Raw genomic sequence first — 57,671 nt, forward strand, 5'->3', positions numbered from 1 at the left:
ATATAATATTACCAGAGATCCTTAGAGGGCCATGCAAGCATCCTAATAATAAAAGCACTGAATATTCTAAATATTTATTCATTCTTATTTAATAAGTATTTATTATTAAAGAAAGATTTGCTTCAACAAAATGAATTCTCGACTTTTATTAACCTGTAAAAATAATCCAACAAAAGAAACAATTAGGCCAAATCTTTTGCAACGTTTAATGATTTTCAAATCAAAGAATTCTAGCTCATTCAGTTGTTCCCGTTGTCAACCCCCCAGCAAAAACAGCCCAAATCTAGTAATAACTAAATACCACCATCATTCCTACTCCCCCGACTCCACTTCATCCTGCGCCGCCATCAAAACCAACTCTGACTTTGACACCAATAAATCTTTCGGCTTCCCACCTCTCAACCTGCGGTTTGCCGAACCAAACCAGATAGCCAGTCCCCACGGCGTTTTGCGTTCCTTAAACAGCGAGAGTATCAACCTCACAACCTTAAGAGGCCGCATTTTCTCATCCAGAACATAATCCGGATACAAATCCTCCCCGTAGACCTTCAGCGAGAATATCTTCCCGGCGGCTTTCCAGCCTTTCGGGCCAGCATCAGGATCGGCGGAACGAAAGCCCGCTTTTGCGGATAATTCAGACGCCGTCAGCCAATCCGAGTCAGCGAGTATTCTGGCTTTCAGCTCCTCTAGCTGCCGGTCATTGCGCTCCTGGAAGCTCATATGGTCGAGTGCGCCTCCCTGCGATTTTTTGAAGCCATACGGCACCACATGCCTGAACCGGTTTGCATCCAGATAATCGGCCCACCACTGCATCATCTCCCGACGTTCTTCGAGATGCTGCGCCTTGTGGATATACGCTGCACGAACGCGCTTGCGCTCCTGATGGCTCATTTGGCGCTCTACAGCGTCGCTTGACCACAGGCCCGACTCCACCAGCGCGCTACAGGCCATAGTGCGAAAACCGTGGCCACAGACATCTTTCTGGGTGTCGTAGCCCATCACCCGCAGCGCTTTGTTGATGGTGTTTTCACTCATCGGTTTGCGGTAATTGTGGTCACCAGGGAAAACCAGTTCAGTTCCCGGTCGGCAATGCTGCCGCACCTCGTGCAACAGTTCGATGGCCTGATGTGATAGAGGGACCAGGTGAGGAGAACGCATCTTCGCACCGCGCGCAGAGAACTTAACGCCGGGGATCGGCTCACGCTCAGCGGGGATGGTCCACATGGCGTTATGCAGGTCAATTTCATCCCAGCGGGCAAAGCGCAGTTCGCTGGAGCGAATAAACAGCAACAGCGCCAGCTTTACCGCCAGTTGAGTCAGCTTACGTCCTTTGAAATCGTCGACTCTTTCCAGGAAATCAGGGATAAGATTCAAATCCAGCGCTGGATGGTGACGTACTTTGGGCGTGGAGACCGCGCCAGTTAAATCTGATGCAGGGTTATGATCGATAATGCCGTTCTGGACGGCGTAACGCATCACGCAGGCGGTACGTTGCTGGAGACGAGAAGCGACATCCAGTTTGCCCGCTTTCTCCACCTCTTTGATGGGTACCAGCAGGTCTTTGACCTTCATTTTTGCAATGTCGCAGCTACCGTTCGTGGGAAAGACGTAAAGCTCGAAATAGCGCAACACCCGCTTCTTATGTTCTGCCGACCAGTTCACGTTGCTGGAGACCCATTCGCGCGCCACGGACTCGAACGTATAAAGGGGCTCTCCACCCCGCTTTTCCTCTCTGCGTTTTTCCGCCGGATTAATGCCTTCTAAAATAAGCCTTCTTATATCCGCTTGCTTCTCCCTTGCCAGTGCGAGAGAAATAAACGGATAAGGGCCTAATGCCATACGGTTCTCTTTGTTTCCAAAGCGAAATTTCAGATACCACAGCTTAGATCCGCTGGGGTTAACCTGAATGTAAAGACCGTGACAGTCAGAGAGCCTGTATGCCTTGCCAAGCGGCCTGGCATGCCGGATTGCGAGATCTGTAAGCGCCATTTGGGGGTCACTCCTCTATCGAACCGGGTTTGCCCCCTTTTTTGCCCCCAAATCACGTGGATGTCAATGGATGAAAAATGACCAACACGGAAAGGCCGCAAAATAAATATGGTTATTGGCGAAAAATAAATTATCTTTGAATTACAGACGGGTATGGCCGAATTTGGACGTAAATGGACACAAAAAAAGCTACCCTTAGGTAGCTAATTATTGCATCACTTGGTGCCGAAGGCCGGACTCGAACCGGCACGTATTTCTACGGTTGATTTTGAATCAACTGCGTCTACCGATTTCGCCACTTCGGCACTGAAGGGGATGCGGAAACGTTGTGGATTATACCTGTCGCGCGCCGCCATGCAAGCGACGACGCGCGAAACCCGCGCTAAGTGCCCAAAAAACCAGCGCCCTTTGTCACTCCAGCTCAGACACCGCCAGCCGAATCACCCCCGCCGCCTTCTGCTCCGGCAGCGCCAGCACCTTCGCCCACATCGCCTGCACCATATCGCAGGAGAGCTTTTCCTTGCCTTCCGCCTTCTCCGGCATCTGCAACAGCTGGATGTCCTCGCCGTACTTATCGGAAAGCGCCTTCATAATCGGTCGGACATCCTCGACAGCCGCCTCGCGTTCGGCCTGGGTCACGGTGTGGCGGTTTTTGCCGTAGGCCGCGCGCATCATGTCGGCATCGGCCTGCATGCGCCGGGTCATCAGGTCTTTATCCAGCATGCGCATCGGGTTGATGCCGCCCTTCACCATCGGGTAGAGGAAGCGGAAGCAGGCGTCGTCGCTCACCTTCTGGATGGCGGCGGTCTGCTCCATGTTGATGGTCATGTAGTTCACCACGTTGGCGTCCGGGGCGTTTTGCAGACGCGTCATCTGCAAATGCAGGATCTGCGGCTGGATGGTGTCGATAATGTGCTGCTCCGGCTCGCCGGCCTTTTGCAGGGCGGCCATCTGGTCGAGGATGCGCTGATGCAGCACAGGCTCCTGCTCCTTGATCACCTGCCAGGCGGGCATCGCGTTAAGGGCGGTATCAATTTGCGCTTCCGGAGCGCGCTGCCTGTCGAAGAAGACCCAGAACGCCACGGCGGCAGCCGCGACAATAACAATGACCGTACTGATCCACGTTTTTTTCATCTCGCATCCTTATCCTTGCGTTATGCCGGTTTACACCGGCACGCCGCTGTGGAAGCGAAACTCGTGGTCCGGTGTCGAGATAAGTGTGGCTTCAATTTCGCCAAAATGCTGTATGCGCGGTGAGATATCGTCGTCGCTTACCTGCCGGGCCAGCGTCAGGTAGTCCTGGTAGTGGCGCGCTTCTGAGCGCAGCAGCGAGAGATAGAACTTCTGCAAATCGTCGTCGAGGAACGGGGCCAGCGCGGCGAAGCGCTCGCAGGAGCGGGCTTCGATGTAGGCGCCGCAGATGAGCTTGTCGATCAGCGTCAGCGGTTCGTGAGTGCGCACTTCCTTCAGCATCCCTTTGGCGTAGCGGCTGGCGGTGATTTTGACGTACGGAATGTCTCGCGCCAGCATCGCCTCGCGCACCTGCCAGAAGTGGTGCAGCTCCTCTTTGATCAGCAGCACCATGCTGTCGATGAGCGCCTGGCCCCACGGGTCGTCGGTTTTGGGCATTACGCTTTTGCCAATCTGCTTATGCAGGGCGATGAAGTCCGGCTCCGGACCGTCGCGAAAGGTGAACTGTTCGTAGGGCTTGAGCCACTCGAGCAGCGCGTCGGCACCGCTTTCGTCGGCGACGTATTTACGCACCAGCAGCAGCGCGGTCTGGGCGGCCTTGAGCTCGCACACCATGTGGTCGGTGAGCAGCAGCGGCAGGTTCGCCGGGTCGCGGGCTTTATCAATCCATGCTTGCGGGGTCGGGCACTGGAGGAAGTTGAGTACGGGGGCGAGTATCTGCGGGTAATCCATGGTTCTGCCTTGAAAAAGCGGTGGCGCGCGCCACCGCCTGAATCACTTAGTGACGCACGCCGTCGTCGTCTTCGTCGACATAATCTTCGTCGTCGCCTTCTTCGCCGTCTTCACCGTTCGGATCTTCGAAGTAGGTTCCCCAGCCGTCGTATTCCACTTCAAACTTCTCGGCCAGGTTCATCAGTTGTTCGACCTGCGCGTCGATTAGCTCCGCCTTCAGCGCGCCTTCGCTCAGGATGTCGCAGCAGATGACGGTGTCGCCCTCTTCCACTTCCAGCTCTTCCGGCTCGGTCACTTCGTAACCCAGCTTGAAAGCTTCCACGGCCATTTTTTCCAGCGCTTCAAAGTCGTCCGCAGAGAAATGGTGTTCGATGGTGTACAGCGCGTCCGGATCGCTACCGTCTTCCAGCAGTTCTTCAATAATCAGACGCGTCTCTTCGCGTTGCTCTTCCAGTAATTCCGGGTTTGCCATGGCTCAATCCTCTTTAAAGTGCGGCAGATACTTCTATTTTCACACACGGACGGGTTTGCCTCCACCTTTGTTGGAAAGATTTGTGAAACGGGGTTGCAAATGAATAATTACACATATAAAGTGAATTTTAATTCAATAAGCGGCGTTCGCCATGCGAGGATAAAATGGCCGATTTGTACAAGAAACACTTTCTGAAATTGCTCGACTTTACCCCTGCACAGTTCACTTCTCTGCTGACCCTTGCCGCACAGCTCAAGGCCGATAAAAAAAAGGGCAAGGAAGTACAGAAGCTTACCGGTAAAAACATCGCGCTCATCTTCGAAAAAGACTCGACCCGTACACGATGCTCTTTCGAAGTTGCCGCATTTGACCAGGGCGCACGCGTCACTTATTTAGGGCCGAGCGGCAGCCAGATTGGGCATAAAGAGTCAATTAAGGACACAGCGCGGGTGCTCGGGCGGATGTACGACGGCATTCAGTATCGCGGTCACGGCCAGGACGTGGTCGAAACGCTGGCGCAGTATGCGGGCGTGCCGGTGTGGAACGGGCTGACCAACGAGTACCACCCGACGCAGCTGCTGGCGGACCTGCTGACCATGCAGGAGCACCTGCCGGGCAAGGCGTTTAACGAGATGACGCTGGTCTACGCGGGCGACGCGCGCAACAACATGGGCAACTCGATGCTGGAAGCGGCGGCGCTGACCGGGCTGGATCTGCGCCTGGTGGCCCCGAAAGCCTGCTGGCCGGAAGAGAGCCTGGTGGCGGAGTGCAGCGCGCTGGCGGAGAAGCACGGCGGCAAAATCACCCTGACGGAAGACGTGGCGGCGGGCGTGAAGGGCGCGGACTTTATCTATACCGACGTCTGGGTGTCGATGGGCGAAGCCAAAGAGAAGTGGGCGGAGCGGATTGCGCTGCTGCGGGGGTATCAGGTGAACGCGCAGATGATGGCGCTGACCGGCAATCCGGACGTGAAGTTCCTGCACTGTCTGCCAGCGTTCCATGACGACCAGACCACGCTCGGCAAGCAGATGGCGAAGGAGTTCGACCTGCACGGCGGGATGGAGGTGACGGACGAGGTGTTTGAGTCGGCGGCAAGCATCGTGTTCGACCAGGCGGAAAACCGGATGCATACGATTAAGGCGGTGATGGTGGCGACGCTTGGGGAGTGATCCCCTCTCCCACGTTATTGATTCGGTGCGATCTTCTTGCCGGGTGGCGCTGCGCTTACCCGGCCTACAAGTCCCGTAGGCCCGTGCAAGCGAAGCGCCGCCGGGCAAACCGGCTCCCCTTCATTGATTTTTCACCCCGAAAAAGGTACGTTTTCGCCTTCATTCCAGCGTGGACATGCCAGCATTATGCCGATTATTCAGTCTGTTGAACGTGCGTTGCAGATCCTCGACCTGTTCAACGAGCAGGCCACCGAGCTTAAGATCACCGACATCAGCAAACTGATGGGGCTGAGCAAGAGCACCCTCCACTCGCTGCTGAAAACCCTCCAGCTTCACGGCTATATCGATCAGAATCCGGAGAACGGCAAATATCGCCTCGGCATGAAGCTGGTCGAGCGCGGTCATTTTGTCGTGGGCTCCATCGATATCCGGCAAAAGGCGAAAGGCTGGCTGACGGAGCTGTCACAGCGGACCGGGCAGACCACCCATCTGGGGATCCTGGACGGGCATGAAGGGGTATATATCGAGAAGATTGAAGGCAAGCTGGCCGCCATCGCCTATTCGCGCATCGGCCGCCGCCTGCCGGTTCACGCCACCGCCATCGGCAAGGTGTTGATTGCCTGGCTGGGCGAGGCCGAGCTGAACGCCCTGCTGGAGGGCTATCAGTACACCACCTTTACTCCCGCGACCCTCGTCTCTCGTGAAGCCTTAATGGCCGCCCTGGCGCAGACCCGCGAGCAGGGCTATGCCCTGGACAGCGAAGAGAACGAGCAGGGCGTGCGCTGCGTGGCGGTGCCGGTGTGGAACCACGAATCCCGCGTGATTGCCGCCCTGAGCCTGTCGACGCTCACCTCCCGCGTGGACGACGCCGAGCTGGCCCGCTTCCTCGAGCAGCTTCAGCAGGCCGGGCTCGAGCTCTCACGCGCGCTGGGCTATACCGGCTCGTAGGTGAAATAGTCGAAGTCCGCGTGACAGCCGTCGCCGCTGATGTCCTCGCAGTGCAGCCCCACAAACGCGCCGGTAAAGAAGCCACGCCCGCCGATGTAATCGTCCGACAGCTTCCACGCCTCATACGTCACCGGCACGGCGTGCCACGTCTCGCCGTCAAACGAGTAGCTGTAGCGGTAGACCAGCGTATCCACGTCCACCCGCAGCCAGACGCTCTCGGCATGTTCCGGCACCGGAATGGGCTGCTCGTGCAGCGGCCACGACGGCACGTTGTGGTCGAGCTGGATCACCTTGATGGTCCTCCCCAGCCCCTCCTCGTAGTCCATAAAGCAGTAGCTCCAGTTTTTGCTGTTGTAGTAGCAGGTCAGCCCCGCGCTCTGCTGGAAGTGAACCGCCGAGAACTGCATCCGCGTCTCGGCCCGGAAGGTGAAGTGCTGCCAGCGGCGCGCCACGGTCGACTGGGTGAAAGTCGAGTTGAGCGAGTCGTTGCCGTAGAGCCGTAAGTAGCCCGGGCGCGCGGTGAGCGAGCCGAGGGTGTCGTCGAACGGAATGCGCAGGGTCTGCAATTCAGGGTCAAGCGTACTGCCGTCGAAATCATCACGCCAGTTACCCTGATCGGCTGCGGGCTGCTCCGCCACCTGCGGGCCGGGCACGGTCAGCTGCGCGTGTTTGCCGCCTTCCACGTACGGCCAGCCGTCGCGCCACGCAATGCGGGCGATGCCGGTCTCGCGCCCCAGCGGGCAGTAGCCGCGCCCGCCGGAGGCCAGCAGCGGCACGCCGGGCAGACGCAGCGGGCGGCTGGTGAGGTAGGCCATGTACCATTCTCCCGTATGGGTTTGCAGCAGCGAGCCGTGGCCGCTCTTTTGCAGCGGGTTCTCCGGCAGGTGCCAGCTGGTCATCATCGTTACGTCCGGATGCAGCTCGTACGGCCCGTCGATATTTTTGGAACGCAGTACCACGACCGCGTGCTCGTAGCTGGTGCCGCCTTCGGCAACCATCAGGTAGTACCAGCCCGCGTGGCGATAAAGATGTGCCCCTTCGGTGTAGCAGAGCGGCGTGCCGGTAAACAGGGTTTTGCGCTCGGGCGAGAGCGTTCCGGTCTGCGGATCAAACTCCTGCATCACAATGGTGTTGTGCGGGTTGCTGTGGTGACGCGGCCCCCACGGGCGGTAGAGGTAGTATTTACGCCCATCGTCGTCGTGGAACAGGGACGGATCGAACCCGCCGTTGCCCATTGGGATCGGCTCGCTCCACGGCCCCTCAATGGACGGCGCGGTGACGAGGAAGTTGCGGCCATTTTTCCACGGCGAGTCGACAATCTTCACGTCGGTATAGAGCAGCCAGAATTTGCCGTCGGCGTAGCTCAGGCACGGCGCCCAGATACCGCCGGAGTCCGGGTTGCCCTTCATGTCCAGCATCGACACGCGATCCAGCGGGGTGCTGACCAGCGACCAGTTTTTCAGGTCGCGGGAGTGGTAGATGCGCACGCCCGGGAACCACTCGAAGGTTGAGGTGGCGATGTAGTAGTCCTCGCCCTGACGGCACAGGGACGGGTCCGGGTTGAAGCCGGTCAGGATCGGGTTAGTAATTTCCATGTTGCCTCCGGTTAATGGGATGCGGCTGTCGCGGCGTCGGGTACGGCCTCGCCCTGCGCCGCGCGGTGTTTGATCAGCTGCTGGCTGATGGCCTCCACGCGGTCGTCGGTGAGCTTGTAGAACAACAGCATGAAGAACATGCCCGCGTAGAGCACCACCGGCACCACGCAGAACAGAATTTTGATGGTGGTGAGCACCTCAACCGGTTGCACGCTGCTGCTGGCGGAATAGTTCACCCAGGCCAGGATCCAGCCCACCACCGCCCCGCCAATCGCCAGGCCAATCTTCAGGCTGAACAGGTAGGTCGAGAACACCAGCCCGTCGAGGCGACGCCCGCTGCGGCTCTCCTCGTAATCCACCACGTCAGAGGCCATCAGCCACTGTAGCGGCGTGGTGGTGTTGAAGACGAACAGGAACAGGATGTTAAGGGCGAAAATCAGCGCGATGTGCTCGGCCGGGGTGAAGAAAATCAGCAGGCTGATGAGCGAGTAGGCGACGATGATCCACTTAAAAGCGGTGACGCGGTCGAATCGGCCCAGCAGGCGGGACGAGCAGAGCGAGCCGAACATGGTGGCGAGGCTGCCGTAGAGTAAAAACTGCGTCGCCATCTCCGGGTGATCCATCACGTATTTCACGAAGTAGAGCGTCGCCCCGCCGCGCACCACGTTAGAGCAGGTCGCCATCATCTTGAACGCGCACATGATGCGCCACTGGCCGTTGCCCAGCAGCAGCCTGAGATCTTTGGCCACCGACGAGCCCGGCTGCACCTCAAAGGTGTAGCGCTCTTTGGTGGTGAAGAAGCAGACGTAGAGCAGCACCACGCCGGTCAGCCCCAGCACGCACATGGCGCCGAAATACCCCACCTGCTCATCCCCCTTGCCGATGATGCTGACCAGCGGCAGCGCGATGCCGCTGATGGCGAGCGAGCCCGCCGCGGCGAGGAAGAAACGCCAGGACTGTAGGGCGTGGCGCTCTTTCGGGTCAGCGGTGATCACTCCCGGCATGGCGCAGTACGGGACGTTAACGAAGGTGTAAACCAGGGTCAGGAGGATGTAGGTCGCGCAGGCGTAGATGATTTTGCCCTGCGCGGAGAAGTCCGGCGTGTAGAAGGTCAGCATGCAGACGATGCCAAACGGGATGGCGCCCCACAGCAGGAACGGGCGGAACTGGCCGTGCCGCGTGCGGGTGCGGTCTACCAGCAGCCCCATCAGCGGGTCGGTCACGGCGTCGAGCACGCGGGAGACTAAAAACAGCGTCCCCATAATACCCGCCGACAGGCCAAACACGTCGGTGTAGAAATAGGCCAGCAGGAACATCGTGGCCTGCCAGACGAAGCCGCAGGCGGTGTCACCCAGCCCGTAGCCAATTTTGTCTTTCATGGTTAATTGCGTCATCAGAATTACACCCTTTGGTAGTGTGCTGAATTACAACATCGTGTTAATGGAGTGTAATGAGCTGTTCAATTAACCAGCAATGGTCATATCTTATTTCTGAATTACGTTATTTTGCTTTTGTGACGCCAACGATATATCTCAAGCCGTTGTTTTAAATAATCAATTACAGACACGAAAAAGCCGTCCGTGGATTATTTTCCGCAGACGGTTTTATCTCACAAAATAATTAAAGTCCGAGCGCTTTTTTACCGGCGTTAATTACCTCGATGATTTTATCGGTGTCATAAATACAGCCTTTCCAGGTGCCGCCGCTCACCGACTGCAATGCCGCCCACAGCCGTGTATCGTCCGGCAAAAAGTCGTGGGCGTGCAGGTCCGGGTGCGTCTGCCGCCCTGCCAGCTCGCGTGCGCCCTCCTCCGGCGTCAGCGGGTTGTCCGCCGTGCCGATAAAGTTCACGCTGCCTGTTAATGTCAGGCGGTCGACGGCAATCTCGATGATGTCGTTGTCGCGCAGCTTGCCAATCGGCCCGCCTGCCAGCGCTTCCGGCGACACATGACCGAAGCAGGCGCCCGTCGACACGCCCGAGAAGCGCGCATCGGTGATTAACGACACCGTTTTGCCCCACGAGATATGCTTCAGCGCGGAGGTGAGCTGGTAGGTCTCCTCCATGCCGGTGCCGGACGGCCCGCCGCCGATCACCACCATGATATCCCCCTGCGCAATCTCTTCCCGCTTGATGGCCTTGATCGCCTGCGCTTCCGAGACAAATACCCGCACCCGGCCGGTGTGGCGGTAAACGCCATCTTCCCCCACTACCGACGGGTCGATCGCCGTGGCCTTGATCACCGAACCTTCCGGCGCGATGTTGCCCGTCGGGAAGCAGACCGTCGAGGTCAGCCCTTTCGCTTTGGCTTTCTCCGGCGGCAGGATCACGTCATCCGGCTCCACGCCGTCCTGCTCGCGCAGGCACTGGCGGAAGCGTTTACGGCGCTCGGACGCCTGCCACCAGTCGAGGTTCTCGCCCACCGTCTGGCCGGTGACGGTCATGGCATCCAGGTGCAGCAGGCCAAGATCGCGCAGGTGGAGCATCACTTCCGGCACGCCGCCTGCGAGAAACGCCCGCACGGTCGGGTGGTAGTCCGGGCCGTTGGGCAGCACGCTCACCAGACGCGGTACCCTGCGGTTGACGCGCGTCCAGTGCTCTACGTCCGGGATCGTACAGCCCGCCGCGTGGGCGATGGCCGGGATGTGCAGCAGTAAGTTCGTGGAGCCGCCGAACGCCGCGTGGATCACCATGGCGTTTTCGATGGCTTTATCGGTGAGGATATCGCGCGTGGTGATGCCGCGGTTATCCAGCTCGCTCACCGCCCGCGCCGACTGGCGGGCGATCTCCAGCCACACCGCCTGCCCGGACGGCGCCAGCGCGGAGTGCGGCAGCGCCAGCCCCAGCGCCTCCGCCACCACCTGCGAGGTGCCCGCCGTGCCGAGGAACTGACACCCGCCGCCCGGCGACGCGCAGGCGCGACAGCCCAGCTCGGCGGCCTCCTGCAAGGAGAGCTCGTGGTTGGCAAAGCGCGCGCCGATGGTCTGCACCTTACCCGCATCTTCCCCCACGGTCGGCGGCAACGTCGCCCCGCCCGGCACCAGAATGGTCGGCAGGTCGTGCATCGAAGCCAGGGCGATCATGGTAGCGGGCAACCCTTTATCGCAGGTGGCTACGCCGATCACCGCCCGGCGCGTGGGCAGGGAGCGGATCAGACGACGAAACACGATCGCCGCGTCGTTGCGGTACGGCAGAGAGTCGAACATGCCGTGGGTGCCCTGCGAGCGCCCGTCGCACGGATCGCTGACGAAGGCCGCAAACGGGATCCCGCCGTTGCGGGTGATCTCCTTCGCCGCCGCCTGCATCTGCATGACGATCTCCCAGTGCCCGGTGTGGTAGCCCAGCGCAACCGGGCGCCCGTCCCCGGCGCGAATACCGCCCTGAGTACCGATAATCAGCACCTCTTTGCCGGTCAGCTTATTGGCGTCCCAGCCCATCCCGGCGTTCTGCGTCATGCCGAACAGGTTGCCGCTGGGGGATTCCATCAGCATCTGCGGGGTCAGCGGCAGCGCGCCCTGCGGCCCCGCTGCATGGGTAATCACCGCATAAAACGCATCGTCCTGTGGGGTGAAAATTTTTTCAATGGTCATCGTTATCGTCCGGCTCAGCAGAGCTTGAGCTGTTGTAACAGGGTTTTCAGCTGCGCCTTACGCGGCTCGTCCAGCGCTGACGCGGGCGGTAGCACGTGCGTGGAAATCGGGCGGCCGCAGAGCACAATCGCCTCTTTAATGACGTTCACGAACGGCGTATCCAGCTGATACATCTGCGGTATTTGCAGCAGGGTTTGATGATACTCAGCCGCTTTCGCCACGTCTTTATCCCGCCAGGCTTTCAGAAGATTCACCGACACCTGCGGGGCAAAGTTGCCGCTGGCCGAAATCGCCCCGTCGCCGCCGAGCAGCAGGGTATTAAACAGATGATCGTCGTAGCCGCACAGCACGGTGAAGTGCGGATGAGCGGCTTTAACGGTGAGGATCATGCTGCGCAGGTGGGCGACGGAGTCGATGGTGTCTTTAATGCCGATAATATTGCTGCGCGAGTCGGCCAGGGTTTTGACCAGCGCCGGAGTCAGATCCTGCCCGGTCAGCGCCGGGAAGTTATAGAGCATCACCGGCAGCGTGACGCTGTCCGCCACCTGCTCGAAGTAGCGGATCAGGTTAGCTTCCGATACCTTCCAGTAGTAGGGGTTGATCACCACGATGCCGTCCGCGCCCGCCTGCTGCGCGTGCTGGCTCAGTTCAATGGTTTCCCGGGCGTTGGTGCCGCCGGTTCCGATCAGGACCGGCACCCGGCGATCGACATGATCGATAGTAAAGCGGGCAATGGTTTTACGCTCTTCGGCGCCGAGCTGGGAGAACTCGCCGCCGCTGCCCAGGAAGAACAGGCCGTCAACGCCCGCAGCGATGAGGTCGTCGATCAGCGCGGCGGTGCCCTGCTCATCAAGCTGGCCGTCGGCGGTAAATATCGTGGAGACAGGGGGAATGATTCCCGTGAACAACGCGGACTGCGGCATGAGATCTCCTTGTTGAATCATTTTGTTCTACATTATAGAACAGCGTTCATTAATTTAACGATCATACTATGACGCAGGAAAAGGAGAGGTAAATGGGAGATAAGGAGGGAGTGTGGGAAGTTTAAGCTGGATCACATATTGCCCGCTCGCCCCTCACCCGGCCCTCTCCCCAAAGGGGCGAGGGTTAGGGTGAGGGGTAAAGAATTACTTCACCAGCATTTTAACAACCACTTTTCTGACCTTAGCAGGCTCCCCCACCGCGCACAGCGGCTTATGCACTTCGCCCGGGTAAAACACCACGAAATCCCCTTCGCTCAGCACCACGGTTTTCTCCTGCTCGCCTTCCGGCAGGAACGCGATGTCTTTGTCCGCCAGCCAGTCGGTGTCCGGCGTACCGTGCGGCAGGGTGCTGAACGTCATCCCTTCCTGACCTTTCAGCACAATCTGGATATCCAGATAGCGCGCGTGGTACTCGGCGCGGCGCTCGGCGAAAGGCTGGGTCATGTCTTCTGACACCAGATAAAACAGGCGGTCGCCGTTGATGTCGTGCTTGCCGGTCCGCGTCGCGTCGGTAACGTGCGCCTTAACGTGCTCAATGGCCTGGCGCAGTTCTTCTGGTAGCCAGGACTGGAGATGATGAATGTTGCCCACGATCATGGTATCGCCCTCAAATTAAAACACCGTTTCATTTCCATCTTTTATACGAAAATTGTTCTCTCCCCGCCACCCCTTTTTAGGCAACTTTTGCGCAAGCGCATGTTTATCGGGAAATGTGTTAATTTGCTGTTAATTGCAGTCAGGCATTTATGCAGTGGTTATGCATAACCTCACCCGGCTCGCGCCACTGAATCAATATAACCAATTGAAATTACAGCCTAAATCACAAAACCTGCGGCCACGTCACACTTTACCACTCTGGTTATTTCCTTTATAACGCCATAATTATTTATTGATTTTTCTTAAGTCAAAAATAGTTAATTGCATTAATTGCATAGCCATTCTCACCTTGATATTTTATCGTTTAAAATCAATAATATAACTAAATATGTCCAAATATGTAATTCTACAAAATAATAACAACATCAAATAATGCCACCCGTTTCCGCTTAGCTATTCATCCTCCAGTAATAACAATTTAATCATTATCTGATGCGAATCATGCAAATGAAAACAAACGCCTTAATATCGTTTTTCGCGTGAGCAATGTCACAATAACCGTTATTTAAGCGCCTACTATGAATCACGAAATCAATTGAGCTTAGCCGCCATGTAATTAAACACCTCACATGGCGCATGCCCTTTTTATTCTGAAAAACAGTTAAAGGAATAATTATGGAAAAGCATTACGTCGGTTCTGAAATTGGTCAATTGCGTAGCGTTATGCTGCACCGCCCTAATTTAAGCCTGAAGCGGTTAACCCCCTCAAACTGTCAGGAGCTGTTATTTGATGATGTACTGTCGGTTGAACGGGCGGGTGAAGAGCATGACATCTTCGCAAACACGCTGCGCGAGCAGGGTGTGGAAGTCCTGCTGTTGACCGACCTGCTCACGCAAACGCTTGATATTGCAGAAGCGAAGGCCTGGCTTCTTGAAACGCAAATTTCCGACTATCGCCTCGGGCCAACCTTTGCCGGCGACGTGCGCGGCTGGCTGGCGGATATGCCGCACCGCGAACTGGCGCGGCGATTAAGCGGGGGATTAACCTACGGCGAAATTCCGGCAGCCATTAAAAATATGGTGGTGGATACCCACACGGCGAATGATTTTATTATGAAGCCGCTGCCGAACCACTTATTTACCCGCGATACCTCCTGCTGGATTTATAACGGCGTGTCCATTAACCCGATGGCGAAACCCGCCCGCCAGCGTGAAACCAATAATCTGCGCGCGATATATCGCTGGCACCCGGCATTTGCCGACGGCGATTTTATTAAGTATTTCGGCGACGAGAATATTAATTATGACCACGCCACCTTAGAAGGCGGAGACGTACTGGTGATTGGCCGCGGGGCGGTATTGATCGGCATGTCCGAGCGCACGACGCCGCAGGGCGTGGAGTTCCTCGCCAACAGCCTGTTTAAACACCGTCAGGCCGAACGCGTGATTGCCGTTGAGCTGCCAAAACACCGCTCCTGCATGCACCTCGATACGGTGATGACCCACATCGACGTGGACACCTTCTCCGTCTATCCGGAAGTGGTGCGCAAAGACGCCCAGTGCTGGACGCTCACCCCGGACGGACGCGGCGGCCTGCTGCGCACGCAGGAAACCGACCTGCTGCACGCCATTGAGAAAGCCCTCGGCATTAACCAGGTCCGCCTGATCACCACCGGCGGCGACGCCTTTGAAGCCGAACGCGAGCAGTGGAACGACGCCAACAACGTTCTGACCATCCGCCCGGGCGTGGTGATCGGCTACGAGCGTAACGTCTGGACCAACGAGAAGTACGACAAAGCGGGCATCACCGTGCTGCCGATCACCGGCGACGAGCTGGGACGCGGTCGCGGCGGCGCGCGCTGCATGAGCTGCCCACTGGAACGCGACGGAATTTAAGGAGCCATCATGGAACGAAAACCCACTCTGGTTGTGGCCCTGGGCGGCAACGCGCTGCTCAAGCGCGGCGAGCCGCTGGAAGCGGATATTCAGCGTCAGAACATCGAGCAGGCCGCCCGCACCATCGCCGGATTAACAGAACAGTGGCGCGTGGTGCTGGTGCACGGCAACGGGCCGCAGGTCGGGCTGCTGGCATTGCAGAACAGCGCCTACGACAAAGTGACGCCCTACCCGCTGGACGTTCTCGGCGCGGAAAGCCAGGGGATGATCGGCTACATGCTCCAGCAGGCGCTGAAAAACAATCTGCCGCAGCGTGAGGTGAGCGTCCTGCTCACCCAGGTGGAGGTGGACGCCGCCGACCCGGCCTTCAGCAACCCGACCAAATACATCGGCCCGGTGTACAGCGAAGCGCAGGCGAAAGCGCTGGCCGCAGAAAAAGGCTGGACGTTCAGGGCCGACGGCGCCTATTTCCGCCGCGTGGTGCCCTCTCCACAGCCGAAGCGCATCGTCGAGAGCGACGCCATTACGGCGCTGATCCAGCGTGACCACCTGGTGATCTGCAACGGCGGCGGAGGCGTGCCGGTAGTGGAAAACGCCAACGGCTATCGCGGCGTTGAGGCGGTGATCGACAAAGACCTCTCCGCCGCCCTGCTGGCGCGCCAGATCGAGGCCGATGCCCTGCTGATCCTCACCGATGCCGACGCGGTGTACCTCGACTGGGGCAAGCCGACCCAGCGCCCGCTGGCGCAGGTGACGCCGGAACTGCTTAAAGACATGACGTTCGACGCCGGATCGATGGGGCCGAAGGTCGCCGCCTGCCGCGAATTTGTTGAGGCCTGCGGCGGGATTGCCGGGATCGGCGCGCTGGCCGACGGCGCGGAGATCCTGGCGGGCGAGAAAGGCACGCTGATTCGTAACTGAGCACTCATTTAAAAAGGATTTACCCATGACCATCAACCTGAAAAACCGCAACTTTCTTAAACTGCTGGACTACACCCCGGCGGAAATTCAGTACCTGATCGACCTCGCCATCGAGCTGAAGGCGGCCAAAAAAGCCGGGCGCGAAAAGCAGACGCTGGTCGGAAAAAACATCGCCCTGATCTTTGAAAAAACCTCCACCCGCACCCGCTGCGCCTTCGAAGTGGGCGCGTTTGACCAGGGCGCGCAGGTCACCTACCTCGGCCCAAGCGGGTCGCAGATCGGTCACAAAGAGTCGATGAAAGACACCGCCCGCGTGCTGGGCCGCATGTATGACGGCATCGAGTACCGCGGCTACGGCCAGGCCATCGTCGAGGAGCTGGGCGAGTACGCGGGCGTGCCGGTGTGGAACGGCCTGACGGACGAGTTCCACCCAACGCAAATCCTCGCAGATCTGATGACCATGCTGGAGCACTCCCCGGGTAAAACCCTGCCGGAGCTGAGCTTTGCCTACCTGGGCGACGCGCGGAACAACATGGGCAACTCCCTGATGGTCGGCGCGGCCAAGATGGGGATGGATATCCGTCTTGTGGCGCCCAAATCCTTCTGGCCGGAGATGGGCCTGGTTGAGCAGTGCCGCGCCATCGCCAAAGAGACGGGCGCGCGCATCACCCTCACCGACGACGTGGAAGAAGGCGTGCACGGCACCGATTTCCTCTACACCGACGTGTGGGTCTCCATGGGCGAACCGAAGGAGGCGTGGGCCGAGCGCGTCAGCCTGATGAAGCCGTATCAAATCAACGCGGACGTCATGAAGGCCACCGGCAACCCGAACGTCAAGTTCATGCACTGCCTACCCGCGTTCCACAACGAGCACACCAAAGTGGGCCGCGAAATCGAGGTGGCGTACGGCCTGAAGGGGCTGGAAGTGACGGAAGAGGTCTTTGAATCACCGAACTCCATCGTCTTTGACGAAGCAGAGAACCGCATGCACACCATTAAAGCGGTCATGGTGGCAACACTCGGCGACTAATCACCGCCCGGCGCGCCGCGGGGTGCGCCGGGTTTCAGGAGAACATCATGGGCAAGTTCAAGTTTCCCTCCGCTTACACCATTCTCTTTTTTCTGATTGCCGTGGTTGCCGTGCTGACGTGGATTGTTCCGGCCGGGCAGTACCACATGGCGATGAACGAGGCGCTCGGCAAAGAGGTGCCGGTTGCCGGCACCTATGCGCACGTGGCATCGCACCCGCAGGGACTGGTGTCGGTGCTGATGGCCCCGATAGCCGGGCTGTACGATCCGGAATCCGGCCAGGCCGGGGCGATCGACGTCGCGCTGTTTATTCTGATCATCGGGGGATTTCTCGGGATCGTCACCAAAACCGGAGCGATTGACGCCGGGATCGAGCGCGTCACCACTAAGCTGCGCGGGCGCGAAGAGTGGATGATCCCGATCCTGATGGCGCTGTTTGCCGCAGGCGGCACCATTTACGGCATGGCCGAAGAGTCGCTGCCCTTCTATACCTTACTGGTGCCGGTGATGCTGGCGGCGCGGTTCGATCCGGTGGTTGCGGCTTCTACCGTGCTGCTCGGCGCGGGGATCGGCACGCTCGGCTCCACCATTAACCCGTTCGCGACGGTGATCGCCGCCAACGCCGCCGGGATCCCGTTCACCAACGGGATCATGCTGCGCATCGCGCTGCTGGTCATCGGCTGGATCATCTGCGTGGCGTGGGTGATGCGTTATGCCCGCAAGGTGCGCAAAGATCCGTCGCTGTCGATCGTGGCGGATAAACAGGAAGAAAACCGCGCCCACTTCCTCGGCAACAAGGGCGAGCAGTCGCTGGAATTTACCCCGGTGCGCAAACTCATCCTGGCGATCTTCGCCCTCGCCTTCGCGGTGATGATCTACGGCGTGGCGGTGCGGGGCTGGTGGATGGCGGAGATCTCGGCGGTGTTCCTCGCCAGCGCCATCATCGTTGGGCTTATCGCCCGCATGAGCGAAGAGGAGCTGACCTCAACCTTTATCAACGGTGCGCGAGATTTGCTGGGCGTCGCGCTGATTATCGGCATCGCGCGCGGTATCGTAGTGATCATGGATAAGGGCATGATTACCCACACCATTTTGCACAGCGCCGAGGGGATGGTTACCGGATTATCGACGGTGGCGTTCATTAACGTGATGTACTGGCTGGAGGTGGTGCTGTCGTTTCTTGTGCCTTCTTCGTCCGGCCTGGCCGTTCTGACGATGCCGATCATGGCGCCCCTTGCCGATTTCGCTAACGTCAACCGCGACCTGGTGGTTACGGCTTACCAGTCGGCGTCCGGCCTCGTTAACCTTGTCACCCCCACCTCTGCCGTCGTGATGGGCGGGCTGGCTATCGCCCGCGTGCCCTACGTGCGCTATCTGAAATGGGTCGCGCCGCTGCTGGGGATTTTGACGGTGGTGATTATGGTGGCGTTAAGCCTGGGCGCGTTGTTGTGATTTGCCGGATGGCGCTGCGCTCATCCGGCCTACGGATCGGTGCGGTGCCACCGGTTATTTCGGGAACTGATATGGGAACTATGATGGATTACGAAGAGTACTCTCCCAAAGAGCAACTACAGCTAACGGTCTGCCAGCGTCTGATCGCGGAAAAGAGCTATCTCTCTCAGGAAGAGATCCGCCGCGACTTGCAGGAGCGGGGTTTTGAGACCATCAGCCAGTCCACCGTTTCACGTCTGCTCAAGCTGCTCGGCGTCATAAAAATTCGCAATGCCAAAGGGCTAAAGATTTATTCGCTGAATCCCCAGCTGCGCCCTGCCCCCGACGCCGCGCGCACCGTCTCCGAAATGGTGGTCAGCGTGGAGCACAATAGCGAATTTATCCTTATTCATACCGTCGCCGGATATGGCCGCGCGGTGGCGCGTATTCTGGATTATCACCAGTTACCGGAAATTTTAGGCGTGGTAGCCGGAAGCAGTATCGTCTGGGTCGCGCCCCGGGTGGTGAAGCGTACCGCGCTGGTGCATAAGCAAATTAATTATTTACTCAGAATGCATTAATACTCATAAAGAACCGTTTGCATTGAGTAAAGCGTGCATTAAATCGCTTGATCCCAAAAACGAGCTGCGTATAATGCCCGACAATTTGCCGGGAGGAAGCATGGTCAAGCGTGTACGACATAACGTCTTACCGCGTCTGAAATCAGACGCTGGCCTGCCGTTTTTCTTCCCGTTGCTAAACCTATTCCCAGAGCCCCTCATTTGAGGGGCTTTTTTTTGCCCGGCGTCAGGAGATAAACATGAATCCGCTTTATCAAAAACACATCATTTCCATAAACGACCTCAGCCGCGAAGAGCTGGAACTGGTTCTGGAAACCGCGGCAAAACTGAAGGCCAATCCGCAGCCAGAGCTGCTGAAGCACAAGGTGATCGCGAGCTGTTTCTTTGAAGCGTCGACGCGTACCCGCCTCTCCTTTGAAACCTCCATGCACCGCCTGGGCGCGAGCGTGGTGGGCTTCTCGGACAGCAGCAACACGTCACTGGGCAAAAAAGGCGAAACCCTGGCGGATACCATTTCAGTGATCAGTACCTACGTGGACGCGATTGTGATGCGCCACCCGCAGGAGGGTGCGGCGCGCCTGGCAACCGAATTTTCCGGCGGCATTCCGGTGCTGAACGCCGGTGACGGCGCCAACCAGCATCCGACGCAGACCCTGCTGGACCTATTCACCATTCAGGAGACGCAGGGCACGCTTGAGAACCTGAACATCGCCATGGTCGGCGACCTGAAGTACGGTCGCACCGTCCACTCCCTGACCCAGGCGCTGGCGAAATTTAGCGGCAACCGCTTCTTCTTCATCGCCCCGGACGCGCTGGCGATGCCGCAGTACATCCTCGACATGCTGGACGAAAAAGGCATTGCGTGGAGCCTGCACGCCAGCATCGAAGAGGTGGTGGGCAACGTGGATATTCTCTATATGACCCGCGTGCAGAAAGAGCGTCTGGATCCGTCCGAATACGCCAACGTGAAGGCGCAGTTCGTGCTGCGCGCCAGCGACCTCGACGGCGCGCGCGACAACATGAAGGTGCTGCACCCGCTGCCGCGCATCGATGAGATTGCCACCGACGTGGATAAAACGCCGCACGCCTGGTACTTCCAGCAGGCCGGGAACGGCATCTTCGCTCGCCAGGCGTTACTGGCACTGGTTCTGAATCGCGAATTAGCTCTGTAAGGGGAGACGACCATGACACACGATAACAAACTCCAGGTTGAAGCCATCAAGCGTGGCACCGTGATTGACCACATCCCTGCGCAGGTGGGCTTTAAGCTGCTGACGCTGTTCAAACTGACCGAAACCGACCAGCGCATCACCATCGGCCTGAACCTGCCGTCCGGCGAAATGGGCCGTAAAGATCTGATCAAGATCGAAAACACCTTCCTGACCGACGAACAGGTCAACCAGCTGTCGCTGTATGCGCCGGACGCCACGGTTAACCGCATCGACGATTACGACGTGGTGGGCAAATCCCGCCCGAGCCTGCCGGAGCGTATCGAAAGCGTGCTGGTCTGCCCGAACAGCAACTGCATCAGCCACGCCGAGCCGGTCTCCTCCAGCTTTGCAGTGAAAAAGCGCGCCAATGACATCGCGCTCAAATGCAAATACTGCGAAAAAGAGTTTTCCCATTATGTGGTGCTGGCCAACTAATTGAGGTTGGTAATGAAATCCCGGCTGTTATAATGGCCGGGAACATTCTTAACGCTGTAATTCTGGAGAAAAAATGAGCAAAGTACTCGCGACGGAAAATGCACCAGCGGCTATCGGCCCATACGTTCAGGGCGTTGATCTGGGCAGCATGATCATCACCTCTGGCCAGATCCCGGTAAACCCGAAAACCGGTGAAGTGCCGGCCGACGTGGCGGCGCAGGCGCGTCAGTCGCTGGAAAACGTGCAGGCTATCGTTGAATCTGCGGGCCTGAAAGTGGGCGATATCGTCAAAACGACGGTGTTCGTGAAAGATCTGAACGACTTCGCCACCGTTAACGCCACGTACGAAGCGTTCTTCACCGAGCACAACGCCACCTTCCCGGCGCGCTCCTGCGTGGAAGTAGCGCGTCTGCCAAAAGACGTGAAAATTGAAATTGAAGCGATCGCCGTACGTCGCTAATTTATTTCAATAAATAAAAGGCAGCGCTCGCTGCCTTTATTATTGCGACCATTTTTACTCTCTGTACGAAATGACATATTACTTGTCCCATTATTAGAATCCCCCCGCCTAGTAATATTCTCTTTTTATGGATGAGTAATGAAAATTTCAAAAATCGCACTTGCGCTCGCAACATTGACCGTTGCGTCTTCCGCATTTGCCCACGGATATATTGAATCTCCTGCCAGCCGCGCCTATATGTGTAAGCTGGGTCAAAATATTGATTGCGGCTCCGTACAGTATGAACCGCAGAGCGTAGAGAAAACCTCCGGCTTCCCGACCGGAGCAGAGCCAGCAGACGGACACCTCGCCAGCGCGGGTATCTCACAATATTCTCAGCTGGATAAGCAGAGCCTGAATGCGTGGACTAAAAACCCAATGACCGCGGGCCCGCATGAATTTGTCTGGCACCATACTGCACCGCACAAAACCACCAACTGGCGTTATTACATTACCAAACAAAACTGGGACCCAAATAAGCCGCTCACTCGCGATCAGTTTGAATTAACCCCGTTCTGTACAATTAACGGAAATAGCCAGGCGCCAGCCGTAACAAAATCCATGACCTGTAATGTTCCTGAGCGCACGGGCTATCAGGTCATTTACGGCGTATGGGAAATTGCAGATACTTCAAACAGCTTCTATCAGGCTATCGACGTTGATTTCGGCAATGGCGGCAACGTGACCCCGGACGAAACACCGGCGATCGTATCCGAGTGGAGCAAAACCCTGAGCGGCCAGATTGCCGGTAATAACCTGAACGTGGGCGATAAGGTTATCGCACGCTTCTTCGACGCCCACGGCGAAGTGACCGCCATGCGCACCGAGATGACCATCGGCTCTGCTGAGCAGGGCGACGCTAACCAGTGGTCCTACGATCTGGCGCAGAAGATCAACACCGCGCAGCACGACGTGCGCGTCGGCGTGAAGGATGAAGCCGGTGACATCAGCCCGGTTCACGGCGCTAACAGCGTCTTCGTGAAAGACGGCAGCACCTTACAGTCCGTTGCTATCTCTTATGAAGAGCAGAAAGCGCAGGTGAGTGAGAGCATCGCCGTTACCGATCTGCAATACAGCAAAATCGAACATGGCAACGCGACCGTGACCTTCCACGTGAATACGCAGGGCGACGTGAATTTTGAAGCACACGTGATGAACCACCACGGTGCGGAAAAAGGCTACCTGAAGCAGGACATGAACAACAGCAATCAGGACGTCACCATGACCCTGACCGACGTGACCGCCGGCCACCACATGCTGAAATACTACGCGACCAATAAAGACGGCACGATGTTCGCGCAGGACGTGCTGAACCTGATGCTGGAAGGCGATGCAGCCGCGGACAGCACCGGTCACCACGACTTTACCTTCCCGGACAATATCGCGTCTTACAAGGCAGGTACCGTGGTACTTCAGCCTAAAGACGGTAAGACCTACGAATGTAAGCCTTTCCCGTACAGCGGCTACTGTGTGCAGTACAGCCCAACCGCAAACCAGTATGAGCCAGGCGTTGGCGCACACTGGAAAGAGGCGTGGGTTCTGAAGAACTGAGTAGCCTTTACGCCCGGCGGCACTTCGTTTGCCGGGCCTACACGCCACCGGGCATGTGTGTTACTGATTCCGCGTGGCGCGTAGCAGCGTCTCCAGCGGATAGACCGCCGCAATCACCACTTCGTCCTGAATCTTCGCCGCGCTGTCCAGCTCACTCTGGATCGAGGCGATCTCTTTGTCGTCCAGCGTCCCCTGACGCGCCACCAGATCCGTCAGCCTCAGGCCAATCGAGGCCAGCTTATCCACCTCCTGAATCACCGGCTTAATGGCCTTCAGCTGATAGCTGTTTTCGCTCAAGGCCAGCACGTCGCTGGTGTTGTTCTGCCAGCGGTTAAAGACGTGGCGCAGCGCCTCGGCGCTTTCCGTGTCTTCCGCGTCGCTGACCAGACGGTCGGCCCATTTATTCATCTGACGCACGGTAGCACTTTCAGCGTTTAGCGCGTCCGCGAGCCGGTTAAGCGGCTCGAACTGATGATAGTTTCCAGCCTGGAACTTGAGATGCTGGCGGGTGTAATACTGCGCCGGCTCGAGCGCCTGAGCGAGGATTTGCAGCGGCAAGGTATCCGCATTATTTGCCAGCCGCGTGAACTGTACCTGCTGCTGGGTATGCTGCTGTAGCCCAACCGACACCGTGGACCAGCTGTCCATCGCCTGTAGCCGGGTATACATGTTGTCGACGTCGTTCACGTCCTTCGCCGACCACAGCCGCTCCGCCACCGCAAAGGCGCGCGGCCACAGGCGGATGTCCAGCACCGGCGCGACCACGTTTTCCGCCCACAGTGCGGCTTCACCGCCGAGCAGGTTGGCCTCGTTCGCCGGGTCCGGCACCACGGGCGGTATGCCTTTTGGCACCTCGTCCAGACGCGTTCCGTCAATCGGGTAGCGGGCGTTGCCCACCAGGAAATAACCGCTGAGCTTATCGTTCGCAACTGAAACGACCGGGCGCGTTTCACCCATCCAGGTGTCAACGGTAAACGTCACCTGGTTGTCGCCTCGCCACTGAATGTTATTCACCGCCCGACGCGATTTCCCGGCAAAATCAATGAATCCGCGCCACCCGGCGTCGCCTTTCACCAGCGTAAAGCTGCCTTCCACCGGCTTGCCCTTCAGGCGCGGCATGGAGAAAGCCCAGCTCTGGACGCTGTCGGTGTCCGCTATCACGTCCACGCCATTCAGCCCCTGCGGCACGATTTCGTTGCGGTAGTGATAGGCGGTGGACTGGGGCTGGTCGAGGTAGAAGCCGGTTGAGAGAATGCCCTTATAGCCGTTCTGCGCCACCTGCCCCAGCGCGTCCTGCCCCTGCCAGGACTGGATCAGAATGCTTTTCGGCAGATCGGGATGGTAGATCTCATCCCAGCCGACCATCTGCCGGTGGTGCTTCTCGAGGATCGTCTCCAGCTTGCGGTTGAAATACGCCTGCAACGCGTGGCTGTCCGCCAGTTTGTTGTCGCGCATAAATCGCTGGATCGCCGCGTTCGCTTTCCACTGGCTGTCGTCCACTTCATCGCCGCCGATATGCAGATACGGATCGGGGAAGATCGCCGCCAGTTCGCTGACCATCGCGTCGGCAAAGGTGTAAGTCGCCTCTTTGGTGGGGTCCAGCACCGGCTTCAGCACGCCCCAGTGGCGCTCCATGGCGTACGGCCCCGGCGCGCTCATCAGTTCCGGATAGGCGACGGCAATCGCTGAGGCGTGGCCCGGCATATCGATCTCCGGCACCACGCGTATGCCACGTTCGGCAGCGTAACGCACAATCTCGCGCATCTGCTCAGGGGTGTAAAACAGCCCGTCGCTGGCAAGCTGGGTTAATTTTGGATAACGCTTCGAGGTAAAGCGCCAGCCCTGATCGTCAGTCAGATGCCAGTGCAGAACGTTGAGCTTAGCCGCGGCCATACCGTCGATCTGGCGTTTGATATCAGGTAACGGGATGAAATGGCGCGCCGAATCGAGCAGCAGCCCGCGCCACGGGAAGCGCGGCGAATCTTCGATGGTAACCCACGGAATCGAGGTGTTTTCGGCACCGTTCTGCATCAGCTGGAGCAGGGTTTCCATTGCGCGCAATGCGCCAAAGCGGGTGTTGGCGGAGATGTTCACGCCGTTGGCATCGACCTTCAGGGTATAGCTTTCATCGCTGTCCGGCAGCGGCTGCGGCTTCACCTTTTTAGCGATGGCGATGCGGATGGTCGGCTTGTCAGGTTTTTCGGCCTGCGGCTGTAGCGTCCAGCCGGTTTGCAGCGCAATGCGCTGGCGCAGGCGGTTGACCGCATCCCCCAGATCGTCGCCGCTAACGCTCACGGAGAGTTGATTGTTAAGCACCAGCGCGCCCTGCGTCGTCGGGCGTTCAACCTTCGCAGGCCAGGGCATCAGGGGAAGGTCGCCCGCCGGCGCGGCAAAAGCGGAGGCGCCGAGCATAAGCCCGGCGGTTAAAAGACTGTACCGTAACATGAATGTTCCTTATCTGACGGGCCAAATACAGGCAAAACATTCTGTTAACATGCGTACAAATTGTCGTCAAGCGAATGCGCCGACGGAGATCACAGGTTGTTGAATTTGGGAGGAAAGCCAGATGCCGGGTGGCGGCTTCGCCTTACCCGGCCTACGTCTGGATTGTGGCAAAATGAGCTTACTGCCACCCATATTGACGCGCATAGAATCCTTTCACCATCTGCGTCAGCACCATATAGCCCGCGAGGATCGCCACCAGCCACGGGAAGTAGCTCAGCGGCAGCGCCTGAAGTTGCAGGTAACCTGCAAGAGGCGAGAACGGCAGCGCGATCCCGAGCGCCATCACAATGCCCGTCATCACAATCAGCGGCCACGCGGCACGGCTCTGGATAAACGGAATGCGGCGGGTGCGGATCATGTGCACAATCAGCGTCTGGGACAGCAGCCCTACCACGAACCAGCCGGACTGGAACAGCGTCTGGTGTTCCGGCGTGTTGGCGTGGAACACAAACCACATCAGGCAGAAGGTCAGAATGTCGAAGATGGAGCTGATCGGCCCAAAGAACAGCATAAAGCGCCCCAGATCGGCGGGGTTCCAGCGCTGCGGCTTCTGGATCTGCTCGTCGTCCACGTTATCAAACGGTATAGCCACCTGCGAGACATCGTACATCAGGTTCTGGATCAGCAGGTGCAGCGGCAGCATCGGCAGGAACGGCAGAAACGCGCTCGCCACCAGCACGCTGAAGACGTTACCGAAGTTGGAGCTGGCGGTCATTTTGATGTATTTGAGCATGTTGGCGAAGGTGCGACGCCCTTCGATGACGCCCTCCTCCAGCACCATCAGGCTCTTTTCCAGCAGGATGATATCCGCCGCCTCGCGGGCAATATCCACCGCGCCGTCCACGGAGATGCCGATATCCGCCGCACGCAGCGCCGGCGCATCGTTGATGCCGTCGCCCATAAAGCCCACCACGTGCCCTTCACGACGCAGCAGCGTTACGATGCGCTCTTTGTGCATCGGCGTCAGGCGGGCAAACAGCGTGGTGCGCTGGGCAAGCTGCGCCAGTTCGTCGTCAGAAAGCGTTTCGATGTCGCTCCCCACCACCACGTCGCCCGCGTCCAGCCCCACTTCGGAGCACACTTTGGCCGCCACCAGCTCGCTGTCGCCGGTCAGGATTTTGACGGTAATACCGCTCGCCTTCAGTGCCTTCAGCGCGGGGTCGGTGGTCTCTTTCGGCGGATCGAGGAAGGCGATGTAACCTTCGAGGATCAGGTCGGATTCGTCGATACGCTGATAGTCACCCTCGCGCGCGGGCAGGAATTTGCTTGCCACCGCCACCACACGCAGCCCCTGACGGTTCAGGCTATCGGTGACGCGCTTGATGCGGCGCAGCATGGTGTCGTCCAGCGGCACGATCTCCCCGTTATGGCGCACCTGCGTTGAAACGTTCAGGATCTCCTGCAACGCCCCCTTGCAGATCAGCTGATGCACGTCCGGCTGCTCGCTGACCACTACCGACATGCGGCGACGCTCAAAGTCGAACGGGATTTCGTCCACCTTCTGCCAGCGCCCAGAGAGCATGCGGGCAGACTCTTCATCCACGCCTTCCAGCACCGCCACGTCGAGCAGGTTTTTCAGCCCGGTCTGGTAATGGCTGTTCAGCCACGCGCTGTACAGCACGCGCTCGCTGGTCTTCCCGGCAATATCGGTATGATTCTCCAGCACAATTTTGTCCTGGGTCAGGGTGCCGGTTTTATCGGTGCAGAGAATGTCCATCGCGCCAAAGTTCTGGATGGCGTCGAGGTGTTTGACGATGACCTTTTGTTTAGAGAGTTTGACCGCCCCGCGCGCCAGCGTGGAGGTAACGATCATCGGCAGCATTTCCGGCGTCAGGCCGACGGCCACGGAGAGCGCAAACAGCGCCGCTTCCCACCAGTCGCCTTTGGTGTAGCCGTTGATCAGCAGGACAATCGGCGTCATGACCATCATAAAGCGGATCAGCAGCATGCTGACGCGGCCAATGCCTTTCTGAAACGCATTCGGCTCGCTCTCCTGCTCGCTGACGCGCCCGGCCAGCTGCCCAAACCAGGTGTTACCGCCGGTGGCGGTGACAATTGCCTGCGCCGTGCCGCTGACCACCGTGGTGCCCATAAAGCACAGGGTGTCGCACTCGAGCGGGTTCATCTGCTGCGGGTCGCGGGTCCGCGCGACCTTCTCCACGGGCAGGGATTCACCGGTCAGTGAGGCCTGGGCGACGAACAGATCCCGCGCCTGGATGATGCGTAAATCCGCCGGGATCATGTCTCCCGCCGCCAGCTTCACCAGATCGCCCGGCACCAGCTGGTCAATGGGCAGCTCAATCCAGGCGTTTTCGCCGAGATCGTTAATCACGCGCGAGACGGTCGCGGTGTTGCTGACCATCGCCTTCAGGGCGTCTGCCGCTTTGGTGGAGCGCGCTTCCTGAATAAAGTTAAGCAGCGTGGAGATGCCCACCATCAGGGCGATCACGCCTGCGGCAAACAGATCTTCAGTGGCGTAAGAGATAATCCCGAGCACCGTCAGCAGCAGGTTGAACGGGTTGCGATAGCAGAGCCACAGGTGGACCCACCAGGGAGAGGGTTTCTGCGCCGGGATTTGGTTGTCGCCATGTTCCGCGCGGCTTTTTAACACTTCTTGCGCGTTCAGCCCTTCCGGGTGGCCGCCAAAGGCGCGCCAGACTTCGTTTTCATCCATCGCCGCCACGTTCAGGCAGCGCTCGGTCAGGGAAGCGGGAATCGCCGCTCCCGCCATGGTGTTGGCATTTGGCAGCGGATCGCGCGCAATCAGGCGGCGTGGCAGATGGCGGCTTAGCTGCGTAAACAGCTGCCGGGTGATATTTTTCAGCATAGTCATTCCCCCGCATCCGCAAAGGCGGACGCAGTCTTTCCCGCAGGCGTGGCAAAGCCTTACCTGTCAGGCACTTAATTTAACAAGCAGGAACGTATGAACGTTGCTGCCTCACGCCGGTGAGACAGCAAAAGGCTGGCTTACCGGAAAGAAGGTTTTCTCCTGGTCAGGAGAGGTACGGGATCGGGATCCATGTGGCCTCCGGTAAGTAAAAAGTAGAGTGTCGGCACGCAGTATAGAGATTTATCCATACCGTTTGTGGCTAATCGGGCGGTATTATAACGCCCTGCAAATAAACCAAACGTAAACCAGACTTTGCCCATAGCGAATTCGCAGGATAGCATTAGGCTCAATTGACTATTTTATCGTTGTTACAGGGAATACAGCATGCAGAACCGCCTTACGATTAAAGATATCGCGCGTTTAAGCGGCGTGGGGAAATCGACCGTCTCACGCGTGCTGAACAACGAAAGCGGTGTCAGCGAGCGCACCCGCGAGCGCGTCGAGGCGGTGATGAATCAGCACGGTTTTTCCCCTTCCCGCTCCGCGCGCGCCATGCGCGGGCAGAGCGATAAAGTGGTCGCCATTATTGTCTCGCGTCTGGATTCCCTCTCCGAAAACCTCGCCGTGCAAACCATGCTTCCCGCCTTTTACGAGCAGGGCTACGATCCAATCATGATGGAGAGCCAGTTCTCCGCGCAAATGGTGGAGGAGCATCTGGGTATGCTTCAGCGCCGCAACATTGACGGCGTGGTGCTGTTCGGGTTTACCGGCCTGAAAGAGGATGTGCTGAAGCCCTGGCAGCCGTCGCTGGTGCTGCTGGCGCGCGACGCCAGCGGGTTTGCCTCCGTTTGTTACGATGACGAAGGGGCGATAGTGATCCTGATGCAGCGCCTGTATGAACAGGGCCATCGGCATATCAGCTATCTCGGCGTGCCGCATGCCGACGTCACCACCGGCAAGCGTCGCCATGAAGCGTATCTGGCGTTTTGTAAAAAAAACAATCTCCCTGCCGTGGCCGCGCTGCCGGGGCTGGGCATGAAGCAGGGATATGAGCAGGTCGCCAGCGTGCTAACCCCGCACACCACCGCCCTGGTGTGCGCCACGGATACCCTTGCATTAGGCGCGAGCAAATATTTGCAGGAGCAGCGCATCGGGGAGCTGCAATTAGCGAGCGTGGGAAACACGCCGCTGATGAAGTTCTTACACCCTGAGATTATCAGCGTTGACCCCGGCTACGGCGAGTCTGGCCGTCAGGCTGCCGCGCAGCTGATCGAGCAGATCAACGGCCGTGCAGAGCCACGTCAGATCGTTATTCCTGCCCACCTCTCATAACCTTCTTGAATGGATTATTGTGATCTCCGCCCGATTTCGGGAACGTTCCCATTTTCGCCGTCACGCTGAAAGAGTAGGCTTGCGCTCAGGTCATTACCCCTATCAACCGGTCATGAGGTTTCATGATGAGTAAAGTCAAACAAGCAGATATCGATCGGCTTATCGTTCTTGTCGGCGGACGCGAGAACATCGCCACCGTCAGCCACTGCATTACCCGCCTGCGCTTCGTGCTGAACGATCCGGCCAAGGCCGATCCGAAGGCCATTGAAGAGCTCAAGATGGTTAAAGGCTGTTTCACCAACGCCGGGCAATTCCAGGTGGTGATTGGTACCGAAGTGGGCGATTACTATCAGGCTCTGCTGGCGACTACCGGGCACGCTTCCGCCGATAAGGAGCAGGCGAAGAAGGCGGCGCGCCAGAATATGAAATGGCACGAGCAGCTGATTTCCCACTTCGCGGAGATCTTCTTCCCGCTGCTGCCGGCGTTGATCAGCGGGGGCTTAATTCTGGGCTTCCGTAACGTCATCGGCGACGTGCCGATGAGCGACGGCAAAACCCTGGCGCAGATGTACCCGGCGCTGCAAAGCATCTATGACTTCCTGTGGCTGATTGGCGAGGCGATCTTCTTCTATCTGCCGGTCGGGATTTGCTGGTCGGCGGTGCGCAAGATGGGCGGCACGCCGATTCTGGGCATCGTGCTGGGCGTTACGCTGGTCTCTCCACAGTTAATGAACGCTTACTTACTTGGTCAGCAGGTGCCGGAAGTGTGGAACTTTGGCCTGTTTACCATCGCCAAGGTGGGCTATCAGGCGCAGGTGATCCCGGCCTTGCTGGCGGGCCTGGCGCTGGGCTTCATTGAAACGCGCCTGAAGCGCATCGTGCCGGATTACCTCTATCTGGTGGTGGTCCCGGTCTGCTCGCTGATCCTGGCGGTGTTCCTGGCGCATGCCTTTATCGGTCCGTTTGGCCGGATGATTGGCGACGGCGTGGCCTTCGCGGTCCGTCACCTGATGACCGGCAGCTTCGCGCCAATCGGTGCCGCGCTGTTCGGCTTCCTGTACGCTCCGCTGGTTATCACCGGCGTGCACCAGACCACGCTGGCCATCGATATGCAGATGATTCAAAGCCTCGGCGGTACGCCGGTCTGGCCAATTATCGCCCTGTCTAATATCGCGCAGGCGTCTGCGGTCACCGGCATCATCATCGTCAGCCGTAAGCACAACGAGCGTGAGATTTCCGTTCCGGCGGCTATTTCCGCCTACCTCGGCGTCACCGAACCGGCGATGTACGGCATCAACCTGAAGTACCGCTTCCCGATGCTCTGCGCGATGATCGGCTCTGGTCTGGCGGGCCTGCTGTGCGGCCTGAATAGCGTGATGGCGAACGGGATTGGCGTCGGCGGCCTGCCGGGTATCCTCTCCATTCAGCCCGCTTTCTGGCAGGTATTTGCGCTGGCCATGGCGGTGGCGATTATCATCCCAATGGTGCTGACCACCGTGGTTTACCAGCGTAAGTTCCGTCAGGGCACGTTGCAGATTGTTTAACTTCATCTTTCGGGGCGCAATTGCGCCCCTTCGCATTTGCAGGAACGCACTATGAATACCCTTCCTCACTGGTGGCAGAACGGCGTTATCTATCAGATTTACCCAAAGAGTTTCCAGGACACGACCGGCAGCGGCACGGGCGATCTGCGCGGCGTGACGCAGCGCCTGGACTACCTGAAAACCCTCGGCATTGACGCCATCTGGCTGACGCCGTTCTACATCTCACCGCAGGTGGATAACGGTTACGACGTGGCGAACTACACCGCCATCGACCCGACCTACGGCACGCTGGACGATTTTGACGAGCTGGTTGCCGAGGCGCACGGTCGCGGCATCCGCATCGTGCTGGATATGGTCTTTAACCATACCTCCACGCAGCACCCCTGGTTCCGCGAATCGCTGAACAAAGAGAGTCCGTACCGCCAGTTTTACATCTGGCGCGACGGCACGCCGGACGTGCTTCCCAACAACTGGCGCTCGAAATTTGGCGGCAACGCCTGGCGCTGGCACGCCGAAAGCGAGCAGTATTATCTGCATCTCTTCGCGCCGGAGCAGGCGGATCTCAACTGGGAAAACCCGGCGGTGCGTGCCGAGCTGAAAAAAGTGTGCGAGTTCTGGGCCGATCGCGGCGTGGACGGTTTGCGCCTCGACGTCATCAACCTGATTTCGAAAGATCAGACCTTCCCGGACGATCCCTTCGGCGATGGTCGTCGCTTCTACACCGACGGGCCGCGCATTCACGAATATCTTCAGGAGATGAGCCGCGATGTCTTTACCCCGCGCAACCTGATGACGGTAGGCGAGATGTCCTCCACCTCGCTGGAGAACTGCCAGCAGTACGCGGCGCTCGACGGGCGCGAGCTGTCGATGACCTTTAACTTCCACCACCTGAAGGTGGACTATCCCGGCGGCGAAAAGTGGACGCTGGCGAAGCCGGACTTCGTGGCGCTGAAAACCCTCTTCCACCACTGGCAGCAGGGAATGCACAACAAAGCGTGGAACGCGCTGTTCTGGTGTAACCACGATCAGCCGCGCATCGTGTCGCGCTTTGGCGACGAAGGTGAACACCGCGTGGCGGCGGCGAAAATGCTCGGCATGGTGCTGCACGGCATGCAGGGCACGCCGTACATCTATCAGGGTGAAGAGCTGGGTATGACCAACCCGCACTTCAGCCGCATCACCGACTACCGGGACGTGGAGAGCCTGAACATGTTCGCCGAACAGCGGGCTAACGGCCGCGATACCGATGAACTCCTGGCGATTCTGGCGAGTAAATCCCGGGATAATGGCCGTACGCCGATGCAGTGGGATGCCTCGCACGGCGCGGGCTTTACCGCAGGCGAACCGTGGATTGGCGTCTGTGATAATTACGAAACGGTGAACGCCCGCGCGGCGCTGGACGACCCCGGTTCGGTGTTTTACACCTATCAGTCGCTGATTCGCCTGCGCAAATCTCTGTCGGTGCTGACGTGGGGGGATTATGAGGATCTCCTGCCTGATCACCCTTCCCTGTGGTGCTATCGCCGCCAGTGGCAGGGGCAAACGCTGATGGTGGTGGCGAACCTGAGCCGCGAGCGCCAGCAGTGGCAGCCGGCCCCGGTAGAGGGAGCATGGCGGGTGGCGCTCAGTAACTATGAAGAGGTTCCCTCCCGACCCGATACGCTGCAACTGCGCCCGTTTGAAGCCATCTGGTGGGTGCAGGAATAAATATCAGGAGGGACAGCATGCTGTCTCTCTTTTTTTATGTTTAGCGATACGCTAAATGTACGACGATAGCTTTTACATCATGGCGTGCCAAAAATAAAAATAGCCCTGCTAATTAATAACCTCGGCAGGACATGATGAAAAAGACAATTATTAAAGTAACGTGTATTAGCGCATTATTATTGAGCACACAGGGATGGTGCGGAAATACGTCCGTCGACCTTCGCTTTGGCCATAATACGCGCTCTGACGTAAATGATTCACGTATTAAGGTTATGCATCAGGCGGATAACGGTTTTTACTTTTCCGTTGAAGCTGCACAAAACCACAACGATACCTTTTTTGGTGATACCGACCGAAATAACCCCGATGACAAAGGATTAACGGAGGCGGCACAGGAGATTGAAACGCGCTGGCGCTTCAATCTGGGCAATGGCTTTGCCGTTGCGCCTGGCATGGTGACGGTTTTCACCCCCAGTAATACTCACTATCGCCCCTTCATTCAGGGCTGGAAAGCGTTCGATAACGGTCTGAACCTCTCTGCCCGCTATCGTTATAACACCATCAATGACGCGCACAGCGACAAAGAACTCGACGGCAGCGGCTATACCCGCCGTCAGTCACACCAGTTCGACATTTGGTTCGCCTATAACATTGGCAAATTCGGTATGTCCTATAACCCACGCTTCCGCTGGCAGGATAACGTCGATCAGGGAACCGGGGATGACACCTACTGGGAGCATACCGTCGCGTTCAACTACAGCCTTGACGACGGCTGGACGCCTTACGTTGAGCTGGTGTCACTGGATAAAACCTATATCAACAATGACGGCAACCATGAAAATGATTATGCCGTACGTCTGGGGATAGTGAAGCAACTCTGACGGCCTGACTACACCGTATCGTGCTGTAGCAACCTACAGCCGATACGGTCCACGGCGCTTAACAGTTCAAGCTGTCCTTCCCGCTGATACAGCGATACCGCGTTGATGTCGATCACTAGCGGCCAGCATAGCGATGAGATCGCCGCCAGCGTCGACCCCTCGCGGGTAATCGCAATAATCTTTAACCCTTTTCGTAGCGCGTTACGCGCCATTTCAATCAGCGACTGCGTCTCCCCGGATTTACTGATCAGTACCAGCGTCCCCTTCGATACCCGTGTCAGCTGGTGCATATCATTCAAAATGAGGTGCGGCAGACTCGCCAGGGATAAAAAACGCGACAGGTAGTTGAGGCTGGTGAGTGAAGCACCGCGCGCGTACAGATAAATATGGCTGGAATGGGTGAGCAGCCTGGACACCTCCGCCACAATATCGTCCGTGTGCGACCCAGCGTCGGGGGCGGCAGGCGCTGGGGTAAAATGATCGCGTAAAAAACGATACCGAAGCTCGGTATAGCTTTTATAGCCCATTTTTTTACACACTCGATTAACGGATGTTGTCGTTGTAAAGGTATCCCGGGCAATCTCTTTTGCCGATATATTAGAAATATTAGACGCATGATACTGTATGTATTCAAATATCAAACGTTCACTTCCCTGAAATGAATTCATATATTACACCCTGTTTAATCCCGGCATGATATTAACATAACAGAAAAATAGCCTCTGGAAGACGCTTCACATAATGCAGCGCCGCGTATCACGATACGTAATTAGTATTAGCAAACATTAAAAACTGTTTTAGGTTCTCTTTATACTTTCCCGGTTTTCACATCCAGGGAATTATGACAATGACGAAACAAAAAGTTGTCGCGGTGACGGCCTGCCCGACAGGTATCGCACACACCTTCATGGCGGCGAATAAAATTATTGCATGGGCTAAAGAGCACAATATTGAGGTTAAGGTCGAAACGCAGGGCAGCGACGGCGTAAAAAATCGCTTAACAAAACAGGATATCGCCTCCGCTACGGCCATTATTCTGGCCACCGACGTTCCCATTCAGGATGCCGAACGTTTTGAAAACATTCCCCATCTTCAGACCCGCACACAAGCGCTGATCAAGCATACCGATCGCTATCTGCGTCAGGCGCTGGCCATGGAAAAAAACGTCACCGCCTCCTCCGTAGCAGACGACGACGAGCGCCAGCATTCGGCTTACCAGATTTTTATCGGCCATATTATGGCGGCCATCAGCTATATGCTGCCGGTTGTGGTCATGGGCGGGCTGATGATGGCGACGGCCAAAATCACCGGCCAGTTTATCAACATCGACCATTCGCCGTTCAGCGTGCTGGATAAAGTGGGTTTTATGACCATTAAGTTCATGTATCCGGTTTTCGCCATGTACCTGGCATTTTCCATTGCCGGAAAACCGGCGCTGATCCCCGGACTTATCGGCGGCATCATGTCAGACGAGGTCTACAAACGCTTCTTTGATATTGAAGGCTTTATGCCGTCCGGCTTTTTCGGCGCGATTGGCATCGGCTTTTTCGTCGGCTATCTGGTGCGCTGGCTGAATGATTCCATTCACGTCCGCCAGCAGCTCACCACCATCAAAACTATGCTGGTCGTCCCGCTGATCACCGGCATAACGCTGGTGATGGTCATGGAATATTTGATTAACCCGATTTTCGGCTCGCTTAATCAGCTGATGGTGGTCTTTTTTACCTCCGCAGGTGACACCGGGCGCGGATTCTATTCCGCGATGATCGCCGCAGGCACCGCGTTCGACCTGGGCGGCCCGGTCAATAAGGCGGCGGGTTCAGTCGCGCTCGGCCTGAATGGCATGAGCGAGACGTTTGATTTAACCGCCCGCGAACTCTCCATCGTCATCCCCTCCATTGGCGTCGGCTTTGCCGCCTTTCTTAATGGCCGCTTTGGGCTACCGGATGTCTTTAGCCGGGAAGAGAAAACCGTTGGCAGCACCTCGTTATTGCTGGGCGTGATTGGGATCTCGGAAGGCGCTATCCCGTTCATCCTGAAAAACCCACGCCTGATCCCGGTGTTCATGGCCGGTGCCGTCGCCGGCGCGCTGGTCGCCATCACCCTTGGCGTGAAGCAGACGCTGCCGCTGCCAGCCATCTGGGGCTGGCCGCTGGCGACCAACGTGGCGGGCTACCTGGCGAGCGTCTTTACTGGCGCACTGATTTGCGCTCTGGGCGTGCTCTATGTCAGCCCAAAGAACGCCAGCTAAGGGGAAGGTCATGAATCAGATCCACGTCATTGCCCATACGCACTGGGATCAGGAGTGGTATTTCACCCGTCAGGACAGCATGGTGCTGGCGTCATATAACTTTGCGGACGTCATCGACACGCTGGAGCAGGACCCCGCTTACAGCTGCTACCACCTTGACGGGCAGATGGCGATAGTGGAGGATTTTCTCGCCATCAATCCCGATTATCGCGCCAGGCTGGAAAAACTGGTCAAAGAAAAAAGGATCTTTGTAGGGCCGTGGTATACCCAGACGGACACCTACAACGTGCATGGCGAATCCATTATTCGCAATCTCAAGTACGGCATCTTCGCCGCCCGTAAGCTGGGGCATGCCATGCAGGTCGGGTATCTTCCGGACACCTTCGGCCACAATGCGCAAATGCCCACGATTTTGCAGGGCTGCAATATCGACAACATCGTCTTCTGGCGCGGTATCGATCACGACAGACAGGCGAAAAGCAGCCAGTTCCTGTGGCGGGCGCCGTCAGGTGCGACCGTTATCGCCTGCGCGATGGCATTCGGTTACGGCGCGGCTAAAAACATCTCTTCAGACGCGGGTCATTTGCAGGGAAAAATCTTCCCGATGGTCAATCTCCTGCGCTCGCGGGCCGGAATAAATGACCTGCTGCTGCCCTGCGGCGGCGATCAGGTCAGTATCGACCCGGCGCTGCCGAAAATTCTACAGATCGCCAGCGCATGCTCCCCCAATGAAGACCGGTACGTTATCAGTTCGCTGGAGCGCTACGTCGACATTCTGCGCGCGCAGCGTGAACAGTTTGAACGCTGGGAAGGAGAGCTGAAATCGCCGCGCTATACCCGCATCCATAAAACGATCGGCTCCGTGCGCTACGACATCAAAAAGAAAAATGATGATGTTGAGCAGTTCATCCTGCGGCAGCTGGAGCCGACAATCGCCATGGCGCGTCATCAGGGGCTCCCGGTGAACCTCTCGGTGGTCGATACGCTCTGGAAGAAGCTTTTGCGAAGCCATGCCCATGACTCCATCGGCGGCTGTAATAGCGATACCACCAACCGCGACATTCTGCATCGGCTGGAGCAAACCGAACAGCTGTGCCACAGCCTGTGGAACCTGGTGGTAAAAACCCTGAGCGTCACCTGCGCTCGGGAAGGCGACCTGCTGATTTTCAACCCGCTGGGCACCCCAGCGCGACGCGTGGTGATAACCACACTCTATAGCCGGGCTGAAAATATCGCCCTGAGATATCAGGGGCAGTCTATCCCCTTCGACGTCCTGAAAAGAGACATTCTGCCAGGCGGAACGGCAGTCTCTCTTAACGCCGAAGGCGAATGTGAAACGCCCCTTCCCCCTTATTATCGCTGGCACGTTGCTGTGAAAACACCGGTTCTGCCGCCGGTCGGCTATCTCAGCATTAACGTTGAAGATGACCCGGCGCCTTTCCGGCAGCCTGAACAGACAACCGGCAGCGAGATAGAGAATGCGCATTATCGATTAACGCTGGACGACGGAACGCTGACCCTGCACGACAAACGCAGCGGCAGATGCATCCCCTCGTTCTTTACCCTTGAAAACTGTGCGGATGCGGGCGACAGCTACGATTTCTCACCGTTCGCGGGCGATACGCCGACGCGATGCGACCATTTCACGCTTGTCGACTGCCTGAAAACGCCGCTTGTCGAAAAGCTGATCGTTGAAGCCACCCTGTTTCTCCCGCCGGATCTCGCCGGACGCCAGGGTACTGCCCGAACGCCGTTATCCCTTCGTCTTGAATGCACATTACGCGAAAACGATCCGAACCTGTATGTGGACAGCTCGCTGGAAAACAGCCACTGCGATCACCGGCTACGTTTACTGATCGGCAGCGATATTCACACCCGGCACGCTATCGCCTCGCAGCCCTTCGCGATAATCCAGCGCGAAACGGGGTATGACGAAGAAAACTGGCGAGAACACTATCGCGAAATGCCCGTGGATATCGAAACCAGCGAGGGAATCATTGCAGTTGCGGAAGCGGGCAAAGCGCTGGTGGTGAATAGCCGCGGCATGAAGGAGTTTCAGATAATCGGCAGCGCGCCGGCTGCCATTGCCCTGACGTTGTTTAAATCCACGGGCGTGCTCGGGCGCAACGATCTCGAATGGCGGCCGGGCCGGGCGTCCGGCATCAATAATACAGTGGTCGAAACCCCCGACGCCCAGTTACTGAAACCGCTGCACTTTTCATTTACCGTCGCGCTGGCCGACAACGCCGACCATCTCACGCTTCGCCAGCTGGAAAACCAGGCTGCGGGACAGCCTTTCACCTATCAGCGGCAAACGCTGCATACGCTCGATCACCGCCTTGAGCGCTTTTCGTTGCGTCTGCCCGAGCGCAGGCTTCCGGCAGAATTCTCCTTATTGAGCCTGCCGGAGCCGCTCATTCTCTCTGCCCTGCCCCATGCGCAGCAGGCCTCTGGCACGGTCGTTCGGGTGTTTAACGCCGGCACACAGTCGGTTCCCGTCCCGACAAGTCTGGCGGGGCTTCGTCAGATCAACTATCTGGAAGAGCCCGTGCAACCGGTAACGGCGATTTCACCTTCCGCGACATGCGATTTTTTGATTGAGGCTTAATATGAACTTGCTTGCATTGACGCACCCCGATCTGGTTTTTATCAATCCGCCGCACCGTACGCCTGAAGCGCTGATCCGCTGGCTGGCCGAGCCGCTTGCCAGGCAAAAAATCATTAACGATGAAGCGGCATTTATCCAGAGCGTTTTACAACGCGAAAGTGAAGGCCCTACCGCGCTGGGCGAGGCGCTCGCGGTCCCTCACGGAAAAGCCGAGACGGTGCAGCAGGCGGCGTTTTGTCTGGCGCTCTTTGACGACCCGATAAGCTGGCCGGGCCTGGACGGTGATGAAGCGGTGAGAATGGTCTTTCTGCTCGCCATTCCGCCAGCGGAAGCAGGCAGTACCCATATGCAGCTGCTGACGTCGCTCACCAGCCTGCTAACGGAAGACCGGGTGCGGGAGCAGCTTCTGGCGGCGCGCACTCGGGAAGAGGCATTGTCCGTCCTGAATGCTGAAGAACCGCCAGAACAGGACGATGGCCTTGACCGCTCCTTTCTCATCCCCGTGGTGCTGGGCAGTATCGCTACCGCAGCCTTTTTACAGGCAGGGTTGAGCTGGATCTGCGGGGCGAGTTAACCGTGAAGCGCTCAGCTCACGCCGTGCTGAGCGCTTGTTTTTGTTGAATAATTAATCAGATTTTTCCTGCACGTATTTACAATTGCTCCAGCGCCCGCCGTTTGTACTCTCGTCTTTTTACTTTGTTCTGAATCAAAAAAATCGCAAACATGTTTGATGCAAATCACTATATGTAGCACTTAAAATGCCTCCCAACCCAACATATTGTATCTATCGTCTACAATTCCAACAACAAGACGGCGCTTACGCTGGCCGGAATTGTGGATAACACACGCTGGGAACGCGGGAAGCCTTTGGCGCGGCGGGAAATACGCCCGGTGAATACTTCCCCACCTTTGTGGATAACCTGTTTTTAAAATGGAGTGATCATGACACCGCATGTGATGAAACGTGATGGCTGTAAAGTGCCGTTTAAATCAGAGCGCATTCAGGAAGCCATCCTGCGTGCAGCTAAAGCAGCGGGAGTCGATGACGCAGATTACTGCGCCACCGTCGCAGAAGTCGTTAGCAGCCAGATGCATGAACGCAGCCAGGTCGATATCAACGAAATCCAGACCGCGGTTGAGAACCAGCTGATGGCGGGGCCATACAAGCAGCTGGCGCGCGCCTACATTGAGTACCGCCACGATCGTGACGTCCAGCGTGAGAAACGCGGTCGCCTGAACCAGGAGATCCGCGGCCTGGTGGAGCAGACCAACTCTTCGCTGCTCAATGAAAATGCCAATAAAGACAGTAAAGTGATCCCGACCCAGCGCGACCTGCTGGCCGGTATCGTCGCCAAGCACTATGCCCGTCAGCATCTGCTGCCGCGCGACGTGGTCTCGGCGCACGAGCGCGGTGAGATCCACTACCACGATCTCGACTATTCGCCGTTCTTCCCAATGTTCAACTGCATGCTGATTGACCTGAAAGGCATGCTGACCCACGGCTTTAAGATGGGTAACGCCGAGATTGAACCGCCGAAGTCCATCTCTACCGCGACGGCGGTTACGGCGCAGATCATCGCCCAGGTAGCCAGCCACATTTATGGCGGGACCACCATCAACCGCATCGATGAAGTGCTGGCCCCGTTCGTGACCGAGAGCTTCAACAAGCACCGTAAGACGGCGGAAGAGTGGCAGATCCCGGATGCGGACGGCTATGCGCGTTCCCGCACCGAGAAAGAGTGCTACGACGCGTTCCAGTCGCTGGAATATGAAGTGAATACGCTGCACACCGCCAACGGGCAGACGCCGTTTGTCACCTTCGGGTTTGGCCTGGGCACCAGCTGGGAATCGCGCCTGATTCAGCAGTCTATCCTGCGCAACCGCATCTCTGGCCTCGGCAAAAACCGTAAAACCGCGGTGTTCCCGAAGCTGGTGTTCGCCATCCGCGACGGCCTGAACCACAAGTTTGGCGATCCAAACTATGACATCAAACAGCTGGCGCTGGAGTGCGCGAGCAAGCGCATGTACCCGGACATCCTGAACTACGACCAGGTGGTAAAAGTCACCGGTTCGTTTAAAACGCCAATGGGCTGCCGCAGCTTCCTCGGCGTGTACGAGGATGAAAACGGCGAGCAGATCCACGACGGGCGCAACAACCTGGGCGTGATCAGCCTTAACCTGCCGCGCATCGCCCTGGAAGCCAAAGGTAATGAAGAGGCCTTCTGGACGCTGCTGGACGAGCGCTTGCAGCTGGCACGTAAGGCGCTGATGACGCGCATCGCCCGCCTTGAAGGGGTCAAAGCCCGCGTTGCGCCCATCCTCTATATGGAAGGTGCCTGCGGCGTGCGCCTGAAAGCGGACGATGACGTGTCTGAGATCTTCAAAAATGGACGCGCGTCGATCTCTCTCGGCTATATCGGCATTCACGAAACCATCAACGCGCTGTTCGGCGACAAGCACATCTATGACAGCGAGGCCCTGCGCGAGAAAGGCATCGCGATTGTGCAGCGCCTGCGCGATGCGGTAGACCAGTGGAAAGAGGAAACCGGCTACGGTTTCAGCCTGTACAGCACGCCGAGCGAAAACCTCTGCGACCGCTTCTGCCGCCTGGATACCGCCGAATTTGGCATTGTTGAAGGGGTGACAGATAAAGGTTACTACACCAACAGCTTCCACCTCGACGTGGAGAAGAAGGTGAACCCGTACGACAAGATCGACTTTGAGGCGGCCTATCCGCCTATCGCGAACGGCGGTTTTATCTGCTACGGCGAGTATCCAAACATCCAGCACAACCTGAAGGCGCTGGAAGACGTGTGGGACTATAGCTACCAGCACGTGCCGTATTACGGGACTAACACGCCAATTGACGAGTGCTATGAGTGCGGCTTTACCGGTGAGTTCGAGTGCACCAGTAAAGGCTTTACCTGCCCGAAATGCGGTAACCACGATGCGGCCCGCGTCTCCGTGACCCGCCGCGTGTGCGGCTATCTCGGCAGCCCGGATGCCCGTCCGTTTAACGCCGGCAAGCAGGAAGAGGTGAAGCGCCGGGTGAAACATCTGGGGAATGGGCAGATCGGTTGAGCCACTGCCACATTTATGCCCGGTGGCGCTACGCTTACCGGGCCTACAATCCGCACTCACACTGTACCCGGCTTGGTTAACCGCTATGAACTACCATCAGTACTACCCCGTCGATATCGTCAACGGCCCCGGCACCCGCTGCACCCTGTTCGTTTCAGGCTGCGTTCACGAGTGCCCCGGCTGCTACAACAAAAGCACCTGGCGCCTGAACTCGGGCATGCCGTTTACCGCTGAAATGGAAGACCGCATCATCGACGACCTGAACGACACGCGCATTAAACGCCAGGGGATCTCCCTTTCCGGCGGCGATCCGCTCCATCCGCAAAACGTGCCGGATATACTGAAGCTGGTGAAGCGCATCCGCCGCGAGTGCGCGGGAAAAGATATCTGGGTCTGGACGGGCTATAAGCTGGATGAGCTGAATGCAGCTCAGAAGGAAGTCGTGGATTTAATTAACGTGCTGGTGGACGGCAAGTTCGTGCAGGATTTAAAAGACCCTATGCTGATCTGGCGCGGCAGCAGCAACCAGGTTGTGCATCATTTGCGGTAAATGAAGGCGGATATCCTCTATCCGCCTGGCTTCAAAACCGGCTCAAACTCTCCATCGCCTCAGCCTTAAACGCCGCAAAATCCTCGCACTGGCACAGGCGCGCCATCGCGCGCTCGCGCAGGAAGGTGACGAAGATGTCGTAAATCGCCATTGCCTCTTCGTATTCGCTTTTGCTGATGGCGAGCAGGAAAATGACGTGCGCCGTTTCATCCCCCCACTGAATGCCCTGCGGGGCGAGCACGGTGTAGACCACCGTTTTTTGCGCCAGCAGGCCGAGGGAGTGCGGCAGCGCGATGCCGTCCCCGAGCATGGTGCTGACAATCGCTTCACGCTCGATGACCGAATCCAGAAACTCCGCGCCGACAAAGCCTTCGCCTTCAAGCTGCCCGCACAGTTCGCGGAACAGCGTTTGCCGATCAACGGGCTTGTCGAGAATGCGGAAATGGGTCGCGTCGAAGTATTTCTCCAGCATCCACGGGCGGGTGCGGTCCACCAGCACCAGCTTGCCGATCTGCTCCAGCTGATAATCGGTCGGGAACGGGGCGATTATCACCACCGGCTTGGATTTTTCGCTCACGCGAGCAGTGGAGATCACAAAGTCTTCACCGATGGCATCCGCAAGCTCGTACTCGCGCAGAGTGAGCGTGCGCGTCACCTCAATCTGCGGGTATTTACGCTGAAGTACCGCCTCGATCATGCGCACCATCGCGTTACCGGCATCGCACACCAGCAGCACGCGCGGCTGGCGCTGGTAGCCAATGTTGTAGTGGCGCTCCAGCCCCACGCCGATGTGCAGCACCAGAAAACCAATCTCATTCTCGCTAATCGCATACGGCGTGTATTTCCCCCAGCTCGACACCGCCGCGAGGGTCATATCCCACGCCATCGGGTAGTGCTGCTTGATGTTGTCCAGCAGCGGATTGGGGATCATGATTTGATAGCGCACGCGGGTGATCATGGTTTTGATGTGCGTGAGCAGATCGGCGTGCAGCTGCGCATCGCTGAGCAGGTTGTAGTTATAGTGGGTGTTGATGTAGCGCAGGATATAGTTGACCAGCGCTTCGTCGTCGTCGGCGTTAATCGCGCTCGGGGCAATCTCCTGGATCTGCCGCGCCGCGATGTGCACGCACAGCCAGCTCTCTTCCGATGGCGCAAGCGCCTTGCCCGCCAGCTCCTGAATGGCTACCGCGATATCCTTCGCCGCCTCGCGCACGTTCTCTTCCACGTCTTCCGCGTGGAATTCCGGCAGCGGATACCCCTCGCTGATGCGCCGCACCGACACCGCGCAGTACAGGCGCAGGAACAGCTCGCCTTCGTCGGTCAGACGAATGTGATGGCGCGTCAGCGCATCATGCAGCACCGGCACCATCTTTTCCGCCACGCCCGCATTCAGCGCCACGTCGGTCACCAGCGGGTTCAGGCTGTCCTGCTGCGCCAGCTCCCACAGGAGGTCGGTCAGGCAGGCGCGGATCGCCATCTCGCTGCCAAACAGCTTCATGCCGTGGCGCGGACGGGTTTCCAGCGTCAGGTTGTAGCGATGGAACCACTCGCGCACTTCCACCATGTCGCTCTGCAAGGTGGCGCGGCTGACGAACCACTCGTCGGCCAGATCCTCCAGCTTAAGGGAAAATGCCGAGGTGAGAAAACGCACCACCAGATAGTGCACGCGCTCCGGCCCGGTTCGCGGAATGCGCAGCGCGCGCGGGTGGGAGGCCTGCAATTGTTGGTAGCGCTGGGCGTCATCAATTTTAAGCTGATAGCCGCTGCCGCGGCTCAGGATAAACTGCGCCCCGTGGCCTGCCAGCAGCGCGTTGAGGGCGGTGATGTCCGCCCGGACGGTTCGCGTGGAGACCGACAGCCGCTGCGCCAGCTCGTCCTGCGGCAGCGTCTCGTTTTGCAACAGATCGAAAAGTTGCGCTAAACGTTGGTTCGGAAATCGCACGTCGTTGTCCTCTTACTGCTCAGGGTGAAATGACCATCTGGGATGGGCTGCCGACCGGGGTATAGTCTGGCTCGGCGCTCAGCTTGCCGTCCGGCGCCACGCGGAAACGGGTAATGTTGTCGCTGCGCTGGTTCATGACGTACAGCCAGCGCCCCTGCTTATCGAGCGTCAGGGTGCGCGGATAGTCGCCCCGCGTCCAGACATCGTCCTGATGCGTCAGCGTCCCTTCTGCCGTTACGGTAAAGTGCCCGATGCTGTTATGCAAACGGTTAGCGACATACAGCTGTTTACCATCGGCGCTTAGCGCCAGCCCGGCAGCAAAACTGGTGCCTTTGTAACCGTCCGGCAGGGCTGAAACGGTTTTACCCTCTTTTAGCCTGCCGCTGCTGTCCAGCGCATAATAGGTGAGCGTAGAGGCCTCTTCGTTAATCAGCCACAGGGCATCGCCTTTCGGCGTAAAGACGAAGTGGCGCGGGCCAGCGCCTTTCGAAGAGGCGCTGATAAACGGCGGATCGTTCGGGATCAGCTTTCCTGCTCGATCGTCAAAACGGTACTGATAAATACGATCCAGACCAAGATCGGTGGAAAAAACGTACTTCCCGCTCGGATCGGCGGCGATCATGTGCGCATGCGGGCCGTTATGATCGCTGATCGCGAAACTGCCCTCAACGGCAGCTTCCGGCTTCGCCGCGCCCGGTTCGCCCTGGTCCTGATGCGTGTCCGTGGCGTCGCCCAGGCTGCCGTCTGCGTTAACGGGGAGCACCGCGACGGTTCCGCTGACGTAGTTCGCTACCAGCAGGTGCCTGCCGTTCGGCGTCAGGGAGAGATAAACCGGCCCGGCGCCGCCGGAGGCCACCTGATTCAGTTCGCTTAGCGCGCCGTCATCGCCGATGCGCAGCGCCTGCACCACGCCCTGCTCCACTTCGCTTGCCAGATACAGCGTTTTACCGTCTTGCGAAAGGGTCAACTGCGCCGCATTCGGCAGTTTGCTCACCAGCGTTTTGTTATCGAGCGCGCCGGTTTGCGGGTCAACGGTAAAACGGTACAGCCCTTCACCGTTCGGATTATAGGTACCCACCCAGGCGTATTGCGTCTGGGCGACAGCGGCGGTGGCGAGCATTGAGAGTGAAGCGACGAGCAGGTTACGGGTGTGCATGGTGGCTCCTTTGGGTGTGTGCGGTGTTTCACCCCTCACCCCGGCCCTCTCCTCAAAGGGGAGAGGGTTAGGGTAAGGGGTAAGGTTTTATTCTACTTCACCAGCTTCTTCGTCATTTCCAGCAGCGTACGCACATCTTCCGGACGCGTATCACCGCTGGCTTTGTCGATAATTGAACTGTAGATGTGCGGGATGATTTTGCTCACGCCCGCGTCGAGGGCAATCTGCAAGATCGCCTCAAAGTTCTCCAGATCGATCCCCCCGGTCGGCTCCAGCCAGAAGTCGTGGTGGGCGCAGGCTTCCGCCACCGCCTGGTATTCATCACGGCACTTGAGGCCGCCCATCGGGAAGTACTTGATCGAGCTGCCGCCGAAGTCTTTCAGCAGGGCAATCGCCGTTTCAACCGGCACGATGCCGTCCGGCGCTTTGCTGCTCAGCGGGCCGGTGGAGATTTTCACCATGCCTACGGTCCCGGTCGGAGAGACCAGGCCGTTGACCACCGATTCATTCTGCCCCAGCAGCGCGCGGCTGGCGGCCACACCGGTAAAGACCTGGTTGACGTGCTGCGGCTGCACCTGGCGGGAGATTTCACTCACCATCGCCGACTGGTTCGGATCGCCCGCGCCCAGCCCCACGGAGAGCGCGTTATCAATCAGCGCCGCGTATTCACGCATATCCGCGACCGCGCTCGCCACGTCCGGGTAATTTTTGGAGAGCACGCCCACCAGCACATGACCCTCCGCCGCCTCGTAAATGGCGCTGGCGTTGGCCTTTGAGCCGGCCAGCACGTTCAGGCAGACGCGGTCACGGTAAAAATTGGGGGTCAGTTTCATGCGTTTTTCTCCTGTCCTAACACTTCGCTAATGCGGCGGTACACAATGTTCAGCTGGTCAGCACTTACGCTGCGCACGTCCGCTTCGATAATCCCTTCGTTGGCCTTGTAGCCACGGAAGTAAATGGCGTATTCCCCCTGCTTCAGCTGGGCGACAAGGTCGCCAGTGCCAACGCCGGTGGTGGCTTCGTCAAACTTAATCTCGGTGCGGGCGATGTCGCGACCGGCGCTGTCCCAGACCACGCGCGCGGTGACGCCGCTCAGGGTGTTGAGCGCGTCGATAAACGGCGTCATCTTCGCCACCATCTCGGCACCGCTCTCTTTGGTGGCCGTCAGGTAGTGTTCGATGGCGCAGGTCAGGCCGAGGATCCCCTCTTTACCCACCTTCATGGCGCGGCCAATGCCCGCCGTCTGGCGCTTCACCCACTCAACGTACTGGGTTTTGCCGATCACCAGGCCGCTGGTTGGCCCCTCGATCGCCTTCGCGCCGCTGTAAATCACCAGATCCGCGCCGGAACGGTAGTACGCGTGCAGATCTTCTTCCGCCGCGGCATCAACGATCAGCGGCAGATCGTGTTTACGCGCCACGACCGCGGCCTGCTCGACGCTGAGCATGCTTTTCTGCACACAGTGGTGGGACTTGATGTAGAGGATCGCCGCGGTGCGCGGGGTGATGGCCGCCGCCAGCTGGTCGGCGGAGCATTCGTTGGCGTAGCCCGCTTCCACCAGCTTGCCGCCGCCCAGCGCCACCATGGTGCCGACCGGCGCGCCAAAGTTAACGTTGTGGCCTTTCGGCAGGACGATTTCATTGTTCTCGATTGGCGTGACGTGCAGGTTTTCCAGCAGCCAGTCGCTGTCTTTCACCAGCACCGCCGCCACGGACTGGGCTATGCCCGCCGACGCGCAGGAGACCACCGTCGCGCCTTCCACATCCAGCAGCTTCGCGATGTATTCCCCGGTTTTGTTAACCAGATCCTTCATCTCGAAATAGTGATTCATGCCGTCCATTGCCGCCTGCACCACCTCCGGGCGCGGCGTGGAAACGCCCAGCGCCGTCATGCGGCCAGAGGTGTTGATAACCTGCTTTAAATTATACTTCTCATAAATCGAAGGCATGTTCCGTGCTCCCTTGTTCGGTCATGTAGCCCTTGCCCGCGCGGATCGCGGCAAGCGGCACCAGAATGTGTTCAGCTTGCAGAGTGTCGTTTTCAGCGTCCGTCAGCACCGTTGGCTGGCGTTTAATCGTGAATAGCGTCAGGTCGGCGTCGAGGCCAGGCTGAATGCGGCCCTTGCGCGTCAGGCGCAGACCGTCTGCGGCGTTCGCGGTGACGCAGTCAATCACCTGCGGCAATGACATGCCGATGGCGAGGAATTTCGACATCACGCTTGCCAGCGAGCCGACCGGGCCGTTGATGCGGTTGCGGCAGTAGATATCCGAGCTGATGGTGTGCGGCAGAATGCCCATCGCGATGGCGCGTTTCGCCACCTCAAAGCTGAAGCTCGCCGTGCCGTGGCCGACGTCCAGACGCACGCCGCGCTTCAGGGCGGAGGTGATGGAGGCGCGCAGCTCGCCGGAGGGCGTCAGAATGCGGTTAGGCTTGCCGTTGTAGCAGTGGGTAATGATGTCGCCCGAACTCAAAAGTTCAGCGATTTCATCGAGGTTCGGCGGGTTATTGCCGATGTGCACCATCAGCGGCAGGTCGCCGTTATCCTTTTGAATCGCTTTTGCACGCTCCAGCGGCATGATGCCATTCTCGCCGACCACGCTGCTGCTCATGCGCGCCTTCAGGCCGACAATAAAATCAGGGTGGCGCTTCACCGCCTGCTTCACCGCATCGGCGTCAATGTTCGCCATGTTGGCCAGCTCGTTCTGGGCAATCAGCCCCACGCGGGAGATGTTCAGCAGGGCAAAGACGTCGGTGGAGGCTTTGCGGGTGATTTGGTAAAAATCGTCCACGTCGTCGGCACCGGTACTGCCCGCGTCCACCACGGAGGTGACGCCGGTGGCAATGCCCACGCTGTCCGGCTCGTCGTGGTAAATCGGGGAGTTCGGGTAGCAGTGAACGTGGGAGTCAATCCAGCCCGCGCTGACGTACACGTCACCGTTAAGCTCAACCGTTTTACGGGCGGGAGCGTCAATTTCGCCCGTCGCGGCGATCTTCCCGTCCTGAATGGCGATATCGGTCAGGGTATCGTCGGCGAGGCGCGCACGGCGCAGGAGTAAATCAAACATGAGGATCTCCTGATAGGGCGGGCGCCGGAGCGCCCGCGGGTATTAAAGGGCGACCGGGAACAGCCAGCCCAAAATCATTGCGCCGAGGATGGCGCCACCGGTAATCGGCTTCTGCCAGATGTAGAACAGCAGCGCGCCCACCAGCGAACCGACGCCGATTGGAATGGAGGCGGTCATCGCGCTGAGGATAATCAGCGGCCCGAGGAAGCGGCCAGAGGCGTTACCCGCGCCCATCATCACGTCAGCCCCGTAGGTGGAGTTGCTCTGGTTGATGGTGAACTTACGCGCCAGGATGATGACGTAGCCAATCGCCAGACCAATCACCAGGCCGGTAATCAGCGAGGCAATGAAGTTGGTCACCGGGAACATGATCCCCGCACCCAGCAGCAGCGCCGGAACGCCGAGGCCCACGCCGGTCTGGATCGCCCCACCAATATCAAGAATACCGACCAGCGATCCTTCGATAATACGGGCGAACAGGAAGCTCGCGCCGAACGCCGCCACCGCGCCGTAGACGCCGGTATCGATTCCCGCTTTCAGCATCGCCACGAAGGCCACTTCGTTAAACGCGCCGATGCCGTAGAGGTAGTACATGTGCGTCCCGGCGAAGACGCCGGAGGAGAGCAGGCCAACGAAGATCGGGAACGACCAGTCGGCATACCAAAAACCTTTATTCTGTTCCATGTCGAGGCTCCTGTTATTTACCGCTGAGCGAGTTGTGGATCATGTCGAGCCAGTTCGGCACGGTCAGATGGAAGGATTCGATCATCTTCATGTCGAAGCCGCGGAAGAAGCCGCTCAGCACGAACAGCAGAACGATTGCTGCCATCATCACTTTGGTGACATGGTTCCAGCCGCTCTCCTCAACGCCTTTACCGATCAGGATGCCGAGAACCAGACCCGGTACGGCGTTCCCCATGATCAGCTGCGCCGCGCCGCCAAAGATGGTGGCCCAGAAGCCCGATTTTTTACCCGCGTCGATGGCCGCCAGCCAGAAGATCACCGGCATCACGGTGTTGACCAGCAGGTTCGCGGCAGGCACCAGCACCTTCACGGCGGTGACCTGAAGTGCGGCTGGCACGGAGGAGGCGGTCAGGTTAAGGAAGGTTACGACGATCATGCCGATGATGCCGCAGGCAATCGCCATTTTGCGGGGATCGTGCAGCGTTTCGCCGACGTTACGGTTTTTGATCATCAGCGCGGCAGCACCCCAGTTCGGGATGATGCGGTGGTCAACGTCCTGTGTGAAGGCACCTGCGGCCACGGAAGAGGCCCAGGCGTTAAAGAAGAAGCCTAATCCAAAGGAGAAGTGGGAGGCCGGATCCCCTTCGCAGGAGTTCAGCTCCCCCAACGTACGAAACGCGCCCATACCCTGAGTGGTAGGCGCATGAAACATGCGTGCAGCCCCGGCTCCCACACCGACGCCAACCAGGCCGCCAATGATGAGCGATTTTATTAATATAATTAAGAACATCAGTCTGCCCTTTTATGAATAATCAGCGTTGCGTGACGAAATCCACCTGGTCGAGATTGATGGCAGTCACGTTGACGGTCACATCCAGCTCCACGCTGTAGGTGCGTCTTTCCCGGCGCAGAAAGAAGAACAGAAACGCTTCTTTTCGCACCGCTTCTTGCGCCTGAACAACCTGCACATCCTGTGGCTCAATACGCAGTAAGATATGCGGTGAGGCTTTCATCACCGCGGCCTGAACGTGGTTGAGCGCGTCGGCAAAGGCGCGCGCTTTGGCGTCGCCCTTCCCCTTCACTCTCACCGTGGTTGTGAACTGTTCTTTCATGCTTATGCGCCGTGCTTCTTCTGCCACGCCTGTACCAGACGCTCGCCCAGCTCTTCTTTATCCATAAAGCCAAAGCCCAGCACGTTGCAGCCTTCGTTGATGGCGGTGACGCCCTCATCCACGGAGCGCATGCCGTATTTGGCCTTGTAGCCATATTTGGTTTGTGCGGTGATGGCGCCCGCGCCGCCGCTGCCACAGAAGGAGATGCCGAAGGTGGCGTTTTCCGCTTTCATCACGTCACCGAGCTTCATATCTGCCGCCATGCCCGGCACGACAACCGCGCGTCCACCGGCTTTTTCCACACCCGCAGCCACTTTCTGACCTTTACCCAGGCGATCGCCAATCACGACTGTAATCTGTTCCATGTGTTGCTCCTTAAAGGTTGTCTTTCGCGACTTCGAAGTGAACGGAGAGCAGCCAGGCCTCTTCATCAGGAAGGTTGCCAAACTGCGCTACCACTTCACGGGCAAGTTGCATTGAATCTGGTGAAATTTCGTCGAAAAGCTCTGCTTCAACCTCCGGCAGCGGCTCGCCGGTCACGGACCGGTGCGCCATTGCGCGAACGTGGGAGGTCAGCATCTGCTCCTGTACCGCGTTGGGGATGATGTTGTGCCGGGCCAGCAGAGCATAAACCTGCTGAAGCATGGTGTTCGCGAGCTGCTCAGTCTGCACCGCCTGTTCCCCAACGTCGTTCATTACCGCTCCGTTACTCACTCGTCTTACCCCGTTAATGGCTCTGGAATAAAACTAACGTTGCAGGTGCAGGGTTTGTAGCGAGTTGTTTTCCACTTCGAAGTGGAAAGGCGAGCCGCGGCAGTGATCTGTGCCACATAAATGCAGTGAATCTGGATAAATCGCTGTATTTGCGTGATGAATATCACGCTATCTGGCGGCAAATAAGGGGTATGCAAAGCGGAAAAGATTACGAGCGGGCTCGTAGAAATGTGATGTGGATAAGGTTTTCTTATGGGGATTGGGTAGAGTGGCTGCGGGTGCTTGAGACTGACCGTCTCAGGCATGGGACGGAAAGGAGCAAGGATGCGGGGGCGCGTAATGCGCCTCCGCATACGGAGAAAGGACGTACAGCTCAGGCACCCAATTAACGATACTTTTTGTGGTACGCGTTGCGGGTCGCCGCAAACTGGTCGGCCGCCGCCTGGGCTTCTTTGACTTTGCCTTCGTTAGCCAGCTTCAGCGCGCCGTCGATCTGGCTGACCAGCACGTCAAAGCCGTGACGATAGTCTTTCATCTCGGCGCTGTCTGCCGCTTTGCTTTCCAGCTTCGGCGGCGTCGCTTTTTGCGCGTCCAGCGCCGCTTCACGCATTTTGGTCAGCGCGTCCTTCATCTCGGCGGCATTGTCGGTTTTCTGCACCACCTTCAGATTTTCACTGAGGATGTCCATGTTGTCTTCGAGATCGGCAGCAAACGCGGACGAGCCAAGAACCAGCGTTGAAGCCGCGACGATCGCTAACAGGTGTTTACGCATTGCTCACTTCCTTTTTTATTATTAAACACGCTTTTACGGGTATTACTGACCGGCGATTTTCATCTCCGGCAGCAATACAGAACCACACTGAATATTGCTGCGTGTTTCAATATCGTTACCGACCGTAACAATATTGCGCCACATGTCCTTGAGGTTGCCGGCGATGGTGATTTCGCTCACCGGATACTGAATTTCACCGTTTTCGACCCAGAAGCCTGCCGCACCGCGAGAATAGTCTCCGGTGATGCCGCTCACGCCCTGCCCCATCAGCTCGGTCACCACCAGGCCGGTGCCCATCTCTTTCAGCATCTGCTCAAAGTTCAGGCCCTGTCCGGCAATGCGCCAGTTGTGGATCCCACCCGCGTGCCCGGTGCTTTTCAGCCCCAGCTTGCGCGCGGAGTAGTTGGTCAGCAGCCACTGGGTCAGCACGCCGTCTTTAATGATATCCCGGCGTTCCGTGCGCACGCCTTCGCTGTCGAACGGCGTAGACGCCAGCCCTTTCAGCAGGTGCGGATGCTCTTCGATGGTCAGCCATTCCGGCAGGATCTGCTTGCCCAGCGAGTCGAGCAGGAAGGTCGATTTACGGTACACCGAACCGCCCGCAATCGCCCCCACCAGATGACCAAACAGGCCGGTCGCCACTTCATTGGCAAAAATGACCGGGGCTTTCATGGTGGAGAGCTTACGCGGTGAGAGGCGTGACAGCGTGCGTTCGGCACACTCTTTACCTACCCACTCGGGAGACTGCAAATCCCCCAGCGCGCGGCCAATGGTATACGCGTAATCGCGCTCCATATCGCCGTTCTCTTCGGCGATCACGCAGCTGGACAGCGAGTGACGGGTTGAGCAGTACCCCTGCAACATGCCGTGCGAGTTACCGAACACTTTGATGCCGTAGTGGCTGTTAAAGCTGCCGCCTTCGGTGTTGGTGATGCGTTTGTCGGCCTGCAAAGACGCCTGCTCGGCGCGCGAGGCCAGCTCAATGGCTTCGTCCGGGGTCACTTCCGCCGGATGGAACAGATCGAGATCCGGCGCGTCAAACGCCAGCAGCTCTTTATCGGCCACGCCAGCATAAGGATCCGGCGAGGTGTAGCGGGCGATATCCAGTGCTGCCTGCACCGTCCGGGCGATGGCATCCGGGCTGAGATCGGTAGACGACGCGCTGCCTTTGCGATTCTGGTGATACACGGTGATCCCCAGCGCGCCATCGCTGTTAAATTCTACGTTCTCCACTTCGCCATAGCGGGTGCTCACGCTAATGCCGGTGGTTTTGCTGACCGCCACTTCGGCGCCATCTGATTTGCCTGAAGCGAGCGTCAGCGCGGTGGAGACGGCTTCTTCCAGGATCTTACGCTGCGCTTCAACTTGTGAGGTTACTTTCATCGCAAATGCCATACTGTAAGAGAGAGTTAAGTGAAGTCTAACAGAGAACCGTTTTTCAGTGCGCGTCTTAACTGGTAACATTAGCCTCTTTTTTTAAGGAGCCTGACATGACTAAGCAGCCCGAAGACTGGCTCGACGACGTTCCCGGTGATGACATCGAAGACGAAGATGATGAGATCATCTGGGTCAGTAAAAGTGAAATTAAACGTGACGCCGAAGAGTTAAAACAGCTTGGCGCAGAAATGGTAGAACTGGGTAAAAACGCGCTGGATAAGCTCCCGCTCGACCAGGATCTGCGTGATGCCATTGAACTGGCACAGAAAATCAAGAAAGAAGGGCGTCGCCGCCAGCTTCAGCTTATCGGTAAACTGCTGCGTCAGCGTGACGTAGAGCCGATCCGTCAGGCGCTGGATAAGCTGAAAAACCGCCATAACCAGCAGGTTGCGCTGTTCCATAAGCTGGAGCAGATCCGCGATCGTTTGATCGAGCAAGGTGATGACGCGGTACCAGAAGTGCTGAACCTGTGGCCGAATGCCGACCGCCAGCAGCTGCGATCGCTTATCCGCAACGCGAAGAAAGAGAAAGAAGGGAATAAGCCGCCGAAGTCAGCGCGCCTGATTTTCCAGTATCTGCGCGAGCTGTCTGAGAACGAAGAGTAATCTGTGCGGGTTTGCGCCGGATGGCGGCGTAAACGCCTTATCCGGCCTACAAGGTCGTGCGAAAAAATATAGGCCCGGTAAGCGCTAGCGCCACCGGGCTTTTTTTTACGCTGCGGCTGCGGCTTTCTTCGCCAGACCGTCCAGCAGCTTCTGATGGATCCCACCAAACCCGCCGTTGCTCATCACCAGAATGTGGTCGCCAGGCTGTGCGGCTTTCACCACCATATCCGCTAAGACATCCACGTCCGCACTCCAGTGCGCCGGCTGAATGCAGGCATCGGCCACCTCGGCCACCTGCCACGGAATATGCTGCGGTTGCAGCAGGAAGACTTCGTCGGCACGCCCTAAGGACGGCGCGAGATCGTCTTTGCAGATCCCCATTTTCATGGTGTTTGAACGCGGTTCCAGTACGGCCAGAATGCGCGCGGTGCCGCCAACTTTGCCACGCAATGCGGCAAGCGTCGCCAGAATGGCGGTTGGGTGGTGCGCGAAATCGTCGTACACCGTCACGCCGTGGGCTTCGCCACGCAGTTCCAGACGACGACGGGCGTTGATAAACGTGCCCAGCGCACTGGCAGCATCCGCAGGCAGAACCCCCACATGACGCGCCGCCGCTATCGCCATCAGGCCGTTGTGCATGTTGTGTTCGCCCACCAGGCCCCACTTCACTTCACCGACTTTCTCACCGTCGAGCAGCACTTCCCACTCGGAAGCATCGGCGTTGAGTTTTTTCGCCTGCCAGTGGCCCTGCTCGCCCACCAGCTCCTGCTCGCTCCAGCAGCCCATCGCCAGGGTCTGCTTCAGGTTGATGTCGTTCTCCGGCAGGATGATACGGCCTTGGCCCGGCACGATGCGCACCAGGTGGTGGAACTGTTTCTGGATCGCCTTCAGGTCGTCAAAGATATCCGCGTGATCGAACTCAAGGTTGTTGAGGATCAGCGTGCGCGGGCAGTAGTGCACGAATTTGGATCGCTTGTCGAAGAATGCGCAGTCGTATTCATCCGCTTCAATCACAAAGAACGGGCTGTCGCCCAGACGCGCGGAAACGTCAAAATTCCCCGGCACGCCGCCGATCACGAAGCCCGGCTTGTAACCGCAGGCTTCGAGGATCCAGGTCGCCATGCCGGCGGTGGTGGTTTTGCCGTGCGTCCCGGCAACGGCGACCACCCAGCGGTCGCGCAGGACAAAATCATGCAGCCACTGCGGGCCAGACATGTACGGGATATTGCGTTCCAGCACCGCTTCAACGCATGGATTCCCACGGGTCATGGCGTTGCCAACAATCACCAGATCCGGCTGCGGCTCCAGCTGGCTGGCGTCGTATCCCTGAATCAGAGAAATTCCCTGCTTCTCCAGCAGCGTGCTCATCGGCGGATACACATTGGCGTCCGAACCTGTCACTTCATGGCCCAGCGAGCGCGCCAGCATTGCCAGTCCGCCCATGAAAGTGCCACAAATCCCCAATATATGAATGCGCATACGTCACTATCCTTCTTCAATGTGGCGCACATTTTACCCACATGTCAGCGGCTGTGAAACGCATTTCAGGTAAATCCGTATTTTGCTGGCGCGATTCACCTCTGCGCTAATATTTGAATGTTTGTTAAGATTGTTGGACATCAACCGCTTTACTCAACATAAGATGCAGGGAAAGTGTTATGAAAACGTTAGGTGAATTTATTGTCGAAAAGCAGCACGAGTTCTCTCATGCTACGGGTGAGCTCACTGCTTTGCTGTCGGCAATAAAGCTGGGCGCTAAGATCATCCACCGCGATATCAACAAGGCCGGTCTGGTCGATATCCTGGGTGCCAGCGGTGCCGAGAACGTTCAGGGTGAGGTTCAGCAAAAACTCGACCTGTTCGCCAATGAAAAACTGAAAGCAGCACTGCGCGCGCGCGACATCGTTGCGGGTATCGCCTCTGAAGAAGAAGATGAGATCGTCGTCTTCGAAGGGTGCGAACACGCGAAATACGTTGTTCTGATGGATCCGCTCGACGGCTCCTCCAACATCGACGTTAACGTTTCTGTTGGTACCATTTTCTCCATCTACCGTCGCGTTACGCCGGTTGGCACACCGGTGACGGAAGAAGACTTCCTGCAACCGGGCAGCAATCAGGTTGCTGCCGGCTACGTGGTGTATGGCTCGTCCACCATGCTGGTGTACACCACCGGCTGCGGCGTACACGCCTTTACCTACGATCCGTCACTGGGCGTGTTCTGCCTGTGCCAGGAGCGTATGCGCTTCCCGGAGAAGGGCAATACCTACTCCATCAACGAAGGCAACTACATCAAATTCCCGAACGGCGTGAAGAAGTACATCAAATTCTGCCAGGAAGAGGATAAAGCCACGCAGCGCCCGTACACCTCGCGCTATATCGGCTCGCTGGTGGCGGATTTCCACCGCAACCTGCTGAAGGGCGGGATTTACCTTTATCCAAGCACGGCAAGCCACCCTGACGGGAAGCTGCGTCTGCTGTACGAGTGCAACCCGATGGCGTTCCTGGCCGAGCAGGCGGGCGGCAAGGCGAGCGACGGTAAAGAGCGTATTCTGGATATCGTGCCGGAAAGCCTGCACCAGCGCCGTTCGTTCTTCGTCGGCAACAACCATATGGTGGAAGACGTTGAACGCATGATCCGCGAATTCCCGGACGCGTAAGGCGTAAAAGGGGAGCCTGACAGGCTCCCCTTTTTTTATCATGCCGTTTGCGCCGTCAGCCTGAAGGAGGCCATCGCCTCCATCAGCTCGCGCGACTGCGCCTCCAGGGAACGTGTTGCCGCAGAGGATTGTTGAACCAGCGCCGCGTTTTGCTGTGCCGTTTCATCCATCTGATTAACGGCGATATTCACCTGCTCAATGCCGCGGCTCTGCTCCTGAGACGCCGTTGCAATTTCTCGCATCAGTTTGGTCATACGCAGCACTTCGGTGGCGATCTCGTCCATCGTCTCACCGGCCTGTTGCGCCAGCTCGCTGCCCTCGTTCACGTGGGTTTGCGAATCGCTGATAAGCGAGCGGATCTCTTTCGCGGCATCGGCACTGCGGCTGGCGAGATTGCGCACCTCACCCGCCACGACCGCAAAACCCCGTCCCTGCTCGCCCGCACGCGCCGCTTCTACGGACGCGTTCAGCGCCAGAATATTGGTCTGGAAGGCGATCCCGTCGATAACACTCAGGATATCGGCGATGCGCGCCGCGCTGCCGGAGATATCGCGCATCTTCTCGATGACGTAGCACACCATTTCGCTGCCGCGATCGGCGGTGTCGGAGACCGACTGCGCCAGCTGGTGCGCCTGCCCGGCGTTTTCGGCGTTACGTTTCACCGTGGCGGTGATCTCTTCCATGCTGGCGGCCGTCTGCTCCAGCGACGTGGCGGTGGATTCCGTGCGCTGGGCAAGGTTCAGGTTCCCGGCCGTCAGCTCGCGGCTGCCGGTATCAATCTGCGAGCTGGCGTCGCGCACGCGCAGGACGGAGCCCATCAGCGACTGACGCATCTCTTCGATGGCCGCGTTGAGGCGATTAAATTCCTGGCTCGCAGGCGCGTTCAGGGCGTAGGTCAAATCCCCTGCCGCCACGTGTTCCAGCTGGGCAATTGAGGCTGAAAGCGGCTTGAGCAGCATATGGCGCAGCACCAGCCAGGCCAGCACGATAATGCCTGCCGTCAGCAGCGCCGCGACGATAATCAGGATCAGCACGCGGGTTTTACTCGCCTGCACGGCGCTCACTTCCGCTTTGCCGCGCGCCTCGCTCCACGCCTGGAACGCCTGCATATCGTTATCAAACTGCTTCGCCACCGGCACCAGCTTGCTTTCCAGCAGATCGTAATAGCCGTCCGCGCTTTGCTCGTTCAGGGCGTTCAGCATCGGGGTGATGCCCTGCTGGTTGTACACCGCCAGGCTCGCGGCGACCTTATCCAGCAGCTTTTGTCCCTGTTCATCCGCCACGCCACCGCCGATCACGCCCTTCAGCGTTTTCTGTGCCAGCGTCACTTCCTGGTTAATGGTTTTGACCGCCTTGGCCGCATCGTCCAGCAGCCCGACCTCCATCATGCGGACGGCCTGACCCGCTTCGTTACGCGCGC

At 58.2% G+C, this 57,671-nt stretch carries 50 protein-coding genes, 1 tRNA gene and 1 pseudogene (1 of these 52 running past the window's edge); 24 read left to right on the forward strand and 28 right to left on the reverse strand.

The genetic code is table 11. The features are described 5' to 3' along the window. Window positions 1–312: 312 nt before the first annotated feature. The 5 genes from IM267_RS18475 to rraB form a co-directional block, all read right to left on the reverse strand. Complete coding sequence (locus tag IM267_RS18475; RefSeq protein ID WP_193034015.1) at window positions 313–1,989, reverse strand: integrase arm-type DNA-binding domain-containing protein; 1,677 nt, start codon at window positions 1,987–1,989, stop codon at window positions 313–315. Between the two features lie 220 nt (window positions 1,990–2,209). Then, a tRNA-Leu gene (locus IM267_RS18480) sits at window positions 2,210–2,294 on the reverse strand. Window positions 2,295–2,400: 106 nt separating this feature from the next. Further along, the gene (locus tag IM267_RS18485; protein WP_193034016.1) at window positions 2,401–3,123 is read right to left on the reverse strand and encodes a topoisomerase II; all 723 of its coding nucleotides are present in this window, start codon (window positions 3,121–3,123) and stop codon (window positions 2,401–2,403) included. A 30-nt stretch (window positions 3,124–3,153) separates the two neighbouring features. Then, a complete protein-coding gene (gene miaE, locus IM267_RS18490) occupies window positions 3,154–3,912 on the reverse strand; it encodes a tRNA isopentenyl-2-thiomethyl-A-37 hydroxylase MiaE (RefSeq protein WP_193034017.1) in 759 nt (252 codons plus the stop codon). Between the two features lie 46 nt (window positions 3,913–3,958). After that, window positions 3,959–4,384, reverse strand: coding sequence for a ribonuclease E inhibitor RraB (gene rraB / locus IM267_RS18495; protein ID WP_017694625.1), 426 nt, complete (start codon window positions 4,382–4,384; stop codon window positions 3,959–3,961). A 99-nt stretch (window positions 4,385–4,483) separates the two neighbouring features. Between rraB and IM267_RS21365 the strand changes: the two genes are divergently transcribed. From IM267_RS21365 to xynR, 3 genes are all read left to right on the forward strand, one after another. Continuing rightward, the gene (locus IM267_RS21365; RefSeq protein WP_226848185.1) at window positions 4,484–4,579 is read left to right on the forward strand and encodes a hypothetical protein; all 96 of its coding nucleotides are present in this window, start codon (window positions 4,484–4,486) and stop codon (window positions 4,577–4,579) included. Next, window positions 4,549–5,553 carry an ornithine carbamoyltransferase gene (gene argF / locus IM267_RS18500; RefSeq protein ID WP_193034018.1) on the forward strand — a complete coding sequence of 335 codons (1,005 nt, stop codon included), beginning with the start codon at window positions 4,549–4,551 and terminating at the stop codon, window positions 5,551–5,553. Before IM267_RS21365 ends, argF (IM267_RS18500) begins: the two co-directional genes overlap by 31 nt. Before the next feature lie 186 nt (window positions 5,554–5,739). After that, entirely contained in the window at window positions 5,740–6,501 is a 762-nt protein-coding gene (gene xynR, locus IM267_RS18505) for a DNA-binding transcriptional repressor XynR (RefSeq protein WP_193034019.1), read from the forward strand. Here the strand turns inward: xynR and IM267_RS18510 are convergent. From IM267_RS18510 to IM267_RS18530, 5 genes are all read right to left on the reverse strand, one after another. Next, complete coding sequence (locus IM267_RS18510; RefSeq protein ID WP_193034020.1) at window positions 6,486–8,096, reverse strand: glycoside hydrolase family 43 protein; 1,611 nt, start codon at window positions 8,094–8,096, stop codon at window positions 6,486–6,488. The genes xynR and IM267_RS18510 overlap by 16 nt on opposite strands. 11 nt (window positions 8,097–8,107) lie before the next feature. Further along, the gene (locus IM267_RS18515) at window positions 8,108–9,490 is read right to left on the reverse strand and encodes an MFS transporter (protein ID WP_193034021.1); all 1,383 of its coding nucleotides are present in this window, start codon (window positions 9,488–9,490) and stop codon (window positions 8,108–8,110) included. 226 nt (window positions 9,491–9,716) lie between these two features. Next, window positions 9,717–11,684 carry a xylonate dehydratase YagF gene (gene yagF, locus IM267_RS18520; protein WP_193034022.1) on the reverse strand — a complete coding sequence of 656 codons (1,968 nt, stop codon included), beginning with the start codon at window positions 11,682–11,684 and terminating at the stop codon, window positions 9,717–9,719. A 14-nt stretch (window positions 11,685–11,698) separates the two neighbouring features. Beyond that, entirely contained in the window at window positions 11,699–12,607 is a 909-nt protein-coding gene (gene yagE / locus IM267_RS18525) for a 2-keto-3-deoxygluconate aldolase (protein WP_193034023.1), read from the reverse strand. Window positions 12,608–12,811: 204 nt separating this feature from the next. Continuing rightward, entirely contained in the window at window positions 12,812–13,264 is a 453-nt protein-coding gene (locus tag IM267_RS18530; protein WP_193034024.1) for a YhcH/YjgK/YiaL family protein, read from the reverse strand. A 675-nt stretch (window positions 13,265–13,939) separates the two neighbouring features. Here IM267_RS18530 and arcA point away from each other — a divergent pair. From arcA to IM267_RS18555, 5 genes are all read left to right on the forward strand, one after another. Next, window positions 13,940–15,160 carry an arginine deiminase gene (gene arcA, locus IM267_RS18535; protein ID WP_193034025.1) on the forward strand — a complete coding sequence of 407 codons (1,221 nt, stop codon included), beginning with the start codon at window positions 13,940–13,942 and terminating at the stop codon, window positions 15,158–15,160. A 9-nt stretch (window positions 15,161–15,169) separates the two neighbouring features. Further along, window positions 15,170–16,081 carry a carbamate kinase gene (locus tag IM267_RS18540; protein ID WP_107534551.1) on the forward strand — a complete coding sequence of 304 codons (912 nt, stop codon included), beginning with the start codon at window positions 15,170–15,172 and terminating at the stop codon, window positions 16,079–16,081. 25 nt (window positions 16,082–16,106) lie between these two features. Continuing rightward, window positions 16,107–17,111 (forward strand): ornithine carbamoyltransferase, encoded by a 1,005-nt coding sequence (gene argF, locus IM267_RS18545; protein WP_193034026.1) that lies wholly within the window; start codon window positions 16,107–16,109, stop codon window positions 17,109–17,111. A gap of 47 nt (window positions 17,112–17,158) precedes the next feature. Continuing rightward, on the forward strand, window positions 17,159–18,562 hold the full coding sequence (locus IM267_RS18550) for a YfcC family protein (RefSeq protein ID WP_112792382.1): 1,404 nt from the start codon (window positions 17,159–17,161) through the stop codon (window positions 18,560–18,562). An 80-nt stretch (window positions 18,563–18,642) separates the two neighbouring features. Further along, window positions 18,643–19,122 carry an arginine repressor gene (locus IM267_RS18555; RefSeq protein ID WP_028015317.1) on the forward strand — a complete coding sequence of 160 codons (480 nt, stop codon included), beginning with the start codon at window positions 18,643–18,645 and terminating at the stop codon, window positions 19,120–19,122. 3 nt (window positions 19,123–19,125) lie between these two features. On the opposite strand, the pseudogene IM267_RS18560 reads toward IM267_RS18555, so the two are convergent. Next, window positions 19,126–19,243: pseudogene (locus IM267_RS18560) on the reverse strand (hypothetical protein). Here IM267_RS18560 and IM267_RS18565 point away from each other — a divergent pair. From IM267_RS18565 to gbpA, 5 genes are all read left to right on the forward strand, one after another. Further along, entirely contained in the window at window positions 19,223–19,327 is a 105-nt protein-coding gene (locus tag IM267_RS18565; RefSeq protein ID WP_022646880.1) for a pyrBI operon leader peptide, read from the forward strand. The pseudogene IM267_RS18560 and the gene IM267_RS18565 sit on opposite strands and share 21 nt — an antisense overlap. Before the next feature lie 34 nt (window positions 19,328–19,361). Beyond that, complete coding sequence (gene pyrB, locus IM267_RS18570; protein WP_063867237.1) at window positions 19,362–20,294, forward strand: aspartate carbamoyltransferase; 933 nt, start codon at window positions 19,362–19,364, stop codon at window positions 20,292–20,294. A gap of 12 nt (window positions 20,295–20,306) precedes the next feature. Further along, window positions 20,307–20,768 carry an aspartate carbamoyltransferase regulatory subunit gene (pyrI, locus tag IM267_RS18575; protein ID WP_010427352.1) on the forward strand — a complete coding sequence of 154 codons (462 nt, stop codon included), beginning with the start codon at window positions 20,307–20,309 and terminating at the stop codon, window positions 20,766–20,768. Between the two features lie 73 nt (window positions 20,769–20,841). After that, window positions 20,842–21,228 carry a 2-iminobutanoate/2-iminopropanoate deaminase gene (gene ridA, locus IM267_RS18580; protein ID WP_003863373.1) on the forward strand — a complete coding sequence of 129 codons (387 nt, stop codon included), beginning with the start codon at window positions 20,842–20,844 and terminating at the stop codon, window positions 21,226–21,228. Between the two features lie 138 nt (window positions 21,229–21,366). Beyond that, on the forward strand, window positions 21,367–22,818 hold the full coding sequence (gene gbpA / locus IM267_RS18585) for an N-acetylglucosamine-binding protein GbpA (protein ID WP_193034027.1): 1,452 nt from the start codon (window positions 21,367–21,369) through the stop codon (window positions 22,816–22,818). A gap of 60 nt (window positions 22,819–22,878) precedes the next feature. On the opposite strand, the gene IM267_RS18590 is transcribed toward gbpA, so the two are convergent. Next, a complete protein-coding gene (locus IM267_RS18590) occupies window positions 22,879–25,263 on the reverse strand; it encodes a beta-N-acetylhexosaminidase (RefSeq protein WP_193034028.1) in 2,385 nt (794 codons plus the stop codon). 178 nt (window positions 25,264–25,441) lie between these two features. Continuing rightward, window positions 25,442–28,150, reverse strand: a complete 2,709-nt coding sequence (gene mgtA / locus IM267_RS18595; protein WP_193034029.1) for a magnesium-translocating P-type ATPase — start codon at window positions 28,148–28,150, stop codon at window positions 25,442–25,444. 387 nt (window positions 28,151–28,537) lie between these two features. Here mgtA and treR point away from each other — a divergent pair, with 387 nt between their 5' ends. The 4 genes from treR (at window position 28,538) to IM267_RS18615 (ending at window position 33,617) form a co-directional block, all read left to right on the forward strand. Beyond that, window positions 28,538–29,485, forward strand: coding sequence for a trehalose operon repressor TreR (gene treR / locus IM267_RS18600; protein ID WP_063867230.1), 948 nt, complete (start codon window positions 28,538–28,540; stop codon window positions 29,483–29,485). A gap of 125 nt (window positions 29,486–29,610) precedes the next feature. Then, window positions 29,611–31,029 carry a PTS trehalose transporter subunit IIBC gene (gene treB, locus IM267_RS18605; protein ID WP_181574920.1) on the forward strand — a complete coding sequence of 473 codons (1,419 nt, stop codon included), beginning with the start codon at window positions 29,611–29,613 and terminating at the stop codon, window positions 31,027–31,029. A gap of 51 nt (window positions 31,030–31,080) precedes the next feature. Continuing rightward, the gene (gene treC, locus IM267_RS18610; RefSeq protein WP_193034030.1) at window positions 31,081–32,736 is read left to right on the forward strand and encodes an alpha,alpha-phosphotrehalase; all 1,656 of its coding nucleotides are present in this window, start codon (window positions 31,081–31,083) and stop codon (window positions 32,734–32,736) included. 134 nt (window positions 32,737–32,870) lie between these two features. Next, window positions 32,871–33,617 (forward strand): oligogalacturonate-specific porin KdgM family protein, encoded by a 747-nt coding sequence (locus IM267_RS18615; protein WP_063450980.1) that lies wholly within the window; start codon window positions 32,871–32,873, stop codon window positions 33,615–33,617. Between the two features lie 8 nt (window positions 33,618–33,625). On the opposite strand, the gene IM267_RS18620 is transcribed toward IM267_RS18615, so the two are convergent. Next, window positions 33,626–34,285 carry a MurR/RpiR family transcriptional regulator gene (locus IM267_RS18620; protein ID WP_193034031.1) on the reverse strand — a complete coding sequence of 220 codons (660 nt, stop codon included), beginning with the start codon at window positions 34,283–34,285 and terminating at the stop codon, window positions 33,626–33,628. 179 nt (window positions 34,286–34,464) lie between these two features. Here IM267_RS18620 and IM267_RS18625 point away from each other — a divergent pair, with 179 nt between their 5' ends. The 5 genes from IM267_RS18625 (at window position 34,465) to nrdG (ending at window position 42,107) form a co-directional block, all read left to right on the forward strand. Further along, complete coding sequence (locus IM267_RS18625) at window positions 34,465–35,868, forward strand: PTS fructose transporter subunit IIC (protein ID WP_193034032.1); 1,404 nt, start codon at window positions 34,465–34,467, stop codon at window positions 35,866–35,868. 10 nt (window positions 35,869–35,878) lie between these two features. Then, complete coding sequence (locus tag IM267_RS18630) at window positions 35,879–38,476, forward strand: glycoside hydrolase family 38 C-terminal domain-containing protein (protein WP_193034033.1); 2,598 nt, start codon at window positions 35,879–35,881, stop codon at window positions 38,474–38,476. Between the two features lies 1 nt (window position 38,477). Then, window positions 38,478–39,050 (forward strand): fructose PTS transporter subunit IIA, encoded by a 573-nt coding sequence (locus IM267_RS18635; RefSeq protein WP_193034034.1) that lies wholly within the window; start codon window positions 38,478–38,480, stop codon window positions 39,048–39,050. A 368-nt stretch (window positions 39,051–39,418) separates the two neighbouring features. Further along, window positions 39,419–41,557 (forward strand): anaerobic ribonucleoside-triphosphate reductase, encoded by a 2,139-nt coding sequence (gene nrdD / locus IM267_RS18640; RefSeq protein WP_063450878.1) that lies wholly within the window; start codon window positions 39,419–39,421, stop codon window positions 41,555–41,557. Between the two features lie 85 nt (window positions 41,558–41,642). Next, window positions 41,643–42,107 (forward strand): anaerobic ribonucleoside-triphosphate reductase-activating protein, encoded by a 465-nt coding sequence (gene nrdG, locus IM267_RS18645; RefSeq protein ID WP_193034035.1) that lies wholly within the window; start codon window positions 41,643–41,645, stop codon window positions 42,105–42,107. Window positions 42,108–42,138: 31 nt separating this feature from the next. On the opposite strand, the gene IM267_RS18650 is transcribed toward nrdG, so the two are convergent. The 12 genes from IM267_RS18650 to pmbA form a co-directional block, all read right to left on the reverse strand. Then, a complete protein-coding gene (locus tag IM267_RS18650; protein ID WP_112792390.1) occupies window positions 42,139–44,049 on the reverse strand; it encodes a transcription antiterminator in 1,911 nt (636 codons plus the stop codon). Window positions 44,050–44,068: 19 nt separating this feature from the next. Beyond that, window positions 44,069–45,205, reverse strand: coding sequence for a lactonase family protein (locus IM267_RS18655; protein WP_193034036.1), 1,137 nt, complete (start codon window positions 45,203–45,205; stop codon window positions 44,069–44,071). 92 nt (window positions 45,206–45,297) lie between these two features. After that, on the reverse strand, window positions 45,298–46,038 hold the full coding sequence (locus IM267_RS18660) for a KDGP aldolase family protein (RefSeq protein WP_193034037.1): 741 nt from the start codon (window positions 46,036–46,038) through the stop codon (window positions 45,298–45,300). After that, entirely contained in the window at window positions 46,035–47,153 is a 1,119-nt protein-coding gene (locus tag IM267_RS18665; RefSeq protein WP_193034038.1) for a DgaE family pyridoxal phosphate-dependent ammonia lyase, read from the reverse strand. The genes IM267_RS18660 and IM267_RS18665 overlap by 4 nt, the downstream gene beginning before the upstream one ends. Then, on the reverse strand, window positions 47,137–48,270 hold the full coding sequence (locus IM267_RS18670) for an amidohydrolase/deacetylase family metallohydrolase (protein WP_193034039.1): 1,134 nt from the start codon (window positions 48,268–48,270) through the stop codon (window positions 47,137–47,139). The genes IM267_RS18665 and IM267_RS18670 overlap by 17 nt, the downstream gene beginning before the upstream one ends. A gap of 42 nt (window positions 48,271–48,312) precedes the next feature. Further along, a complete protein-coding gene (locus IM267_RS18675; RefSeq protein ID WP_003856081.1) occupies window positions 48,313–48,954 on the reverse strand; it encodes a DUF4310 family protein in 642 nt (213 codons plus the stop codon). 13 nt (window positions 48,955–48,967) lie between these two features. Next, entirely contained in the window at window positions 48,968–49,744 is a 777-nt protein-coding gene (locus IM267_RS18680; protein WP_006810337.1) for a DUF4311 domain-containing protein, read from the reverse strand. Window positions 49,745–49,766: 22 nt separating this feature from the next. Further along, window positions 49,767–50,066, reverse strand: coding sequence for a DUF4312 family protein (locus tag IM267_RS18685; RefSeq protein WP_006810338.1), 300 nt, complete (start codon window positions 50,064–50,066; stop codon window positions 49,767–49,769). Between the two features lie 2 nt (window positions 50,067–50,068). After that, on the reverse strand, window positions 50,069–50,431 hold the full coding sequence (locus IM267_RS18690) for an SFCGS family glycine-rich protein (protein WP_006179053.1): 363 nt from the start codon (window positions 50,429–50,431) through the stop codon (window positions 50,069–50,071). A gap of 10 nt (window positions 50,432–50,441) precedes the next feature. After that, the gene (locus IM267_RS18695) at window positions 50,442–50,780 is read right to left on the reverse strand and encodes a PRD domain-containing protein (protein ID WP_102750472.1); all 339 of its coding nucleotides are present in this window, start codon (window positions 50,778–50,780) and stop codon (window positions 50,442–50,444) included. Window positions 50,781–51,165: 385 nt separating this feature from the next. Continuing rightward, a complete protein-coding gene (gene cybC / locus IM267_RS18700) occupies window positions 51,166–51,552 on the reverse strand; it encodes a cytochrome b562 (protein WP_063867201.1) in 387 nt (128 codons plus the stop codon). A 42-nt stretch (window positions 51,553–51,594) separates the two neighbouring features. Continuing rightward, window positions 51,595–52,947: a metalloprotease PmbA gene (pmbA, locus tag IM267_RS18705; RefSeq protein WP_131638033.1), complete on the reverse strand. Its 1,353-nt coding sequence runs from the start codon at window positions 52,945–52,947 to the stop codon at window positions 51,595–51,597. 95 nt (window positions 52,948–53,042) lie between these two features. On the opposite strand from pmbA, the gene yjgA reads away from it, so the two are divergent. Beyond that, on the forward strand, window positions 53,043–53,594 hold the full coding sequence (gene yjgA, locus IM267_RS18710) for a ribosome biogenesis factor YjgA (protein ID WP_063450888.1): 552 nt from the start codon (window positions 53,043–53,045) through the stop codon (window positions 53,592–53,594). Window positions 53,595–53,699: 105 nt separating this feature from the next. On the opposite strand, the gene mpl is transcribed toward yjgA, so the two are convergent. Further along, the gene (gene mpl, locus IM267_RS18715) at window positions 53,700–55,073 is read right to left on the reverse strand and encodes a UDP-N-acetylmuramate:L-alanyl-gamma-D-glutamyl-meso-diaminopimelate ligase (protein WP_102750474.1); all 1,374 of its coding nucleotides are present in this window, start codon (window positions 55,071–55,073) and stop codon (window positions 53,700–53,702) included. A gap of 179 nt (window positions 55,074–55,252) precedes the next feature. Here mpl and fbp point away from each other — a divergent pair, with 179 nt between their 5' ends. Continuing rightward, window positions 55,253–56,251, forward strand: coding sequence for a class 1 fructose-bisphosphatase (fbp, locus tag IM267_RS18720; protein ID WP_063450890.1), 999 nt, complete (start codon window positions 55,253–55,255; stop codon window positions 56,249–56,251). 38 nt (window positions 56,252–56,289) lie between these two features. Here fbp and IM267_RS18725 read toward each other — a convergent pair whose 3' ends face one another. Next, window positions 56,290–57,671 carry the 3' portion of a methyl-accepting chemotaxis protein gene (locus IM267_RS18725; protein ID WP_107534529.1) on the reverse strand. 187 nt of this gene lie beyond the right edge of the window, so 1,382 of the gene's 1,569 nt are visible here — the last part of the coding sequence; its start codon lies off the right edge, out of view; the stop codon is at window positions 56,290–56,292.

It is taken from the genome of Enterobacter cloacae complex sp. P15RS (assembly GCF_014895905.1).
GTDB classification, from domain to species: domain Bacteria; phylum Pseudomonadota; class Gammaproteobacteria; order Enterobacterales; family Enterobacteriaceae; genus Enterobacter; species Enterobacter quasihormaechei.

Bases quoted from the DNA above. Each gene is read 5' to 3' on its own strand.
- IM267_RS18590 (WP_193034028.1), bottom strand. From the start codon at position 25,263: ATGTTACGGTACAGTCTTTTAACCGCCGGGCTTATGCTCGGCGCCTCC.
- IM267_RS18515 (WP_193034021.1), bottom strand. From the start codon at position 9,490: ATGACGCAATTAACCATGAAAGACAAAATTGGCTACGGGCTGGGTGAC.
- IM267_RS18555 (WP_028015317.1), top strand. From the start codon at position 18,643: ATGATGGATTACGAAGAGTACTCTCCCAAAGAGCAACTACAGCTAACG.
- yjgA (WP_063450888.1), top strand. From the start codon at position 53,043: ATGACTAAGCAGCCCGAAGACTGGCTCGACGACGTTCCCGGTGATGAC.
- IM267_RS18675 (WP_003856081.1), bottom strand. From the start codon at position 48,954: ATGGAACAGAATAAAGGTTTTTGGTATGCCGACTGGTCGTTCCCGATC.
- pyrB (WP_063867237.1), top strand. From the start codon at position 19,362: ATGAATCCGCTTTATCAAAAACACATCATTTCCATAAACGACCTCAGC.
- IM267_RS18510 (WP_193034020.1), bottom strand. From the start codon at position 8,096: ATGGAAATTACTAACCCGATCCTGACCGGCTTCAACCCGGACCCGTCC.
- IM267_RS18540 (WP_107534551.1), top strand. From the start codon at position 15,170: ATGGAACGAAAACCCACTCTGGTTGTGGCCCTGGGCGGCAACGCGCTG.
- gbpA (WP_193034027.1), top strand. From the start codon at position 21,367: ATGAAAATTTCAAAAATCGCACTTGCGCTCGCAACATTGACCGTTGCG.
- cybC (WP_063867201.1), bottom strand. From the start codon at position 51,552: ATGCGTAAACACCTGTTAGCGATCGTCGCGGCTTCAACGCTGGTTCTT.
- IM267_RS18565 (WP_022646880.1), top strand. From the start codon at position 19,223: ATGGTCAAGCGTGTACGACATAACGTCTTACCGCGTCTGAAATCAGAC.
- IM267_RS18630 (WP_193034033.1), top strand. From the start codon at position 35,879: ATGAATCAGATCCACGTCATTGCCCATACGCACTGGGATCAGGAGTGG.
- IM267_RS18625 (WP_193034032.1), top strand. From the start codon at position 34,465: ATGACGAAACAAAAAGTTGTCGCGGTGACGGCCTGCCCGACAGGTATC.
- IM267_RS18680 (WP_006810337.1), bottom strand. From the start codon at position 49,744: ATGTTCTTAATTATATTAATAAAATCGCTCATCATTGGCGGCCTGGTT.
- IM267_RS18670 (WP_193034039.1), bottom strand. From the start codon at position 48,270: ATGTTTGATTTACTCCTGCGCCGTGCGCGCCTCGCCGACGATACCCTG.
- nrdD (WP_063450878.1), top strand. From the start codon at position 39,419: ATGACACCGCATGTGATGAAACGTGATGGCTGTAAAGTGCCGTTTAAA.
- mpl (WP_102750474.1), bottom strand. From the start codon at position 55,073: ATGCGCATTCATATATTGGGGATTTGTGGCACTTTCATGGGCGGACTG.
- IM267_RS18690 (WP_006179053.1), bottom strand. From the start codon at position 50,431: ATGGAACAGATTACAGTCGTGATTGGCGATCGCCTGGGTAAAGGTCAG.
- treC (WP_193034030.1), top strand. From the start codon at position 31,081: ATGAATACCCTTCCTCACTGGTGGCAGAACGGCGTTATCTATCAGATT.
- IM267_RS18550 (WP_112792382.1), top strand. From the start codon at position 17,159: ATGGGCAAGTTCAAGTTTCCCTCCGCTTACACCATTCTCTTTTTTCTG.
- IM267_RS21365 (WP_226848185.1), top strand. From the start codon at position 4,484: ATGAATAATTACACATATAAAGTGAATTTTAATTCAATAAGCGGCGTT.
- IM267_RS18635 (WP_193034034.1), top strand. From the start codon at position 38,478: ATGAACTTGCTTGCATTGACGCACCCCGATCTGGTTTTTATCAATCCG.
- IM267_RS18485 (WP_193034016.1), bottom strand. From the start codon at position 3,123: ATGAAAAAAACGTGGATCAGTACGGTCATTGTTATTGTCGCGGCTGCC.
- IM267_RS18685 (WP_006810338.1), bottom strand. From the start codon at position 50,066: ATGAAAGAACAGTTCACAACCACGGTGAGAGTGAAGGGGAAGGGCGAC.
- treR (WP_063867230.1), top strand. From the start codon at position 28,538: ATGCAGAACCGCCTTACGATTAAAGATATCGCGCGTTTAAGCGGCGTG.
- nrdG (WP_193034035.1), top strand. From the start codon at position 41,643: ATGAACTACCATCAGTACTACCCCGTCGATATCGTCAACGGCCCCGGC.
- miaE (WP_193034017.1), bottom strand. From the start codon at position 3,912: ATGGATTACCCGCAGATACTCGCCCCCGTACTCAACTTCCTCCAGTGC.
- IM267_RS18660 (WP_193034037.1), bottom strand. From the start codon at position 46,038: ATGAAACTGACCCCCAATTTTTACCGTGACCGCGTCTGCCTGAACGTG.
- treB (WP_181574920.1), top strand. From the start codon at position 29,611: ATGAGTAAAGTCAAACAAGCAGATATCGATCGGCTTATCGTTCTTGTC.
- IM267_RS18655 (WP_193034036.1), bottom strand. From the start codon at position 45,205: ATGCACACCCGTAACCTGCTCGTCGCTTCACTCTCAATGCTCGCCACC.
- xynR (WP_193034019.1), top strand. From the start codon at position 5,740: ATGCCGATTATTCAGTCTGTTGAACGTGCGTTGCAGATCCTCGACCTG.
- yagF (WP_193034022.1), bottom strand. From the start codon at position 11,684: ATGACCATTGAAAAAATTTTCACCCCACAGGACGATGCGTTTTATGCG.
- mgtA (WP_193034029.1), bottom strand. From the start codon at position 28,150: ATGCTGAAAAATATCACCCGGCAGCTGTTTACGCAGCTAAGCCGCCAT.
- IM267_RS18620 (WP_193034031.1), bottom strand. From the start codon at position 34,285: ATGAATTCATTTCAGGGAAGTGAACGTTTGATATTTGAATACATACAG.
- IM267_RS18475 (WP_193034015.1), bottom strand. From the start codon at position 1,989: ATGGCGCTTACAGATCTCGCAATCCGGCATGCCAGGCCGCTTGGCAAG.
- pyrI (WP_010427352.1), top strand. From the start codon at position 20,307: ATGACACACGATAACAAACTCCAGGTTGAAGCCATCAAGCGTGGCACC.
- argF (WP_193034026.1), top strand. From the start codon at position 16,107: ATGACCATCAACCTGAAAAACCGCAACTTTCTTAAACTGCTGGACTAC.
- argF (WP_193034018.1), top strand. From the start codon at position 4,549: ATGGCCGATTTGTACAAGAAACACTTTCTGAAATTGCTCGACTTTACC.
- fbp (WP_063450890.1), top strand. From the start codon at position 55,253: ATGAAAACGTTAGGTGAATTTATTGTCGAAAAGCAGCACGAGTTCTCT.
- arcA (WP_193034025.1), top strand. From the start codon at position 13,940: ATGGAAAAGCATTACGTCGGTTCTGAAATTGGTCAATTGCGTAGCGTT.
- yagE (WP_193034023.1), bottom strand. From the start codon at position 12,607: ATGCCGCAGTCCGCGTTGTTCACGGGAATCATTCCCCCTGTCTCCACG.
- ridA (WP_003863373.1), top strand. From the start codon at position 20,842: ATGAGCAAAGTACTCGCGACGGAAAATGCACCAGCGGCTATCGGCCCA.
- IM267_RS18615 (WP_063450980.1), top strand. From the start codon at position 32,871: ATGAAAAAGACAATTATTAAAGTAACGTGTATTAGCGCATTATTATTG.
- IM267_RS18530 (WP_193034024.1), bottom strand. From the start codon at position 13,264: ATGATCGTGGGCAACATTCATCATCTCCAGTCCTGGCTACCAGAAGAA.
- pmbA (WP_131638033.1), bottom strand. From the start codon at position 52,947: ATGGCATTTGCGATGAAAGTAACCTCACAAGTTGAAGCGCAGCGTAAG.
- rraB (WP_017694625.1), bottom strand. From the start codon at position 4,384: ATGGCAAACCCGGAATTACTGGAAGAGCAACGCGAAGAGACGCGTCTG.
- IM267_RS18665 (WP_193034038.1), bottom strand. From the start codon at position 47,153: ATGCCTTCGATTTATGAGAAGTATAATTTAAAGCAGGTTATCAACACC.